Genomic DNA, 56613 nt, shown 5'->3' with positions numbered 1-56613 from the left:
TCGAGCGGGTGCGGGCGGCCACCGGCGGGCTGCCCGTCGAGCTGATCGGCGACGGGGTGGCGATCACCGCGGCGGAGCACTGGCAGGGCGCCGCCCGGGGCCACGACAACGCGCTGTGCATGGTGGTCTCCACGGGCGTCGGCGGCGGTCTGGTGCTGGGCGGGCGACTGCATCCCGGTCCGACCGGCAACGCCGGGCACATCGGGCACATCAGCGTCGACCTCGACGGCGATCCCTGCCCGTGCGGCGCCCGCGGCTGCGTCGAGCGCATCGCCAGCGGCCCCAACATCGCCCGCCGGGCCCTGGAGCGGGGCTGGCGGCCCGGCCCCGACGGGGACACCTCCGCCGCCGCGGTGGCCGCCGCCGCCCGGGCCGGCGACCCGGTGGCCGTGGCCTCCTTCGAACGGGCGGCGCAGGCCCTGGCCGCCGCCATCGCGGCCACCGCGACCCTGGTGGAGATCGACATCGCCGTGATCGGCGGCGGCGTCGGCAAGGCCGGCGATATCCTCCTCACGCCCCTGCGCAAGGCGCTGACCGACTACGCGACTCTCTCCTTCGTGCAGCGGCTGACGGTCGCCCCGGCCCGGATGGGCACGGACGCGGGTCTGGTCGGCGCCGCCGCGGCCGCGCTGTCCCGCCTTCCGGACCCGACGGCGGCGGGGGTCTGAGACCGCCCGTGCCGGGGCCGGCGGTCGCGGGCTCACCGGAACGCGTGCACGACCTCGGCCCCGCCGACGATGTGCGTCTCGAACCCCCACGGGCTCCCCGCCCGGGCCCGCGGTGCGAGGTCGGCGCCGCCGCCGGGCCGGGCGGCGGCCGGCGGGCCGGGCGGCGACGGTCGAATCGGGTCTCGGATCGCGCATCGCCGAGCGCGGCGTTCCGGTCCCGGGCGATCCGGATCGCGCGGTCCTCGGCGGGCGCCGGGCAGCAGATCGGCCGTCCGGGCGCATCCGCGTGACCCCCGGGCGGTTCCGGCAGTTGAACAGGGCATGAAGAAGCGCAGCATGCTCGCCATCGCCTCCCTCGCCACCGGATTCGTGGTGGCCGCCGTCACGCCGTCCCACGCCGCGGACCAGCAGCCCGCCCGTGGTTTCGAGCTCACCAACACGCTGGGCGACGTGGACCACCTCGTCAACCAGGCCACCCTGGCCGTGGCGGAGGACGCCCGGGGCAGGAAGTAGCCCCGGGCCCCGGGTCGAAGTGCCGGTGTCATCCTCGCGGGAGGCACCGGCACTGGCGTGTGCGTGCCCTCAACTGGACGTGGTTTCCGTGGCAGGGTGGAGCGGGCAAGCCACAGGGGGCCAACAGAAGAGGGGGAGTCCGTGACCGTCGTCTGGATCAACGGCGCGTTCGGTGCGGGGAAGACCACGACCGCACGGGAACTGATCGAACTGATCCCGAACAGCACGCTCTTCGACCCCGAGGTCATCGGCGCGGCGCTCCCGCACCTGCTGCCGCCCAAGCGCCTCGCCGAGGTCGGCGACTTCCAGGACCTGCCGATCTGGCGCCGGCTCGTGATCGACACGGCGGCCGCGATGCTCGCCGAGCTGGGCGGCACGCTCGTCGTTCCCATGACCCTGCTGCGCCAGGAGTACCGCGACGAGATCTTCGGCGGACTCGCCGCACGCCGCATCCCCGTACGGCATCTGCTGCTCGCCCCGGCGGAAACGATCCTGCGGGAACGCGTGGCCGCTCGCGAGTTCCCGCCGGACCCGCCCGACGGGGCTGCGCGGCAACGGCAGTGGGCCTACGGCCACCTCGAGCCCTACCGCGCGGCCCTAGCCTCCTGGCTCACCGCCGACGCCCACCTCGTGGACTCGAGCGACCTCACCCCCTACCAGACCGCCGTCCGCATCGCCGACGCCGTGGGCAGCGGCGCCGTTCCCCCTGTCGACATCGTGCAGACCCCGGAGCCCACCGCGGAGACCCTCGCCGCCGGTGTGCTGCTCTTCGACGAGCAGGACCGGGTGCTGCTCGTCGACCCCACCTACAAGCCGGGCTGGGAGTTCCCCGGCGGAGTCGTCGAGCGCGGGGAGGCCCCCGCCCGGGCCGGGATGCGCGAGGTGGCCGAGGAGACCGGCATAGAGCTGCGGGAGGTGCCCAGGCTGCTGGTCGTGGACTGGGAGCGGCCCGCCCCGCCCGGCTACGGCGGACTGCGCCTGCTCTTCGACGGCGGCAGGCTGGACTCCGCCGAGGCTGCCCGGATGCTGCTGCCGGGGCCGGAGCTGCGCGGCTGGCGGTTCGCGACCGAGCGGGAGGCCGCCGGCATGCTGCCGCCGGTGCGCTACGAGCGGCTGCGCTGGGCGCTCCGGGCCCGGGAGCGGGGGACCGCGCTGTATCTGGAGGCCGGCGTACCGGTCGTGGGCCGGGCGGCCTGACGTCTCCGGCGTCCTCGCGGCCCTCGCCGTCAGCCGGCGGGGCGCTCGCCGTCGGCCGCTCTCCTCAGGGCGGCCGACGCCCCGCCCACCACCGGTTCGCCGTGGCCGAAGCAGGCCAGCTCCGAGTCGAGCGCGGCCAGCCGGCGCAGGGACTCCAGCAGTCGCGGCCGGTCCAGGTTGAACACGCCCGGCATGACCGATCCGTCCACCGGCGAGGCGGCCACCGTGTCGCCGGTGAACAGCACGCCCTCGTCGGGGACGAACAGGGCGATGCTGCCGTCCGTGTGACCGGGGACGTGGAGCACCCGAGCGCCGCCGCCGAAGCCGAGCACCGCGCCGTCGGACAGCGCCGAGACCTGCCGGGGGCGCCGTGGTTCACCCTGCGGCAGGCGCCGTGACGCCTCCGCGTGGACCGGTACCTCCCAGTCCTCGAACCTCGGCGCCGGGCCCGGCCGTTCACCCCGCACGAACGGCGCGTCCAGCTCGTGCGCGAACACCTCGGCGCCGCTCAGCGCGGCGAACTCGCCCGCCCCGCCGGCGTGGTCCTCGTGGAAATGGGTCAGCACGATCCGCCGCACGTCCCCTGGGGAGCGGCCCAGCGCCGTGACGGCCTCGGCGATCGCACGGCCCGCGCCGATCGCCCCGGCGTCGACCAGCGTCAGCTCGTCGCCGTCGCGCCAGAGATAGGCCTGGCCGACCGGGAAGCGCAGCAGGTGCAGGCGGGGGAGCAGTTCGACGACTTCCATGCGCCGACCGTAGGCGGCGCCCCCGCCCGGTGGCCAGGGCGCTCTGCCGCGGGCAGAAGCGTCAGCCCGCCGCGTAGTTGGTCAGGAACAGCGCCTCGGCGACGGACAGCCGCTCCAGCTCCTCGGGGGACACGCTCTCGTTGACCGCATGGATCTGCGCCTCGGGCTCGCTCAGGCCGATGAGCAGGATCTCCGCCTGCGGGTAGAGGCCGGCGAGGGTGTTGCACAGCGGGATGGAGCCCCCCTGGCCGGCGTAGCTCATCGTCTCGCCGGGGTAGGCGACCGCCATCGCGTCGGCCATCGCCTGGTAGGCCGGGCTGGAGGTGTCGGCGCGGAAGGCCTGTCCCTGACCGATCTGCTCGGTGGTGACCCGGGCGCCCCACGGGGTGTGCGCCTCGATGTGCGCCTGCAGCAGCTTGGTGGCCTCGGCCGCGTCCACGCCCGGCGGCACCCGCAGGCTGATCAGCGCCCGGGCGCCGGCCTGCACCGACGGGGTGGCGCCCACGACCGGCGGGCAGTCGATGCCGAGGACCGTGACCGCCGGGCGGGCCCAGATGCGGTCGGCGACCGAACCGTCGCCGATCAGCCCCACGCCGTCCAGCACCTTGGCGTCCGTGCGGAACTGCTCCTCGGTGTACTCCAGGCCCTCCCACCGCGCGGTGGCGTCGAGCCCGTCGACCGTGGTCGATCCGTCCTCGGCGCGCAGCGAGTCCAGGACCCGGACCAGCGCGCCGAGCGCGTCCGGGGCGGCGCCGCCGAACTGGCCCGAGTGCAGGTTGCCGGCGAGGGTGTCGATCTGCACCCGCAACAGGGTCATGCCGCGCAGGGTGGTGGTGACCGTGGGCAGGCCGACCCGGAAGTTGCCCGCGTCGCCGATCACGATCGTGTCCGCGCGCAGCAGTTCGGGGTGCTGCTCGGCGTAGCGCTCCAGGCCGCCCGTGCCCTGCTCCTCGGAGCCCTCGACGATCACCTTGACGTTCACCGGGACGCCGCCGTTCGCCTTGAGCGCGCGCAGCGCGAGCAGGTGCATGATCACACCGCCCTTGCAGTCGGCGCTGCCACGGCCGTACCAGCGGCCGTCCCGCTCGGTCAGCTCGAACGGCGGAGTGGCCCAGCCGGCCTCGTCCAGCGGGGGCTGGACGTCGTAGTGGGCGTACAGCAGAACCGTTTTTGCACCCTCCGGACCCGGCAGGAAGCCGTACACCGACTGCGTGCCGTCCGGGGTGTCCAGCAGGGCCACGTCCACGAATCCCTCGGCGCGCAGGGCCTCGGCGATCCAGTTCGCGGCGCCCTCGCTCTCGCTCCTCGGGAACTGCGCGAAGTCCGCCACCGACTTGAAGGCGACCAGCTCGGCCAGCTCCGTCTTCGCCCTGGGCAGCAGGGAGGCGACGGTCTCGGCGACCGGATTCGACGACATGGGCACGCTCCTCGTGGGTGCGACGTTGTACCGGGTGAGTACACCGATCCTCCCACAGTGGCCCGCCGTGATCGTCGCCGTAGGATGCGGGGGACAGTGCGGCAGCGGCTTGATCGGAGCAGACGACCATCGTGAGCGGCGAGAACTCTTCGGCGGACGACGTGCAGCGGGTGTGGGACGTCGTCGTGGTGGGCGCGGGACCCGCGGGGGCGTCGGCGGCCTACGCGGCAGCGGTCGCGGGACGGCGCGTGCTGTTGCTGGAGAAAGCGGAGCTGCCACGCTACAAAACGTGCGGCGGCGGCATCATCGGACCGTCCCGCGACTCGCTGCCGCCCGGCTTCGAGCTGCCCCTGCGGGACCGCGTGCACGCGGTGACCTTCTCCCACAACGGCCGTTTCACCCGCACCCGCCGCTCCCGGCAGATGCTGTTCGGTCTGATCAACCGGCCCGAGTTCGACCAGCAGCTCGTCGAGCACGCGCAGAAGGCGGGCGCCGAGCTGCGCACCGGCGTCGCCGTGCAGCGGGTCGAGCAGCACGGCTCGGCGGTGCCCGACCGGCGCACCGTCGCCGTGGTGCTCCAGGGCGGGGAGACGGTGCTGGCCCGCGCCGTCGTCGGCGCCGACGGCAGCGCCAGCCGCATAGGCGCGCACGTCGGCGTGAAGCTGGACCAGGTCGACCTCGGCCTGGAGGCGGAGATCCCGGTCCCGGAGACGGTCGCCGAGGACTGGAAGGGACGCGTGCTCATCGACTGGGGCCCCATGCCGGGCAGTTACGGCTGGGTCTTCCCCAAGGGCGACACCCTGACGGTCGGTGTGATCTCGGCGCGCGGCGAGGGCGCCGCCACCAAGCGGTACCTGGAGGACTTCATCGCCCGGCTGGGGCTGGCCGGCTTCGAGCCGAGCATCTCCTCCGGGCACCTCACGCGCTGCCGCGCCGACGACTCGCCGCTCTCCCGCGGCCGGGTGCTGGTCTGCGGTGATGCGGCGGGGATGCTGGAGCCGTGGACCCGGGAGGGCATCTCCTTCGCGCTGCGCTCGGGCCGGCTGGCCGGGGAGTGGGCGGTCCGGATCGCCGAGGCGCACGACGCCGTGGACGCCCGTCGCCAGGCGCTGAACTACGCGTTCGCGATCAAGGCGGGGCTCGGCGTCGAGATGAGCGTCGGCAAGCGGATGCTGGCCGCGTTCGAACGCCGTCCCGGCGTGTTCCACGCGGTCCTCACCGGCTTCCGTCCCGCGTGGAAGGCCTTCAAGGACATCACCCAGGGCTCGACGTCCCTGGGCGAGCTGGTCCGCTCGCACCCGCTGGCGCAGCGTGCCCTGACCGCGTTCGACCGGGGCCGGGCCCCGGCCGCGGCCGAGGCGGCGCAGGACACCGTCACTCCGTGACGGTGATCCGGAAGACGGGGTGGTCGCCGGCCGCAGCGAGGATCTCCTCGTCGGAGGACTTGGCGGTCACGCCCCCGAAGTACTGATTGACCTCCCAGCCCCACTTCTCCAGATAGGTCCGCAGGATCGGGAGCTTCTCGGCATCGGGGAGCTCCACCGCGGTGAACGCCCGCACCCGGCGGCCCACCCGCAGCTCACCGCCGCCGGCGACCCGCATGTTGCGCACCCACTGGGAGTGGCCGCGCGCCGAGACGAGGTACTGCGCGCCCTCGTAGGCGTGCGGGTTGACCGGGACGCGCTGCATCTGGCCGCTCTTGCGGCCGCGCACGGACATCTCGGCGCTTCCCGCGAGGCTGATCCCGTGCCGTGCGAGCCAGCCGACGACCCCGTTGAGCCGGACGTTCAGCGGGCTGCCCTTGAGGTAATACGGCGAAGAAGACGACGACATGGTGACCCCCACAATCCGGGAGAGCAGTGCTCTCGGTTGATTCCAGTCTGGGGCAGGCGGGTGTTCCATGGCAAGAGCGGTGCTCTCTTTTTTGTTCGGTGCTCTCGTTTGTGTGCACTGCTCCGACTCCGTGGCACACTGCTGCCATGAGCACCGCACAGGGCGCCCGCGCGCGAGCCAGGACCGAAGTGACGGCGGCCATCAAGGACGCCGCGCGCAGACAGCTCGCGGAGGAGGGAGCGGCCAAGCTGTCGCTGCGGGCCGTCGCCCGCGAACTGGGCATGGTCTCCTCCGCGCTCTACCGGTACTTCCCCAGCCGGGACGACCTGCTGACCGCGCTGATCATCGACGCGTACGACTCCCTCGGCGAGGCGGCCGAGGCCGCCCACGCGGCGGTGCCCGGCGCGGACCCGGTACGGCGATGGACGGCGGTGTGCGAGGCGGTGCGCGGGTGGGCCCTGGCCCGTCCGCACGAGTACGCGCTGATCTACGGCTCGCCGGTGCCCGGCTACTCCGCCCCGCAGACCACCGTGCCGGCCGCCGCGCGCGTCGGCCTGCTCCTCATCGGCGTCGTCCGCGACGCATACGGCGCCGGCGGCCTCGCCGAACTGCCCCTGCCCGCCGAGCTGCGCCCCGAGGCCGAGCGGCTGGCGGCCGACCTCGCGCCCGACCTGCCCCCGGAGACGGCGGCGGCCCTGGTGGCGGCCTGGGCCCAGCTGTACGGACTGGTCGGCTTCGAGGTGTTCGGCCAGTTCAACCGGGTGGTCGAGGACCGGGAAGCCTTCTTCCGGCACGCGGCGACGCGACTCGCCGCGAGCGTGGGCCTGATGGCCCGTTCCTGAGACCCGGCCGGCCTCGACGGGGGGCTTCCGGCCGGCCGGGACCCGACGTCCCGCGCGAGCCCGGCCGCCCGTTCGTCGGGCTCCGGGCCGCACGTCTCAAGGCCCCGGATGCTGCTGCGGGCGCCGAAGCCCGCCTCCCGCGAGCGGCGGACGGACCCGCCCAGCCGCAGCCCCCTGGGCGGTGGTCGCGCGTACTCCCCGGGGAGTACGCGCGACCACCACGTCCGGCTGACGGCCCGGGGCGTGGTGGGCGTCTAGCGTGGCGGGCATGGAAGAGCAGCGCGGACACGGCCCCTCGCACCGGTGGCGGTACGGGCCCGCCCGGTGGAGCGGCTCCGGCGGCGACGCCGAGCCGCGCGACTCCCGCCTGCCGTGGCGTTCGACGGCCCTGATCACCGTCTTCGTGCTGGTCGGCACGGCCTTCGGCGCGCAGGGGCAGCCGCAGCGCGTCCCGCTGGACGGGTACGCGCGCGTGCTGCTGCTCGTCGCCTCGGTCCTGCTGCTGTGGCGGCGGCGCCGGCCGGTGGGCGTCGTCTTCGGCACGGCGGCGGCTGTCCTGCTCTACACCGGCGCCGGCTACCCCTACGGACCGGTCCTCCTGACCGTGGTGGTCGGCTGTTTCAGCGCCGTCGTGGCCGGGCGCCGGCGGGCCGCCTGGACGGCTCTCGGCCTGCTGTGCGCGGGGCACGCGCTGATCACGCTCTGGCTCTACCGGTGGCTGCCGCCGGCGGGCGACGCGGCGGCGGGCCCGGGCCAGGAGACCGTGGTGATCACCTGGGTGCTGGCGGTCGCCGCGGTGTGCGAACTGACGCGGGTGCGGCGCGAGCAGTGGGCGCGGGAGCGCGCGGACCGCGCCCAGGCCGCCCAGCGGCGCGCGGACGCCGAACGGCTGCGGATCGCCCGCGAACTGCACGACGTGCTCGCGCACAGCATCTCCGTGATCAACGTCCAGGCCGGCGCGGGCCTCGCGCTGCTGGACAGCGATCCCGAGCAGGCCCGCGCGGCGCTCACCACGATCAAGGCGGCCAGCAAGGAGGCGCTCGGTGAGGTGCGCCAGGTCCTCGACACCCTGCGCGCCCCCGGCGCCGCGCCGCGCGCCCCCGCCCCGGGCCTGGACCGGCTTCCCGAACTGGCCGAACAGGCGGCGGCCGCCGGACTGGCCGTCGAGATCGAGGGTGAGCCGCCGCGGCTGCCGCCCGGCGCCGATCTCGCGGCCTTCCGCATCGTGCAGGAGGCCCTGACCAACGTCGTACGGCACTCCGGCTCCCGGCGGGCCCGGGTGCGGTTCGAGCACGGCGGCGGCGGACTGCGGCTGCGGATCGACGACGACGGGCCGCCGGCCGGGGCCGACGCCGGCGGCAGCGGCAACGGGCTGGCCGGCATGAGGGAGAGGGCGGCGGCGCTCGGTGGCGCCATCGAGGCGGGCCCGCGACCCGACGGCGGTTTCCGGGTGCTCGCCGTACTGCCCTCGCACACCGGGGAGGACCAGTGATCCGGGTACTGCTCGCCGACGACCAGTCGCTCGTGCGGGCCGGTTTCAGGGCGCTGCTCGACGCGCAGCCGGACATCGGGGTCGCCGGTGAGGCGGCGGACGGCGCGGAGGCCCTGCGCCGGGTGCGCGAACTGCGGCCCGACGTCGTGCTGATGGACATCCGCATGCCCCTGCTGGACGGGCTCGCCGCGACCCGGCGCATCACCGGGGACCCGGAGCTGTCCGAGGTGAAGGTGGTCATGCTCACCACCTTCGAACTGGACGAGTACGTCTTCGAGGCCATCCGCTCGGGCGCCTCCGGCTTCCTGGTGAAGGACACCGAGCCGGACGAACTGCTGCGCGCGGTGAGGGCGGTGGTCGAGGGCGCCGCCTTGCTCTCCCCGGGCGTCACCCGGCGTCTCATCGCCGAGTTCGCGGCCCGTTCCAAGGAGCCCGCGGCCGTCGGTGGCCTCACCCGGCTCACCGAACGGGAACGGGAGGTGATGGCGCTCGTCGGCATCGGCCTGTCCAACGACGAGATCGCCCGCAGGCTGGTGGTCAGCCCGCTCACGGCCAAGACCCACGTGAGCCGCACCATGGTGAAACTGGGCGCCCGTGACCGCGCACAACTCGTCGTGCTCGCCTACGAGTCGGGACTGGTCCGGCCGGGCTGGCTGGGCTGAGCGCCAGGCGCCCGGTGCGGGTCGAAGGGCGCCCGGCGGGAGCGTCGGCCCCCGCCGGGCACATCCGGGGGCGTTGTCCGGTGCCTAGTCGCGGACCGGCACGCGTTCCGCTTCGGCCTCCTCGACGGTGGACCGGGCGACGACGATCGACGGCAGGCCGCGGCGCCCGCGCAGTCCGGTGAGCGTCATCAGCAGGCCGGCCAGGGCGATGCCGGTGACCACCACGAAACCGGGCCGGTAGCTGTCCAGGACGGCTCGCGCGGTGGGCGCGTCGGGCGCGGCCGCGGTCACCACGGCCGTGACGACCGCCAGGAAGACCGCGCCGCCCACCTGCACCGAGGTGTTGAGCAGCCCGGAGACCATGCCCTGCTCGTGGTCCTCGACCCCGTTGGTGGCCTGGATGTTGAGCGAGGGGAAGACCAGCGCGCAGGCCGCGCCGATCAGCAGCATCGACGGCAGGATCACGGCCGCGTACACCGGGTCCAGGTCGACCCGCAGGAACAGCGCGTACCCGGTGGCCATCAAGGCGAAGCCGGCCGCGATCAGCCGAGGGGTGCCGAACCGGTCGACGATCGCGCCGACCTTCGCCGAGGAGACCGCTACCAGCGCGCCCGCCGGCAGGAAGGCGAGCGCCGTGTGCAGCGCCGACCAGCCGAGCAGCGACTGCATGTACAGGGTGGTCAGGAACTGGAAGCCGACGTAGGAGCCGAAGAAGGCCACCGCGCCGAGCTGGGCGCGGAGCTGGCTGCCCGAGCGCAGCACGCCGAGGCGGATGAGCGGGCTCGGCGACCGCCGCTCGACGAGGACGAACGAGGTCAGCAGGGCGGCGACGGCCAGGAAGGACAGCAGCGTGCGGGCCGAGGCCCAGCCGGCCTGAGGCGCCTGGACCACGGTGAAGACCAGCAGCAGCATCGACGCGGTGCCGAGGACGGCGCCCGGGACGTCGTAGCCCGCGTGGTTCTCCTCCCGGGCGCTGCGGGGCAGCAGCCGGAGGCCGGCGAGGAGGGCGAGCACCGCCACCGGAGCGGGCAGCAGCATGGTGAGGCGCCAACTGGCCTCGGTGAGCAGGCCGGAGAGGACCAGGCCCATGGAGAACCCGGTGGCGGCGCAGGTGGTGTAGATGGAGAGCGCGCGGTTGCGCAGCGGCCCCTCGGGGAACGTCGTGGTGATGATCGACAGGCCCGCCGGCGCGGTGAAGGCCGCGCTCAGCCCCTTGACGAAGCGGCTGGCGATCAGCAGCGGACCGGAGTCCACGAGCCCGCCGAGCAGCGAGGCCAGCGCGAAGACGCCGAGCGCCACCAGGAACACCCGGCGCCGGCCCAGCAGGTCGGCCGTGCGGCCGCCGAGCAGGAGCAGTCCGCCGTAGCCCAGGATGTAACCGCTGACGATCCACTGCAGGGTCGACGTGGACAGATGGAGGTCGGCGCCGATGGACGGCAGTGCGACGCCGACCATGGACACGTCGAGCGCGTCCAGGAACATCGCGGCGCACAGCACCAGCAGGGTGCCCCACAGCCGGGAGGTCCAGCGTCCCTCGGCGGCGGGGGTGATGAGCGGAGAGGTCATGCGGCGAGGCTACATGCGCGTGCATCGAATGCAAGCGCATTTAATTACGGCGCAACAATTGCGTTCCTCTGCTACGGTGCGCCCATGACGGCGAAGAAGGCCGAGCACGCGCTCGTGGAGCAGTGGCGCGACATCCTGTCCCTGCACGCCCGCACCCAGTGCGAGCTGGACCGCGCCCTGCACGGACACGGCCTGTGCGCCAGCGACTTCGAGGTGCTCGACGTGCTCGCCGAAGGCGCGGCGGCGGACGGCGGCTGCGCCTACCGTGTGCAGGAGATCTCCGAGCGGGTGCATCTCAGCCAGAGCGCGCTGTCCCGCCTGATAGGGCGCCTGGAGAAGGACGGCCTGGTGCGCCGGGCCATGTGCGAGGAGGACCGGCGCGGGGTCCGGGTGGCCCTCACCGCGAAGGGGCGCGCGCTGCACGACGAGGTGCGGCCGGTGCAGCGCGCGGTGCTCGGCCGTATGCTCGCCGCCGAGCCGGACTGACGGCGGGTCAGATCCCGGACGTCTCCCGCCACAGCGCGGCGAGCGCGCGGTCACCCGTCGCGTCGGGCACCGGCACCCGGTTCCACAGTCCCAGGTACAGCCGCTCGGCCGTCCCGGTCAGTTCGGCGTCCGCCTGACCGTCCGCGTCCCTCGACGTGACCGGCGGGCCGTCGGACAGGCGTACCGTCCACACGGCGTCCGCGCCCGCGTCCGTAGCGCGTACCCGCAGCACGCGCGGCCGCTGTGTGCGGACCCGGCTCCTGGCCCGGGCGTGGAAGCCGCGCAGCAGCTCGTCGACGCCGTCCGCGGCGAACCCCGCGGCGACCGGGGACGCCGGGCCGCCTCGGGCCGCCTCCGCGTCGTACCGGTGGACGGTCGTCTCATGGGCCTGCCGCCGGGCCCAGAAGGCAAGCGGGGACGGGCTGGGCGCGGGATGGAAGGTCCAGCACTCCAGACCGGCCGGGGCGCCGGCCAGCGTCTCCACCAGCCGGCGGTGGCTGTCCCGGTACCAGGCGACCAGCTCGGCCCCGTCCAGCTCCGGGCCGTCGCCGAGGGGACGCGGAGCGGTGTGCGCGTCGGCGACAATCGCGGCCGCCCAGCGGTGCACCGCGCCCGTGTGCCGCAGCAGGTCCCGCATCTGCCACTGCGGGCACGTCGGCACCTTGGCGTCCGCACCCGCCCGATCGGCGGCCGCGGCCAGCAGCCGGCCTTCCCGGTCCAGTGTGCGAAGGAACTCGGCGGTCTCCATGGCGGTGAGTCTGCCGGACGGAGCGCGTTCGCGGGGACCGGTTTCGCGCAGTCGTGCGGGTGGGGGAGGGGAGAGGGCGGGCGGATGGGCAAGGGCGGGCGGACGCCGGTGCCCGCCGTCGTGCTCAGCCGCTCAGCGCCCGCCGTCGTGCTCAGCCGCTAAGCGCCCGCCGTGTCGTCGCCCCGATGACCGCGGCGACGGCGGCCAGGACGGCCACGCTGGTGAGCGCGGCGGGCAGGGAGAGCCAGTCGGCCATGAAGCCGATCGCGGGCGGTCCGAGGAGCATGCCGCCGTAGCCCAGGGTGGAGGCGACGGCCACACCGGACGGGCCGGTCAGCGCGCCGGCTCGTTCCACCGCCACCGGGAAGAGGTTGGCGAGGCCGAGTCCGGTGACGGCGAAGCCGAGCAGCGCCGCCCACACCGAGGGTGCGAGCGAGCCGAGCAGCATCCCGGCGGCCGCGGTGGCGCCGCCGGCGACCACGGTCCGGGCCCGCCCGAGGCGCAGCAGCAGGGCCGTCCCGGTCAGCCGCCCGATCGTCATGGACAGCGCGAAGAGCGAGTAGCCGGCGGCCGCCGTGCCCGCGGAGGCCGCGAGGTCCTCCTGGAGGTGCAGGGCGCCCCAGTCGGCCATGGCGCCCTCGCCGTAGGCGGTGCACAGGGCGATGAGGCCGAAGACGACGACCAGCGCGCGTTTCCCGCCCTGGGGGCGCCGCGCGGCGCCGCCGGGCTCCGATTCCGGGCGCTCGGGCGGCGCAGGTGGCTCGTGCCGCAGCAGGGTGGGCCCGGCGGCGGCCGTGACCAGCAGCCCGAGCAGGGTGATGCCCAGCAGATGCCGGGTGGGGGAGAGCGAGCCGGCCACCAGTCCGCCGAGTCCGGCGCCGATCATGCCGCCCAGGCTGAAGGCCGCGTGGAAGGTGGGCATGATCGGCCGGCGCAGGGCCGCCACCAGATCGACGGCGGCGCTGTTGAACGCGACGTTGACTCCGCCGTAGGCCGCCCCGAAGAGCAGCAGCACGGCGCCCAGCGCCGGTGCCGAGTGGGTGAGCGGCGGCAGAGCGACGCTCAGCGCCAGGACGGTCATGCAGACGACGGTCACCGGGTGGCTGCCGTAGCGCCGGCACAGCCGGCCGGTCATGGTCATGGTGAGGACGGCCCCCGCGGAGACGCCGAGCAGTGCGAGCCCCAGGGTGGCGGCGGAGGCGTGCGTCTGCTCCTTGATGTCGGGGATGCGGACGACCCAGCCGGCGAAGACGAATCCGTCCAGGGCGAAGAAGGCCGTGATCGCGGCGCGAAGACGCGTGAGCCCGTGACCCGGCACGACGCTGTGCGTTCGGGTTTTGTTTATTTGCGGCACAAACGCAGGCTACGGGCGTCCGCCGAATTGATGCAAGAGCCACCGGTCGCCCCGGGACGCCTCGGGCCGCGGCGATGGCGGCTCCGTTTCCCGGTCCGTGGCGGCGCCGCCTCGCGTGCGCCGTCCGATGTGCCCTCACCCGCCGGCCTGGACCGCCAGGGCGAACGGCTCGAACCGGTTGGCCTTCCGCGGGCGCTGACGAAGCACTGCCCCTGTCCGTCCGGGTGCCGGGTGGCGATCGCCTTGGCCGTGGTCTCCTCGTCCAGCCGCAGATCCACGCTGTCCGCCGCCACCCGTCCCGCGCACTTCCGGCCCGGTTCCTTCTCCGGCGTGCTCGGCCCGTCGTCCCCGCCGCAGCCGCTGAGTGCTCCCGGCACCGCCATGGTCACGCCGGCGACTCCCGCTTCCCCGGGTGCCCGTGTCGTCACGCGAGGCAGCGTACGGGGCGTTGATCGAGTGCGACTCCACCGCAGACGCGCCCAGTTGACCGAACCCGTCCGCTGCCGGGTCTCTTCTCGGTCGTGCCGTGGCCCGGCCGCCGGGAGCGGCGCCGGAGAGCGGACGGCGATCGCTCCAACTGCACATCGCCATATGTCCGTTCGTGGAGGCTATGCGGGGAAAGGGGGGAAATCCGAGCGGATACAGGTCGGTTAATGCTTGCGCACTGGCTGGTTGCCGACGGGTGAGCAAGTCATGATGGCCCCATGACGTTGGCCTCGCGCGCGCTCGCGCAATTGGCGACCTGGCCGGATCTGAGACGAGCCGTCCCGAGCTGTGGCACGGGAGAGGCGGTCGACTCGGCCGGGGGCGAGATCGTTCACTTCCACTCGGACCGGGACGTCGACCTGCGGCTGACCGACCGGGCCGTCCGGCGGTTCGCCAAGGACCTGAAGGCCGCGGGCGCGGTCCGGATCGTGCCGGGGTCGCCGTGGGTCACCCTCCGGCTCGACGCGGCCAGCGACGTCGACCTGCTGCTGACCCTGGTGAGCGTGGCCCTGCAGGCCCAGCAGTCCTGGCCGGACCCGGAGGGCCGGGCGATGTCCGGCTGCAACGACCAGCGCGGCGCCGGATTCGTGAAGGCGGACCGCAGCGGCTACTGAGTCCGGGACGGCGCGCGGCACGCTGCGGCGGGCCTCCGCCCGGCGCCTCACACCGCCAGGACCCGGATCCCCGCCTCCTCGAAGCGGCGCGCGGTGTCCTGGGCCACCGCCGTGTCCGTGACCAGCGTGTCCACCAGCTCCGCCGCGCAGATCCGGGCGAAGGCCCGCCGGCCCAGCTTGCTGGAGTCGGCGGCCACGACCACCCGCTCGGCGCGTTCGCACAGCAGCCGGTTGATCGCGGCCTCCGCCTCGTCGTGCGCGGCCGCGCCGTGCGTGAGGTCGAACGCGACCACGCCGAGCACCGCCACGTCCAGCGTGACCTGGCCCAGCACCCCGTCCGCGAGCGGACCGATGAGCTCGTAGGACTGCGGACGCGCGACCCCGCCGGTCACCACGATCTTGAACTGGGGCCGTACCGCCAGCTCGTTGGCGATGTTCAGCGCGTTGGTCACGACGGTCAGGGCGGGTGAGCCGGCGCCCAGATCGCCGCGCACGGCGAGCGCGCGGGCCACCTCGGTGGTGGTCGTGCCCCCGGTCAGCCCCACCGCCTCGCCCGGTGCCACGAGGTCCGCCACCGCCTTGGCGATCCGCTGCTTCTCGGAGGCGCGGCGGGCCGTCTTGTAGCGCAACGGCAGCTCGTACGACACCCCGTGCACCACCGCCCCGCCCCGGGTGCGCACCAGCATCTGCTGTTCGGCGAGCCGGTCGAGGTCCCGGCGGATCGTGGCCGCCGACACCCCGAGCTCGGCCGCCGCCTCCTCGACCTCCAGCCGACCGCGCTCGACGAGCAGTTCCAGCAGCACCTTCCAGCGGGCGTCCCGGGACATCGGCGGCCTCCGTTCTCCGTGTTCCCGGCGACCCTAGTCCAGGCCGGCCACGACGCGACGGCCCGGGAAGCGGCCCCGAGCCACCGCGGTCCCGGCCGGCGGACGGACTCCCTGAACACCGGGGTCCCGGCCGGCGGCCGGGCCGCGCTCTCCCCCGCGGACCGGGAGGTCAGCCCCGCTTGACCGCCTTCAGCACCACGAACTTCGGGTCGCTCGCCACCAGCCTGCTGTTGCCGAACAGCCGCTTCAGCTTGACGTGGTAGCCCAGATGCCGGTTGCCGACCACCCACAGCTCGCCGCCGGGGCGCAGCGCACGCTTCGCCCCGGTGAACATCCGCCAGGCCGTGGCGTCGGTGGTCGCCTGGTGGGAGTGGAACGGCGGGTTGTTCAGCACGAGGTCCACACTGCCGGGCGCCACCCCGGCCAGCCCGTCCCCGACCCGGAACTCCGCGTGCCCGGGCACCCCGTTGGCCTTGTACGTCGCCTCCGCGGAGGCCACGGCCTGGAACGACTCGTCCACGAACAGCACTTCCGCCGCCGGATCGGCCAGCGCCATCGCCGTGCCGACCACGCCGTTTCCGCAGCCGAGATCGGCCACCCGCCCGGCGCCCGGCCCGGCCGGCAGGTGCCGCAGGAAGAAGCGGGTGCCGATGTCGAGCCGGTCGGCGCAGAAGACCCCCGCGTGGTTCACGACCGGGCGCCCGGAGACCGGGCCGACGTCGTCGGGGAGGTCGTAGCCGTACGGCCACGGGTTGGCGGGCCGCTCCAGGGCGGGGTCCGGGGAGCAGAGGATCAGCCGGGCCTTCTGCCGGGCCGGCGAGGTACGGGTCGGCCCGAGGATCCGCTCGAACAGGCTCAGCGTGGAGGTGTGGATCTCCTTCACCATGCCGGTGCCGACCACCACCGTGTCCGCGTGCACGGCGGGCGCGAGCCGCAGCAACTGGTCCTCCAGCAAGGCCAGGCTCTTCGGCACCCGGACGAGCAGCACGTCCACCCGCTCCGGCGGCGGGTCCTGCGTGGTCAGCAGGCGCACGGCACCGGGTTCGACGCCCGCCCGGGCCAGGTTCGCCCGGGTCGCCTCCTGAGTGAGGAAGGAGTCGGTGATCTGCGTCGGCCGGTACCGGGCGAGCGCCGTGACCAGCGCGCCCCAGCGGTCGCCGGCCACCACGACCGTGCCCGTCAGCGGCACCCCCTCCTCGGCCAGGTGCCGCAGCAGGTAGGCGTCGGAGGCGTCCCAGGCGCGCAGCCGGTCGCGGGGATCCTCGGGGAAGCGGGACAGCTCGAACCCGCCCCATGGCGTCGTCATACGGTCGTTCATCGCGCTCCAGGCTAGCCGAGCCGCAGCTCACGACCGTTCGGGCAGGATGGATGGCATGGAGGACATGGAAGGCATGGAAGGCATCGACGGCATGGACGGCACGGATGCCGCGCTGTTCGCCAGGGAGCCGGCCCGCGTCGCGCCGGGCGCCGTGCACGTCCCAGGCTGGCTGCCCGCCGGACGCCGGCGCGCGCTGCTCGCCGCCTGCCGCGAGTGGGCCAGGCCCCCGGCCGGCCTGCGCACCGTCCGCACACCCGGCGGCGGCACGATGAGCGCCCGGCAGGTGTGCCTCGGCCGGCACTGGTACCCGTACGGCTACGCGCCCACCGCCGTCGACGGCGACGGCGCGCCCGTGAAACCGTTCCCGGCCTGGCTGGACGAACTGGCCCGCAGCGCCGTGGCCGACGCGCTCGGCCCGCGGGCGCTCCCGGCGGAGCCGTACGACATCGCGCTGGTCAACTTCTACGACGGCGACGCCCGCATGGGCATGCACCGCGACAGCGACGAGCGGTCGGACGCGCCGGTGGTGTCGCTGAGCCTGGGCGACTCCTGCGTCTTCCGGTTCGGCAACACCGAGACCCGCACCAGGCCGTACACGGACGTCGAGTTGCGCAGCGGCGACCTGTTCGTGTTCGGCGGGCCGTCCCGCCTCGCCTTCCACGGGGTGCCGCGGGTGCACCCGGGCACGGCGCCGCCGGAACTCGGGCTGACCGGGCGGTTGAACATCACCCTGCGGGTCAGCGGACTGTAGACCGAGGCCCGGGCCACGAGGACCGCGGATCATGGGAGACTCGCCCTCATGAGCGGCAAGGCGGACCCCCGCGGAGCGGGGGACGGGACCACGTCGAGAGCGCGGCTGGACCGGGGGCGCGGCGCGCTCGGACCCGCGCTGCAGCTCGTGCACACCGGGCGCGCGCCGACCCGGGCCGTGCTCACCGCCGAACTCGGGGTCACCCGGGCGACCGCCGGTGCGGTGGCGGCCGAGCTGGAGGCGCTCGGGCTGATCCGGGTGAACGCCCGGCCGGGTGCGGCGGCCGGCTCCCAGGGGCGTCCCTCGCACCGTCTCGAGGTCGCCGAGGACGGCCCGGTGGTGCTCGCCGCCCAGGTCCACGCCGACGGCTTCCGGGCCGCGCTGGTGGGCCTCGGCGGGCGGATCGTGGCGACGGCGCCCGGCTGCGAGACCGTCGACGCCGACCCGGCGAAGGTGCTCGGCTCCGTGGTCGACGCGGGCGCCGAACTCCTGCGCACCACCGGCCGCCGCTGCGTGGGCGCCGGACTCGCCGTGCCCTCCGCCGTCGCCGAGCCCGACGGCCTGGCCCTCAACCCCCTCCACCTGGCCTGGCCGGCGGGCGCACCGGTCCGCCGGATCTTCGCCGAATGCGTGCGCGCCGCAGGCATCACCGGCCCCGCCTTCGCCGCCAACGACGTCAACCTCGCCGCGCTCGCCGAGCACCGGCACGGGGCCGGCCGGGGCGCCCGGGACCTGCTGTGCGTGGCCACCGGACACCGGGGCGTGGGCGGCGCCCTGGTCCTCGACGGCCGCCTGCACACCGGGAGTTCAGGGCTCGCCCTGGAGGTCGGGCACCTCACCGTCAACCCGGAGGGCCGGCCCTGCCACTGCGGCAGCCGGGGCTGCCTGGACGTCGAGACGGACCCGCTGGCCCTGCTCGTCGAGGCGGGCCGCGACCCGGGCCCGGAGGTCTCCCTGCTGAAGCAGGCCAACGACATGCTGCGCAACCAGTACACCGACCCGGCCGTGCGCACCGCGGCCGAGGCCCTGATCGACCGCCTCGGGCTGGGCCTGGCCGGTCTGGTCAACATCCTCAACCCCGACCGCATCATCCTCGGCGGCCTGCACCGCACCCTGCTCGACGCCGACCCCGGACGGCTGCGCGCGGTCGTCGCCGACCGCAGTCTGTGGGGGCAGAGCGGCGGCGTGCCCGTCCTGGCCTGCACCCTGGACCACAACAGCCTGGTGGGCGCGGCGGAGCTGGCCTGGCAGCCGGTGCTGGACGATCCGCTGGCGGTGCTGTGACGGGGGCCGGCCGGGTGGAACTGCTGGACGCCCCGCGCATCCGGCTCGTCGAGACCGCGGCGCCCGGGCTGTCCCCGGCGCACAGGTCGGCCATGGACCGCCGGTGGGAGGAGGCGGTACGGGCGAACCCGGCGCTCTTCGACGGTCCGGTGGCCGCGCTGACGGGGCTGGAACGGGACGGGCGGGACGGTCTGGTGCTGTCGTGGGCCCGGGCCACCTACCGGTACCGCGCGCTGCGCGGGGTGCCGGACGCGCCGCCGGTCGCCTCCCTGTTCGTCTCCGTGCTGCAGCCGTCCGAGGACGGGCGCCTGCTGGTGGGGCGGATGGCCGCCTCGACCGCGGCACCGGGGCGCTGGCAGCTTCCCGGCGGCACCGTCGAACCACCGGACGGGGAAGCCGGGCTGGACCTCGACGGCCTGCGCCGGCACGCGGCGCGCGAGCTGGCCGAGGAGACCGGCTCCGGCACCGCCGCCGGGTCCCTGACCCTGTGGCTGACCACCCGTGGGGCGAGAGGCAGTGTCGGCGTCATGTTCCTGGCCCCGCCGTGTCCCGCCCGGGAACTGCTGGACCGGTACGCGCATCTGGTGAGCGCGGAGGCCGGCCGGGGCCGCGAGCCCGAGTTCGACCGGATCGCACTGATCCGCCCGACGGCCGGTCCGGCGGAACTGGACGGGCCGCACGTCGACTACCTGGCGCCGGTCGTCCGCCGCTACGCGGACACGGCCGCCTGAGCCTTAGCCCGTAGCGGTCTGGGGTGTCCCGCCTCCGCCCTCGCCGGTTGCGCCGCAGCCCCGCCGGGAGCCAGGTGTCCGCATGGTCGGGCCACGGCGACCGAGGTCCGCCGGTCGGCGGGGAGCAGCCGGGCCCCTCTCGCGTACTCCCGCGGAGGTACGCGCACTGCCGCCGGCCGCACGACGACCCGGGCCCCTGTCGGGGGGAGTCTCGTGGCAGTACCCGAGGACCCGAGACGACGACGGAGATGAACGAGATGCAGACCCTGGCGAACTGGGACGGCGGGCCCGGCCCGTGGATCCTCTTCTTCCCGCTGATCTGGGCGGCCGTCGTGATCGGCGCCGTCACCGTGCTGCGCCGCACCGCCTGGCGGACGAGGCGCCCCTGGCGGCCGGTCGCCGGCGGCCGGCCGGCGGGCGACGCGCCGCTCGCGGTGCTCGGCCGCCGCTTCGCCTCCGGCGAGATCGACGAGGAGGAGTACTGGCGCCGGATGTCCGTCCTGGAGGAGCACTTCGGCCGCAAGGACGGCGCCGCCTGACGTGCGGGCGACACCGGCAGGACGCACCGCCGGCGTCGCCCGCACGCCCGCGTGGTGAAGGGGGCGCGACGGCGTTCCCGCCCGCGCCCCGCCGGCCGTGACAGCCTCGGCGCCGAGGTGGCGTCACCGCCCGGTCAGCCGGGAACGGCCGACCGGGCGGGAGCGGTTGCCGCGGCCGAGGCGCGGGCCACGGCGGGGGCGGGCGTCGCGGCGACCGGCGTGGGCGTGACCGGCATGGGCGAGGCCGTGACCGGCCTGGGCGCGGTGGTGACCGGCGTGGCCGCCACCGGGACCGGCCGTGCCTCGGCGAGCCGGGGCACGGGCTGCCGGTCGGCCGCGGGGCGCGGCGAGCGGGCCGGCTGCCGGAGTGCCGCGGACGGTGCGGGCAGGGTGAACCACACGACCTTGCCGTCGTCGCCTTCGGGGCGCGCGCCCCAGCTCTCGCTCATCGCGGCCACCATCGCCAGTCCCCGCCCGCAGGTGGCCAGCGGGACCAGCTCCGGCGCGCCGGCGTCGTCGGGGACCACGGGCAGGCGCGGATCGTGGTCGCGCACCGAGACCGTGAGCCGGCCGGCCTGCAGTTCCAGCTCGACCGTGCACGACTTGTCGGGCCGGGCGTGCCGGTGGACGTTGCTGAGCAGCTCGGTCACGCCGAGCGCTGCCCGGTCGATCAACGGGTCCATATGCCAGTAGCGCAACTGCGCAGATACGATTCTGCGGACCTGGCCGATCCGCGACGGCAGGGCTTGGAGCTCCACCGTGCAGTGCCTGCTTGAGTGACTGATCACGGCTGCGACTCCCCGATGTGAGGTCCGGAGGAACCGGAGGAACACGGAGAACAACGGATCCAGCAGGGTGCTTGCGTCCAAACGTCCGCCTGCTGTACTGGCCGGCGGGCTGGTTCGCAGCGTTATCGCCGGTAAACCCAGAGTGACGTGAGACCAGCGTGGCGCAGCGGCCGCGTCCCCGCAACTCGCCGCCGTCCGCCGCCGGTCAGCCGCCGCGCCCGGCCGCGCGGCGCACCGCCTCGATGAACCGCCGCGCCGCGGGCGGCCCCGGCTCGCCCGGAGCCGGGTCGTGCTCGCCCAGCGTCAGCGAGTACCGCTTGCCGTTGAGGTCCGCGTGCGCCCGGTCGTCCGGGGCGAACCACGGCTTGGACGCCCGTACCGCCTGCACCGGCGCGCTGTCGATCTCGCTGCCGTAACTGGTCAGCAGCTCCACCCTGCCGTCACTGATCCGGACCTGTCCGGCCCGGGTGAGCGAGCGCAGCCTCTTGCCGATCCGCACGCCCTTGGCCGTGAACTCCGGCTCCGCCATTTCCCGCCGCCCCCTCGTGCGCGTACTCCGCCGCGATGCCGGACCCCGCGGGGTCCGGATCCGGTCCGTGCCCGGCCGTACCGGCCCGGGCCGGCACAGCGCTGTGATCCAGTGTGCGCCGCCGTCCGGGTCGGTCGTCCCGTTCGCTGCAGTCTGCCCCGGCGAGGTCCGGGAGCACCAGTGCGCAGGGGGAGCGCGCGAGGGGCGCCCGGAGCACTCGCGCCAATGCGCCCCGAGGTGCGCGGCGCGGCTGTGTCCCAGCGTCCCTTTGAGTGGCCCAAAGATGCGTTTATGCAGGTGGGAAGAGGTGTGGAAGGTGCCTATGATGCGAGATGCCGGCCGCCGGAGGCGCCGTCGGCGCTCAGCGTAAGGAGCCCCGCCGTGAGCACCACCCCACAGATCCGGACCGGCGCCACCCTGGACGTCGACCGCAGTGACTCCGCCTACCGTGGCTGGCTGAAAGACGCCGTCCGCAAGGTCCAGGCCGACGCCAACCGCTCGGCGGACACGCACCTGCTGCGCTTCCCGCTGCCCGAGCGGTGGGGCATCGACCTCTACCTGAAGGACGAGTCGACGCACCCCACCGGCAGCCTCAAGCACCGGCTCGCCCGCTCCCTGTTCCTGTACGGCCTGTGCAATGGCTGGATCCGGCCGGACCGCCCGGTGATCGAGGCCTCCAGCGGATCGACGGCCGTCTCCGAGGCCTACTTCGCCAAGCTGGTCGGCGTGCCCTTCATCGCGGTCATGCCGCGCACCACGAGCGCCGAGAAGTGCCGCCTGATCGAGTTCCACGGCGGGCAGTGCCACTTCGTGGACGACTCCCGGAAGATGTACGAGGAGTCCGCCCGCCTCGCGGCGGAGACCGGCGGCCACTACATGGACCAGTTCACCTACGCCGAGCGGGCCACCGACTGGCGCGGCAACAACAACATCGCCGAATCCATCTTCCGCCAGCTTAAGTTGGAGCGGTTCCCGGAACCCGCCTGGATCGTCGCCACGGCCGGCACCGGCGGCACCTCGGCCACCCTCGCGCGCTACGTCCACTACATGCAGTACGACACCCGCGTCTGCGTCGCCGACCCCGACAACTCCTGTTTCTTCGAGGGCTGGACCACCGGCGATCCGGACGTCACCTGCGACTGCGGCTCCCGGATCGAGGGCATCGGCCGGCCCCGCATGGAGCCCAGCTTCGTGCCCGGCGCGATCGATCGGATGATGAAGGTCCCGGACGCGGCCAGCGTGGCCGCCGTGCGCGCGCTGGAGCGGGCCATCGGCCGCAAGGCGGGCGGCTCGACCGGCACCGGCCTGTGGAGCGCGCTGAAGATCGTCTCCGAGATGGTGGCCGAGGGCCGCACCGGCAGCGTCGTCACCCTGCTGTGCGACCCGGGGGACCGCTACCTGGACAAGTACTACTCCGACTCCTGGCTGGAGGAGCAGGGCCTGGACATCGCCCCGTACACCTCGGCGATCGAGTCGCTGCTGGCCACGGGGGTCTGGCCGGACTGAGGACCGGCCCGCGCCGTCAGACCTCCTCGTCGTCCTCCGTCTCGCCCGCCACCACCAGCCGGTGCAGATGCTCGGCGATCTCCGCGCGCGCCTCGGCGGGCAGACCCGCGTCGGTGACCAGCGTGTCTACCTGCGCCAGCCCGGCGAACGAACTCAGGCCCACCGTGCCCCACTTGGTGTGGTCGGCCACCACCACGACGCGGCGCGCCGACTGCACCAGCCGGCGGTTCGTCTCCGCCTCGGCGAGGTTCGGCGTGGACAGACCGGCCTCCACCGATATCCCGTGCACCCCGAGGAAGAGCAGATCGAAGTGGAGGGCCGCGATCGCCTGGTCGGCCACCGGGCCCACGAGCGAGTCGGACGGGGTGCGCACCCCGCCGGTCAGCACCACCGTCGCCGCGCCCGGCCGCTGCCCCGAGGTGCGCTGAGCGGCGTGGAAGACGTCGGCGACCCGCACCGAGTTCGTCACCACGGTCAGGTCCGGCACCTCCAGCAGGTGCTGCGCGAGCGCGTAGGTCGTCGTGCCGCCGGACAGGGCGATCGCCGTGCCCGGGGCGACCAGCCGGGCGGCGGAGCGCGCGATGTCCTCCTTGGCGGTCAGCTCCAGAGCCGACTTGGCCTCGAAACCGGGCTCGTGCGTGCTCGCCTCGACCACCGGGACCGCGCCGCCGTGCACCTTCTCCAGCACGCCCTGACGGGCCAGCGCGTCCAGATCCCGCCGCACGGTCATGTCGGACACGCCGAGCTTGCGGGTCAGTTCATTGACCCGGACACCGCCCCGGCGCCGGACCTCGTCCAGGATCAGGGCGCGGCGCTGCTCCGCGAGGAGGTTCTGATTCTCGCTCACGTACGCTCCGGTCCCTTCGCCGCGATCCGTCGTCCGAGCCGCCCACCGCACCGGCTCCGACCTGGAGCTTCCAGCGGTCCCGGGTGCACGGGCGTCCCATCTTTTCACGGGACGGCGGCAGCCGCGCCACCGCCTTTCCCGACGCGCGCATGCCATTCCGGTCGGCCCCGGCGCCGGGGACCCTGGCCGCTGTCACACGGATCGGGGAGATTCCGTGCCGAGAGGTGTACGGGCACCCCGGAACGGAGAACCTGAAGCCCGCGTGGACAGTGGCCCAGCAGGCGCGTCACGGGGGAAGTGCGAACAGTGGAACCTGCGCAGGAACGCATCGCCGGTCCGGAACCGGACGGCTCCGCCTTACCGCCCGCACCGGCCGGCGCCGAGCTGGAACTCCTGGTGCACGGGGTCGGCGGCACCACACCCGAGAAGATGCTCGACGACCCGCGCACCGTCCGGATCACCGGCGACGACACGGCCGCGATCTTCCGGCGCGCCGCCGACGCCGGGGAACCGGCGGATCCGGCCCGCCGTCGCGGCGAACCGGTCCAGGAGGCGTACGTCTGGTGCAACCTCACCTCCGGTGACGGCACGCGCGCCCTGTGGCTCCTGCTGCTGCCCTTCATGGTGGTCAACCTCGCCCACTGGATGCGCCCCGCCGCCCAGGGCCGCAGGCGCACCGTCCGGCTCTACGGCCTCCTCGTACGGCTGGTCGCGCTCACCCTGACCGTGCTGTTCACCGCCGCGGCCTCGGAGGTAGCGCTCGACCTGGTCGCCTGGCAGTGCGCGGGCGTCGCGGACTGCGCCCGCCGCCACACCTGGCTGGGCTTCCTGTCACCGGCCGTGGCCGGCGACGCCTGGTGGACCGCGCCCGGGCGCCGCCTGATGCTCGCCGCACTGGTCCCGGCCGCGCTGACCGCCCTGCTCTGGTACCTCTCGCACCGCACCTGGAACGCCTACGAGTCCCACCAGCCCCTGTCCCGCGACCCCGAACCGGAGACCGACGCGGGCGCCCTGGCCCGGCCCGGCTTCTGGTACGGGCGCCGGCTGGTGGCCCGGCTCCGCGCCGCCCACACCGCCGCCGGCCTGCTCACGGTCGCCGCCGCCGTGGCCACGCCCACGATCCGCTACGACCACCGTCCCGGCGGCCCGGCCGCCCTGAACGTGCTCGGCTGGCTTCTCGCCGCCGCCCTGCTCGGCTGCGCGGGCGCCGTGGTGGGCGTCGTCTGCCGCCGCGGCCGCAGCGAGCGGTGCCCCGACCACACGCTCGACCGCCACCTCGTACGCCGTCTGCCGCTCGGCGCCCTCGCCCTGCTGCTGCTCACCCTGGTCCACGCCGGCTGGTCCCGCCCCGGGTGGCGGTCCACCGGCCGGCTGCCCGGCGACGCGGCCTTCGGCGCCCTCATGCTGACCCAGGGACTGCTCGTCGTCGTCCTCGCCGTCGTCGCCCACGACCTCCACCGCAGGCGCCCCGACCCGCGCGCCGCGGGACGTGGCCTCGGCGGGCCGGCGGTGGCCCTGCTCGCCTGCGCGCTGGGCGGTGTGATGTCCGGCGGCGTCGCGCAGCGCGTCGCCGACTGGCTGGACGGCACCCGCTCCCTCCTCGACGGGCCGCCAGTGCTTCTGACCTGGCAGGCCTCCGTCATCCCGCCGCTGCTCGCGGTACTGCTCCTGCTCGCCGCCCACCTGGCCCGGCGCACCGCGCGGCTCGCCCGCGCCGAACGCGACCGGGTACGGCACGAGCATCCCGGCGAGCCCGAGGATCCCGCCCGCACCCGCCGCATCGCCCACTCGCGCGTCATGGCCGCCCTCACCGACCGGGCGCCGCTGGTCGTCGGCGTGCTCTGCGCCACCACCCTGCTGCTGGGCGCCGCCGCGCTGGCGGGCGCCCTGGCCACCGGCGAGCCGCCCGAAGGGGCTGCCCGGCGCACGTACGACGTCGTGCGGGCGGCCGCCGAGACCTCACAGGCGCTGGGCTCCTGGCTGATCGGGCTCGGCTTCCTGTTGTTCGTCACCTGGGGCCGGCGCGCCTACCGGGACGCCTCCGCCCGGCGCACCATCGGCATCCTCTGGGACGTCGGCACCTTCTGGCCGCGCGCCGCACACCCCTTCGCCCCGCCCTGCTACGCCGAGCGCGCCGTGCCCGACCTGACCTGGCGGATGGCGACCTGGACCGCGCGCACCGGCGGCCGGCTGGTCCTGTCCGGCCACTCCCAGGGCAGCGTCCTGGCCGCGTCCGCCGCCTGGCAGCTCAGTCCGTCGGCCCGCAAACGGGTGGCCCTGCTGACCTACGGCTCCCCGCTGGAGCGTCTCTACGGCCGCTGGTTCCCGGCCCACTTCGGGCCGGCGTCGCTGGCCGCGCTGCACCGGGACGTCGCCTGCTGGCGCAACCTGCACCGCCCCACCGACCCCATCGGCGGCCCGGTCCGGCTCCCCGGCGCATGCGGCCCCGAGGTGGACCACGAACCCCTGCGCGACCCCCTCGCCTACGGCCGCACCCCCGAGCACCCGCTCCCGGCCCCGATCCTCGGCCACTCGGACTACCAGGCGGATCCGGCCTTCGCCCGCGAACGGGCCCGCCTGCTGGCCCGGCTGCGGCCGGAGCTGCCCGCCCAGCGCCCGCAGCCGTGACGGCCCGCGCCGGGCGCCAGGTCAGGGCAGCTCCGGCAGGTCCTCCCCGTAGAGCAGGGTCAGGTCGTCGGTGCTGGGCTCCTCGAGCTGGGCGACACGGCTCGCGTGCCGTTCCACCATCGCCTCGAAGGTCTGGCGCGCGGTACGTCCGTTGCCGAACGCGGCGCCCTTGGGGATCGCCGTGAAGTACTTCAGCAGCGCCTCCGACGCACCCGGCGCCAGCCGGTACTCGTGCTCGTCGGCCTGCTGCTCGACGATCCTGAGCAGCTCCTCGGGGCCGTAGTCGCCGAAGGTGATGGTGCGTGAGAAGCGGGAGGCGACACCGGGGTTGACGGACAGGAAGCGCTCCATCTCGGCCGTGTAGCCGGCGACGATCACCACCACCGCGTCCCGGTGGTCCTCCATCAGCTTCACCAGCGTGTCGATGGCCTCCTTGCCGAAGTCGCGCCCGGCGTCCTCCGGGGACAGCGCGTACGCCTCGTCGATGAACAGCACGCCGCCGCGGGCCCGCTGGAAAGCCTCCTGGGTGCGGATCGCGGTCGAACCGATGTGCTCGCCGACCAGGTCGACCCGGGACACCTCCACCAGATGGCCCTTCTCCAGCACGCCGAGCGAGGCGAGGATCTCGCCGTACAGCCGGGCGACCGTCGTCTTGCCGGTGCCGGGAGAGCCGGTGAAGACCAGGTGCCGCTTGACCGAGGCCGCCTTCAGACCCGCCTGCTGCCGGCGCCGCCCGACCTCGATCATGTCGGTCAGCGCCCGCACCTCCCGCTTGACGCTCTCCAGGCCCACCAGCGCGTCCAGTTCGCCGAGCACGGCCTTCGAGGACCGGGCCGGCTGCTCCGGCTCGCTCGCGGCGACGGCCGGTTCCGTGTCCAGGACGCGCTGGCCGGGGATCGCACCGAGCAGACCGGCGGACGCGGGGGCCACCGACTGCTCGGCCGTCTCGCGCGGCGCCGGCGGGCGCAGACCGCCGCTCTCGTCGCTGGTGCAGTCCTCCACCACCGGACCCGTCCCGGAGCCCGCGTCCGGCCCGGCGTCCGCGAACTCGTAACCACCGCGCGCGCACCGCTCCGTACGGCACTTGCGCAGCGTCGTACGGCACCCGTCGATCACGTGGAAGCCGTAGCCGCCGCTGCCGGTGACCCGGCAGTTCACGAAGCTGCCCCGGCCGCCCGCGGACACGTAGAAGCCGGCCTCGGCGGGGGAGTCGACCGTGCACCGCTCGACGGTGGGGTCGGCGCCCTTGGTGACGATCACGCCGGTCTGGGTGCCGTCCAGGGTGCAGTTGCTGAGGTTGCCGCCGCTGCCGTGGTCGCGGAACCAGGCACCGGTGGCCGCCTCCCGGATCCGGCAGTCGTCGAGCTGCGCGGTGGCGCCGTCGCTCACCGACACCGCCGTGTTGCGCACCTGGAACAGGTCGCTGTCCACGACGTCCGCGCGTGAGCCGCGGTCCAGCACGAACAGCGCGTCCGGCACGTCGTGCACCCGGCAGGCGTCGAGCACCGCGGTCGCGCCGTCGCTCACCCACACCGCCGGGTAGTCACCGGTGCTGTCGAAGATCTCGCACTGGTTGGCGTCGACCCGGGTGCCCGGGTCCCACACCGACAGGCCGTTGCGGCCGAACTGGCGGACCGTCGTCCGGGTGAGCGTGAGCACCGAGCGGGAGCGCAGGTCGATCGCGTTCTCCGGGACGTCGTGGATCCGGCAGTCGGCGAGCGTGAGCACCGCGTCGGTGTCCAGCGTGACGCCGTCGGCCGTGGTGCGGTGCAGGTCGCAGTCGGTGAGATGGGCGGTGGCCCGCCCGGTGATCTGCACCCCGGAGCCGCGGACCTCGTACACCTCGCAACCGACCGCCTCCAGCGCCGAGTTCTCCCCGGTCACGGTCAGCCCGTTGCCGGCGGCGTGGTGCACGCGGCAGCGCTCCAGCCGGGGACGGGCGCCGCCGTGGACCGACACCCCGGCCTGACCGGCGGCGACCACCTCGCACTCCTCGAACACCCCGCCGGCGCCGTCGAGTACGACGATGCCGACGCCGGCCGGGTTGTCGACGGTGCAGCGGCGCACGGTCGGGCGCGCCCCGCCGCGCACCTCGATGCCGGCGGCGGACCGGGTGACGATCCGCACGTCCCGCAGCTCGGGCGTGCCCTCCTCCACGAGCAGGGCGGGCGCCGCCGCGTCCTGCCCCTCCACGAGCAGGTCCTGCACCACCGCCGAGGCGCGGACGGTCAGCGGGACGCCGTCGGCCGGCGCGATCCGCACCGAGCCCGGCGCGCCGTCGGGGCCCCGCAGGGTCACCGGCCGCCGTACGACCAGGTTCTCCCGGTAGGTTCCGGGAGCGACGGTGAGCACGTCGCCGTCGGCGGCGGCCTCCAGGGCTGCGGCGAGCGAAGCGTACTCACCCGTGCGGCGACGCCACCGCGAAGTACCGGTGTGCGTCACCTGGACCGTGCCCTGTGCCATGGCGTTGCCGTGCCCCCACCTCGTAGTACGCGGGTTTCGATGCCGAACGCGAGTCGGCCGCTCCACCGTAGCGTGCGCGCGGGCGGTGGGATGACCAGAGGCGCAAGGCCGTCAGCTGCCGGTGCCCGCCTTGCCCCAGTCCGGACCCGCCCGGTCCCAGGCCCGGTCCCAACGCGCGTACCGGCGGCGGACCATGCGCCACACGACCAGGCGCCGGCCGCACTCGACCAGTCCCGCGGTCAGCAACCCGGCGCCCGCACCGGCCAGTACGGCGTGCGTCGTCGCCGTGGGGGAGTCCAGCGGACGGGCCGTCACCCGGCCGTGGCGGTCCGTCCACAGCGCGAAGCGGCCGCCCGGACGCGGTGATCTCAGTTTGGCGAGGGCCGGTCCGCGCCGGTGACCGCCGTCCGGCGCCGTCCAGTCGGCGAGGACGCGGCTGTGGGAGTCCCCCACGGCGCTGGTGTCGGGATCGGTCTCCACCGGGGCGCCGTCGAGCACTCGGACCACGGTCGCCGTGACGAGGCGGCGTTCGTGCTGCTGCTCCCGCGCGGACCGCTGCAGGGAGTCCTGAGCGGTCGCGCCCACCAGGACGCCGGTCACCGGCGCTGCCACGGCGATCAGCACCAGCGCCACCAGGGCCACCCAGGCCTCGGTCAGATCGGTCGCACGGCGCAGCGGATTGCGCCGCCACCGCCACAGGCCGCTGATGGCCCGCACGTCGCCCACCCCCTTCCCGCTCCTCGACGGCCCCCGCCAAGCCGTCTCCCCCTGGCCAGGTCCGGGAGCAGGTCACCTCACCCCGGCACCGGACCGTTCACGCGATCCTCATGGTGTCCCAACGACCGGGCTACGCACCGGAGTTCCCGGGAGGTCAGGACAACACCCGTACCGAGTCGCCCACCCGGACGGTGCCGGGCGCGACCGGCACCAGGTTCTGGCCGAACAGCAGCCTGCCGCCGACTCCGCGGTGCCGGGCCAGGGTGTGCAGGGGTTCACGGCCGCGCCGTGCGGTGTCCTGGTCGGTCGTGGTCACCACGCAGCGCGCACAGGCCTTGGCGACCCGGAAGACCACCTCGCCGATGGCGACGCGGGACCAGTCGTCCTCCGCCCACGGCTCGGTGCCCTCGACGACCACGGTCGGCCGGAATCGATTCATCGGCAGCGGGCCCTCGGCGGCGTGGTCGCCGCGCGCGATCAGCGCGTTGAGGTCGTCGAGGGAGGCGACGGTGGTGAGGAGCAACGGGAAGCCGTCGGCGAAGCTCACCGTCTCGCCCGGCAGCGCGTACTCGGGGTCCAGCGGGCGGCGGGCGGCGGGATCGTCCATGTGGACCAAGTGGACGGCGGCGCCCAGCAGTCCGGAGCACCAGGCGTGGGCGGCGGCGGACGCCGGCACGGCCGGCACCTTCGTGCCGAAGACGCTCGCCGGCACCGTGGCGGCCGGCTCAGGGACCGCGACCTCCAGCGGTTCACGTCCGGGCGCGGACAGACGAACGCCGCCGCCGGGCAAGGGCTCGGCGGCGGCCAGTGCGAGACGCGGCTGCTCGCGTTGGGTGACGACCTTTCCCCCGTCGTCGATCAGTGCCCAGCGCCGGTCCCCGGCCGGCCCCCAGGGCTCCACCACGGCCTCCCGGGGCGAGACGCCCCGGAACGCCTTGACCGGATGGACGTGGATCGACCGCAGTCGTGCGTTCCCCATGCGGCCATCGTGCCAGGTGGCAGCGGTGGCCGGGGCAGCGGGTCAGTAGCCGCGGTACTGCTGGTTGTTGTACGGGTCCTGGTACGGAGCCGGAGCGGGCCGCGGGGCGGCCGGGCGCATCGCCTCGTAGCCGGTACCTCCGGCCATCGGGCGCTGCTGCTGCGGCGCCTGCTGGCCGGGGTAGCCGCGCGGCGCGCTCGCCTGCTGCGGGATGTACGCCGTGGGCGCCTGCTGCAGCGGGGCGGGCTGCGGCGCCTGCGGGTAGCCGTAGGCGGGCATCTGCGGGGACGGGAGCGCGGGCAGCGCCGACGGCAGCGCGGGCAGGCTGCTGCCCACGTCGTACGCGGCGGGGACCCGGATCGGGGCGATCTGCGGGGTGCCCCGCTCGGCCACGAGCGAGTCGTAGATCGGGGTGTCCGGGAAGGAGGCGGAGTAGTAGCCGCCGCCATAAGTGGAGCGGGGGGAGGTCATGGCCATAAGTTAAGCCCACGATGTGCTGGTTGGGGAGACCGATAAGAGGGTTGTTTTCCGTGTCGGCCGTGACGTGGGATCCCCAATACGAGCGAACTCGGCAAAAATGGACGCCGATCGGGGTTTGGATCGTGTAAAGGCCGAGTTCCCAGTGGGTTACCGGCGGTTGACCGGCGATCTCCGCGGGTCTTCCCGCGCCCCTCATGCGCCCGCGGCGCCCCCGGGAATAGGTTGGCGGATAGCGATCAAGCGGGGCGCCCGGGCACGTCCGGGACGCACGCCGACACGTTGGGGGCGGACATGACAATGCCGAAAGGATCGAACGCGCCGGTGCCGACCACGGCCCTGCGCGTCGAATTGGGCTGGCGCCCGGGACCCTCGGTGCCCGACGCGGACGCCTCGGCGCTGCTGCTCGCGTCCGGGAAGGTCCGCTCCGACGGGGACTTCGTCTTCTACAACCAGCCCGCGCACCCCTCCGGCGCGGTCCGCCACGAGGGCAAGCGGACCACCGGCGAGCGGGTCACCGACACCCTCCTCGTCGACCTCACGCGCGTGGAGGGCGGGATCGAGCGGATCGTCCTCGCGGCCTCGGCCGACGGCGGGACGTTCGGACAGGTACCCGGCCTCTACATCGAGGTGACCGAGGAGGCCGGCGGAGCGGTGGTCGCCCGCTTCGACAGCCCCGGCGCGACCTCGGAGACCGCCTTCCTGCTCGGCGAGTTCTACCGGCGCCAGGGCGGCTGGAAGTTCCGCGCCGTCGGCCAGGGCTACAGCAGCGGGCTCGAGGGCCTGGCGACGGACTTCGGCATCACCGTCGACCAACCGCGCCACGCCGCGCCGCCCGCGTCGTCGCCGGCCGCGCCGCCTCCGGCGCCGCTCTCCCCGCCCCTCGTGCCGTCCACGCCCCCCACGCCCGCCACGCCCCCCACGCCCGTCGTGCCGCCGGTGACCGCGCCGCCGCCGGCCACCGCGCCGGTCCCGCCGCCCCCGGCGGCCGCCGAACCGGTCCGGCTCTCCAAGGTCACCCTCACCAAGGCCGCGCCCTCCGTCTCACTGGCCAAGCAGGGCGGCACCTCGGGAGCCATGCGGGTCAACCTGAACTGGCAGGTGCGCAAGCAGTTCCCGGGCCGGCGCGGCCGCTGGGGCGGCGGCCAGGGCGACGTCGACCTCGACCTGTGCGCCCTGTACGAACTCGCCGACGGCCGCAAGGGCGTCGTACAGGCCCTCGGCAACGCCTTCGGCTCCCTGCACCGCCCGCCGTACATCCACCTCGACGGCGACGACCGCACCGGCGCGACGGCGAGCGGCGAGAACCTCACCGTCAACCTCGACCACACGCGGGACTTCCGGCGCATCCTCGTCTTCGTCACCATCTACGAGGGCGCCACCTCCTTCGCCGACCTGCACGCCACGGTCACCCTGCGGCCCCAGCACGGCGCCCCCGTCGACTTCTCGCTGGACGAGTGCACGGTCCCGTCCACGGTCTGCGCGCTCGCCCTGATCACCAACACCGGCGGCGACCTCGTCGTCCGGCGCGAGGCGCGGTACCTGGTGCCCGACCGGGGGGTGAGCCCGCAGCGGACCATAGACCGCGCCTACGGATGGGGCATGAACTGGACCCCCGGCCGCAAGTGACCGGGGTCAGCCCTCCTCCGGCCGCACGTCCGGACGCGCGTACGTGCGGCCCTTCCAGGCCGCGCCCCGCCCCCGGTAGTGCTGCACGGCCGAGTCGACCGTCATCAGGAGATAGAGGAACGCGGTGAACGGCAGCAGCGGCGCGAGCCACGGCGGCTGCCGGTAGTAACGGAGCATCGGCAGGTACGTCCCCGTCATCACCGCCCACGCCAGCGCGCCCGCCGCCAGGGTGGCCGCGCTGCCCGCGACCGCCCCCGTGACGACGGCCGCCGGCGGCACCAGGTACACCAGGGCGAGCCCGGCGACCGTGCCGAGCAGCAGCGGCGGGCTGTGCCGCAGCTGGGCGTAGGCGCTGCGCGAGACCATCCGCCACAGGTCGTGCAGCCGGGGATAGGGGCGCACGCTGTCCACCCGCTCGGCCAGCCCCAGCCAGACGTGGCCGCCGGCGCGCCGCACCGCGCGCGCGAGGGCGACGTCGTCGATGACCGCGTGCCGGATGGCGTCCGGAATCCCCGCCCGCCCGGCCGTGTCCGCGCGCAGCAGCACGCAGCCGCCCGCCGCTGCCGCCGTGCGCGATCCCCGCCGGCCGATCCGGCGGAACGGGTAGAGCTGCGCGAAGAAGTAGACGAACGCCGGGACCACGAGCCGCTCCCACAGGCTCTCCACCCGCAGCCGCGCCATCTGCGACACCACGTCGAAGCCGCCGGTGCGGGCCGCCGCCACCAGCTCGCGCAGGCTGTCCGGCGCGTGCGCGATGTCGGCGTCCGTCAGCAGCAGGTACTCGGGGTCGCGCGTGCGTGCCAGGCCGATGCCGTGCCGCACCGCCCAGAGCTTGCCCGTCCAGCCCGCCGGCGGCTCGCCGGGGGAGTCCACGGTCAGCGGCAGCCCGCCGTGCCGGCGCGCCAGCTCGCGGGCCAGTTCCCCGGTGCCGTCCGTGCTGCCGTCGTCCACCAGGACGATCTCGGCGCGCCCCGGATAGTCCTGGGCGAGCAGCGACGGCAGGCTCGCGGGCAGCACGGCGGCCTCGTCCCGGGCCGGGACCACGACGCACACCGGCGGCCAGGCGCCGGGACTGCGGCGCGGTGGCAGCCGGACGTCCGTGCGCCAGAAGAAGCCCTGGCACAGCAGCAGCCAGCACCAGGCGGCGAGGGAGGCGACGGCGATCCACACGATGGCGCTCACGGCCGCAGTCTGCCCCACCCGGCCGGCCGGACGGGGCCCATCGTCTATCGTGGCCGGGTGAAGATCGCGCTCATGGACTCCGGAATCGGCCTGCTGGCGGCCACCGCCGCGGTACGGCGCCTGCGGCCCGACGCGGATCTCGTCCTCTCCCTCGACCCCGACGGCATGCCCTGGGGGCCGCGCACCGCCGAGGACGTCACCAGGCGTGCGCTGGCCGTCGCGGAGGCCGCCGCGGCCCGCCGGCCGGACGCCCTCATCATCGGCTGCAACACCGCCACCGTGCACGCGCTGCCCGCCCTGCGGGCCCGGCTGGAGCCCGGTATCCCGGTGATCGGCACGGTCCCGGCGATCAAGCCGGCCGCCGCCGGCGGCGGCCCGGTCGCCATCTGGGCCACGCCCGCCACCACCGGCAGTCCCTACCAGCGCGGGCTCATCGAGGAGTTCGCCGACGGCGTCCCGGTCACCGAGGTGCCCTGCTGGGGTCTGGCCGAGGCCGTGGAGCACGCGGACGAGGCGGCCATCGACGCCGCCGTCACCGCCGCGGCCGCGCTGACCCCGGACGACGTCACTACCGTCGTCCTGGGCTGCACCCACTACGAGCTGGTGGCGGACCGCATCCGCGCCGCCGTGAGCGGCGGGGGCGCCACCCCGCTCGCCCTGCACGGCTCCGCCGGGGCCGTGGCCGCCCAGGCCCTGCGCCGCCTCGGCGAAGCGCCCACCCCCGAGGCCCCCGCCGAGGGCGCGCTGACGGTGCTGCTCAGCGGCCGCGAGGGCGCGCTGCCCGCGGCCGCGCTGCACTACCCCGAAGGGCGGCTGCTGCCGGCCGCCGGGCCGCTCGCCGACCGGCTCTGATCCGGGGCGCGCCCCGGCCCGGATCCCGGGCCGCACGGCGCGGTCACCCTCCGCGTGCGGGTACCCGCGCACCGGAATCTGAGTAATCTCATAACCATGAGCGAGCACCGCCACTCCGAGGACGCCTCGCACCCCGACGTCTGGACCGGACGCGCCACCAACCGGGTCCAGTGGCTGCTGGCCCTGGTGGGCGCCGCCTGCATGGCGCTCGGCATCGAGCTGGCGGTGGCGTCCGCCTGGACCTCCTCCGTCGCCGCGCTGGCCATGTCCGTCGTCGGCTGCATCGCGGCCGGACTGCTGGTCCTCTTCGGGACCCTGGCCTTCGTGCACGTCGACCTGAGACTCGACAAGGACTGCCTCGAGGTGCGCTGCGGCCACATCGGGGTGCCGCGCCGCCGCATCCCGCTCTCCGAGGTCGCCGGAGCCGACTTCGCCGCACTCGTCACCCCCTGCAACTGGGGCGGCTGGGGTTACCGCTGGCGCCCCGAGAAGGGCACCGCGGTCGTCGTCCGGCGCGGCGAGGGCATCGTGCTCAGGCTGTGGGACGGCCACACCTTCACGATCACCGTGGACAACGCGGAGTCCGCGGTCCGCGTGATCAGGGCCCGGCTGAGGGCGATCACACCGGGCACCACCAGCTGACCGGCGGCTGTCACCCGACCGGCCCCCGCGCCCGCAAGGTCACACCGGGGCCCCGCGACGCCCGGCCGTGCCATCGCCGCGGTGACGGCGTCCGGCGCCCGCCGTCACCGCGAGATAGCCCGGAACGTCGCCGATCGCGGTCCGCGCCTGCCACGGCCCTGTTGCCGTCGACACCGCCCCCCATCCTCGTGCCCGGCTCCCCGGCTCCCCGGACCCGCGGCGGCCCCGGGCGTGCGCCCGACCGGCCGCACCGCCGAGGCCGGGCGCGCGCTGTGAGGGCCGAGGGCCGCTCGGCGGACGTGCCGCGCGTGAACGCGTGCCCGGCGACAGCAACGCCTGGGGCCGCCGGGACGGCTTGGACGGCGCTGTCGGCATGGAGGGCGACCGCCGTACACTCCCCGGGTGACCGTCACCGCAACTTCCGTGGACCAGACCGACCAGCTCAGGCCGCCCTCCGAGCCCACGGCGCGCGGCCGCCGGCTCCTGCGGCGTCTGGTCCCGGCCGCCGCCTCCGCCCTGTGCGGTGTGCTGCTGTACGTCAGCTTTCCGCCGCGCACCCTGTGGTGGCTGGCGCTGCCCGCCTTCGCCGGCTTCGCCTGGGTGCTGCGCGGCCGCCGCTGGAAGGCGGCCCTCGGTCTCGGCTACCTCTTCGGGCTCGGCTTCCTGCTGCCGCTGCTGGTGTGGACGGGCGTGGAGGTCGGCCCCGGGCCCTGGCTCGCCCTCGCCGCCATCGAGGCGGTCTTCGTGGCCCTGGTCGGCGTCGGCGTGGCCGCGGTCTCCCGGCTGCCGGCCTGGCCGGTGTGGGCGGCGGCCCTGTGGATCGCCGGTGAGGCGGTACGCGCGCGCGTGCCCTTCCGCGGTTTCCCCTGGGGCAAGATCGCCTTCGGCCAGGCCGACGGCGTCTTCCTGCCGCTCGCCGCGGTGGGCGGCACACCGGTACTCGGTTTCGCCGTCGTCCTGTGCGGTTTCGGCCTGTACGAGGCCGGGCGCCTGATCGCCGAGCGCCGCCGCACCCGGACCCTGCGGCGCGGCGCCGCGGCCGCGGCCCTGCTGAGCGTCGCCGTCCCGGTGGCGGGAGCGGTCGCCGCCCGGCCGCTGGTCAGCGACGAGGCGCAGGCCGGCACGGCGACCGTCGCGGTCATCCAGGGCAACGTGCCCCGCGCCGGTCTGGAGTTCAGCGCCCAGCGCCGGGCCGTGCTCGATCACCACGCGCGGGAGACCCTCAGGCTCGCCGCCGACATCAAGGCGGGCAAGGCCGCGAAGCCGGACTACGTGCTGTGGCCGGAGAACTCCTCCGACATCGACCCCTTCACCAACCCCGACGCGGCGGCCGTCATCGACGAGGCGGCCAGGGCCGTCGGGGTGCCGATCTCGGTCGGCGGGGTCGTGGAGAGGGACGGCAGGCTGCTCAACGAGCAGATCCTCTGGGACCCGGCCAAGGGACCGACCCAGACCTACGACAAGCGGCAGGTGCAGCCGTTCGGCGAGTACCTTCCCCTGCGCGGCCTGGTCGGCGCCATCAACAAGGACTGGACCGGTATGGTCCGCCAGGACTTCAGCCGCGGCAGCGAGCCGGGCGTCTTCGACTTCGGCGGCGCCAGGGTCGGCCTCGCCACCTGCTACGAGGCCGCCTTCGACTGGGCGGTCCGGGACACCGTCACGCACGGCGCGGAGATGATCTCGGTGCCCAGCAACAACGCCACTTTCGACCGCAGCGAGATGACCTACCAGCAGCTCGCCATGTCCCGCGTCCGTGCCGTCGAGCACAGCCGGACCGTGACCGTGCCGGTCACCAGCGGCGTCAGCGCGATCATCATGCCCGACGGCCGGATCACCCAGCGGACCGGCATGTTCGTGCCCGCCTACCTCGTGCAGAAGGTGCCGCTGCGCACCTCCGAGACGCCCGCGACCCGGCTCGGCATCCTGCCGGAGATCGCCCTGGTGCTGGTCGCCGCGGGCGGACTCGGCTGGGCGATCGGCTCCGGCCTGCGCGCCCGGCGCGCCGGCGGCGCCTGACCGTACGACGGCGGTACGCCCCCTGACGTGCGAGGCGGCCATGGACCGGCCGGTTAGGGTCGGTCCATGGCTACTCCTGACTTCATCCGCACCCTCAGGGCCAGCGCCGGCACGCAGCTGCTGTGGCTGCCCGGGGTCACCGCGATCGTCTTCGACGACGACGGCAGAGTGCTGCTGGGCCGGCGGTCCGACACCCGCAGGTGGTCGGTGATCGGCGGCATCCCGGAGCCGGGCGAGCAGCCCGCGGCCTGCGCGGTGCGGGAGGTGTTCGAGGAGACGGCGGTGCGGTGCGTCCCCGAGCGGGTCGTCCTCGTCCAGGCCCTGGAGCCGGTCACCTACACCAACGGCGACGTCTGCCAGTACATGGACATCACCTTCCGCTGCCGGGCGGTGGGTGGCGAGGCGCGGGTGAACGACGACGAGTCGCTGGAGGTGGGCTGGTTCACGGTGGACGCCCTGCCGGACCTGCACGAGTTCGGGCGCTTGCGGATCAAGCAGGCCATGTCCGAGGCACCCACATGGTTTGACCCTACGACTATTTGCTGAAGTATGGGTGGCGGCCACATGTGGTGAGGGTTGGGCCGCGCCTATCGTCGGCTCATGACCACGTCCAGCCCCCCGCTCGCCGCCCCGTACCCGTCCCTCGACCTCGGTGGCCGCACCGCCCTCGTCACCGGCGCCGCCAGCGGCATCGGCCGTGCCTGCGCGCTGCGGCTCGCCGCCGCCGGCGCCGAGGTGAGAGCCGTCGACCGGGACGCGGCGGGCCTCGCCGAGCTGACGGAGCTCGCCCGGCGGGCCGGCGACCTCGCGGGCACGGTCGTAGCCCACCCCCTGGACCTCACCGACCTCGACGCCGCCGAGCGCGTCGCGGCCGGCACCGACGTCCTGGTCAACAACGCCGGACTGCAGCTCGTCCGCCCCCTCGAGCAGTTCCCGCCCGAGGTCTTCCACACCGTGCTGACCGTGATGCTGGAGGCGCCCTTCCGGCTCATCCGCGGCGCCCTGCCCCACATGTACGCCCAGGGCTGGGGGCGGATCGTCAACGTGTCCTCCGTGCACGGACTGCGCGCCTCCGCCTTCAAGTCCGCCTACGTGGCCGCCAAGCACGGCCTGGAGGGCCTGTCCAAGACGGCCGCGCTGGAAGGCGCCCCGCACGGGGTCACCTCCAACTGCGTGAACCCCGCCTACGTGCGCACCCCACTGGTGGAGAAGCAGATCGCCGACCAGGCGCAGGCCCACGGCATCCCCGAGGAACGCGTCCTGTCCGAGATCCTGCTCAAGGACAGCGCCGTCCAGCGGCTCATCGAGCCCGAGGAGGTGGCCGACGCGGTGGCGTACCTGTGCGGCCCCCAGGCCTCCTTCGTCACCGGCACCTCCCTCGTCCTCGACGGCGGGTGGACGGCCCACTGAACCGGACGGCGCCGCCGGGCCCGGCAGTTTTCCACAGGCCCGACGGGCCGGGCCGCCGATGCGGAATCCTGTGACCATGTCTCGTGATCACCTGCAGCAGGCCGGACCCCCCGCCACCGAGGGCGCCGCGGGGGCGCCCGACGACGGCGCGGGGGCCCCGTACCTCGAGCTGCTGGCCCGCGACGCCCCGGTGGAGGCCTACGAACAGCCGGTGCTGCTCGCCCGTGCCGGGGGGCAGCCGGCCGACCGGGTCGCCACGCTGGAACGGGCCAAACTGCTCGCCCTGCGGGTGCGCTCCGAACTGGAGGGGCGCCGCCGGCGCGAGGCCGAGCTGTCGGCGCTGTTCGAGACCGCCCACGACCTGGCCGGACTCCGGGACCTGGACGCCGTCCTCCAGGCCATCGTGCAGCGCGCCCGGTCGCTGCTGAGCACGGACGTCGCCTACCTCAGCCTCAACGACCCGGCACGGGGCGACACCTACATGCGCGTGACCGAGGGCTCCGTGGCCGCCCGCTTCCAGCAACTGCGCCTCGGCATGGGCGAGGGACTCGGCGGCCTGGTCGCCCAGACGGCGCGGCCCTACGTCACCGACGACTACTTCAAGGACGCGCGCTTCCGGCACACCCGCGCCATCGACGCCGGCGTCGAGGACGAGGGCCTGGTGGCCATCCTCGGCGTACCGCTGATGCTCGGCCCCAACGTCATCGGCGTCCTCTTCGCCGCCGACCGGCGCGCCCGCGTCTTCGAACGCGGGCAGATCGCCCTGCTCGGCTCCTTCGCCGCGCTCGCAGCCGCCGCCATCGACACCGCCAACCTGCTCACCGAGACCCGTTCGGCGCTGGCCGGCCTGGAGCGGGCCAACGAGATCATCCGGGACCGCAGCGCGGTCATCGAGCGCGCCTCCGATGTGCACGACCGGCTCGCCGAACTGGTCCTGCGCGGCGGCGGGGTGCACGACGTGGCCGCGGCCGTCTCCGAGGTCCTCGACGGGACGGTGGAGTTCACCGAGGCAGGCACGGCGCCGGCCGCGGCGCTGAAGGCCTCCCGCACCGAGGGACACGCGGTGCGCCACCAGGGCGACTGGATCGCCGCGGTCGCCGCCGGCGGCGAACTCCTCGGCGCGCTCGTGCTGCGCGGCCACCCGGACCTGGACCCGGTCGACCAGCGCACTCTGGAACGCGCGGCGATGGTCACCTCGCTGCTCCTGCTGGCCCGCCGTTCCGCCGCCGAGGCCGAACACCGGGTGCGCGGCGAGCTGCTGGACGACCTCCTGGACGCCCGCGACCGCGATCCGCGCCTGCTGCGCGAACGCGCCACCCGCCTGCACGCCGACCTGGACACCACCCATGTCGTCCTCGCCGCCCGGCTGGACGGCCCGGCCGCCGACGCCGACGAGGAGGCCGCCGCCCGGCGCCGCCTCTGGTCCGCCGCCTCCCACCTCGCCGCCACCCGGCATGGTCTGGCCGCCGCCCGGGACGGCGGCACGGTCCTGCTGCTGCCGCTCGCCGCCGGTGACAGCGCCACGGAACTGGCCCGCCGGACCGCCCGCCACCTCGGCACGGCCGTCCACCAGCCGGTCACCGTCGGCGCCTCCGCCCCGGTCACCGACCTCACCGTCCACCACGACACCGTGGCCGCCGCCTACGCCGAGGGCCGCCGCTGTCTGGACGCGCTGCTCCTGCTGGGCCGCGGCGGAGACGGCGCGGCGGCCGAGGACTTCGGCTTCCTCGGCCTGCTGCTCGCCGGCGACCGGGACGTGGGCGGCTTCGTCGGCCGCACCATCGGCCCGGTGGTGGACTACGACGAGCGCCGCGGCACGGAACTGCTGCACACCCTCGACGCCTACTTCGCCTGCGGGATGAGCCCCGCCCGCACCAAGGACGCCCTCCACGTGCACGTGAACACGGTCGCCCAGCGGCTCGAGCGCGTGGGCCGCCTGCTGGGCCAGGACTGGCAGGCGCCGGCCCGCGCCCTGGAGATCCAACTGGCCCTGCGGCTGCACCGGCTGGCGACCCCCGAACGGCACTGACCGGCCCCCGGGCCGGCACCGACCGGTCACCGGAACGGCGCCAACTGGTCCCCGGAACGGCGCCAGTCCCCGGAACGGCGCCAACTGGTCCCCGGAACGGCACTGACCGGCCCCCGGGCCGGCGCCGACCGGTCCCCGGAACGGCGCCGACCGGCCCCCGCGAGGGGAGCCGGTCGGCGCGGTGAGCCGTGCGGGACGGTCAGACGGTGCCCGCCCTGGCCGCCGGGCTGGCCTCGGCGCGGTCGTCGTCCCGGGATTCCACCTCGGCGAGGTCCCGGTGCCGCGTCTCCTGGGCCACGCCCACGGCGATCAGCGTGAGCACCGCCGCCGCGATCACGTACAGGGCGATCGGGGTGGAGCTGCCGTAGTCCGACAGCAGCGCGGTGGCGATCAGCGGCGCGGGCGCGCCGGCGGCCACCGAGGCGAACTGGGCGCCGATCGAGGCACCGGAGTAGCGCATCCGGGTCGCGAACATCTCGGCGAAGAAGGCCGCCTGGGGCGCGTACATCGCCCCGTGCAGCACCAGCCCGACGGTCACGGCCAGCAGCAGGTACCCGAAGGAACCGGTGTCGATGAGCCGGAAGAACGGGAACATCCACAGCCCGACACCGGCCGCGCCCAGCAGGTAGACGGGCCGCCGCCCGACCCGGTCGGAGAGCGCACCCCAGGCCGGGATCACCGCGAAGTGCACGGCGGAGGCGACGAGCACGGCGTTCAGCGCCGTCTGCTTCGAGACGCCGGCCGAGGTCGTGGCGTAGACCAGGATGAACGCGGTGATGACGTAGTAGCTGATGTTCTCCGCCATGCGGGCGCCCATGGCGACGAGCACGTCCTTCCAGTGGTGGCGCAGCACGGAGACGAGCGGCAGCTTCTCCGGCTTCTCCGCGCGCCGGCTCTCGGCCCGCTGCAGCGCCTCCTTGAATACGGGCGACTCGTCGACGGAGAGACGGATCCACAGGCCGACGATCACCAGCACACCGGAGAGCAGGAACGGTATCCGCCATCCCCAGGTGCCGAAGGCGTCGTCCGAGAGCACGGCAGTGAGCAGCGACAGCACACCGGTCGCCAGCAACTGCCCGGCCGGCGCCCCGGTCTGCGGCCAGGCCGCCCAGAACCCGCGCCGCCGCGCGTCGCCGTGCTCGGAGACCAGCAGCACGGCGCCGCCCCACTCACCGCCCAGTGCGAACCCCTGCACCAGGCGCAGCATGGTCAGCAGCACCGGCGCGGCGGAGCCGACGGTGGCGTGCGTGGGCAGCAGCCCGATGGCGAAGGTCGCCCCGCCCATCATCAGCAGACTCAGCACCAGCAGTTTCTTGCGCCCCAGCCGGTCACCGTAGTGCCCGAACACCAGGGCGCCCAGCGGCCGGGCCGCGAAGCCGACGGCATACGTCAGGAAGGACAGCAGCGTTCCGACGAGCGGGTCGGAGTCAGGGAAGAACAGCTTGTTGAACACCAGTGCGGCGGCGGAACCGTACAGGAAGAAGTCGTACCACTCGATGGTGGTGCCGATGAGGCTGGCGGCGACGATGCGGGGGAGGTTCGAAGGAGCGGGTGGGGCGCTTGCTGGCGACGACATCGGCACCACTTCCTGCGTGTGACGGGGACGTTTGCGTGTCGCCACACCGTAGGAAGGCAGAGGTCGTAGGCGTATGTGGCGGGGCACCATAGTTTTGTCCGTGGGAGTGCGTGCGTCGACCATGAAGGACGGTGCCTTCTCGGCCACCCGCCTACCCGCCGGCCACGTGGCGGGACCCGCCTCCCGGCGGGCCACGTGGCGGGACCCGCCTCCCCGCGCTTCGGTCGGCGGGTCCGCGTGACTCGTGCGCCGCTCAGTCGGCGATCTCGACCTTCCCGTTGAGCTGGGCGGAGCGCGGCGACCGGCCGGCTGCCGCCGTGGTGGTGCGCTCGGCGATCCCCTCCAGCAACCCGGTCAGATCGACGCCGGTGGTCGAGCCGAGGAGTTCGATCTACAGCGGCGCCGGCGACGAAGCGCCGGGGATCAGCAGGCGGGGGGCGCCCGTGCCGTCGGCGGGCACCGTCCACAGGTCGGCAACGCCCACCTCGCCGTCGGCGGGCAGGGCGTAGGCGAGGGTGCGGTCGTCCAGCCAGGTGGCCTGGTCGTCGACGCTGTGGCGTTCGGCCAGGGGTGTCTGGCGCAGGGTGCGCAGGTCGAGGACGTACTCGTGCCAGAGCGTGGCGCCGGACAGGACCCGCTTCTTGAACGCGACCCGTGTGCCGTCGGGGGAGAGCGAGGGGCACTCCACGTTCTGGACCAGGGTGGTGACCGTACGCCGGGAGACCGAACCCCGGACCAGGTAGGTCCTGCCGGCCGTGTTGAGGGTGGCGTAGAAGGTGTCGTCGTCGGCGGCGAAGGTGACGCCCCAGAAGTTGACGTCCGAGGCGTGGTACGGCTTGCCGTCCTTGACGACGGAGAACTTCTCCAGGCTGGGGACGAGCCGCATGGTGCGGGTGTCCAGGATCGAGGTCCGGGTGGAGAAGAAGGCCGAGGAGTAGGACTCCCCGGAGACGAAGACGGTCCAGGCGGCGAAGCGGCCGCTGGGCGAGACCCGGGCCCGGCTGGGGGTGCCGGCGAGCGGGAAACTGCGCCGGGTGCGCAGGTTCGCGTCCAGGAGCAGGGCGCGGTTGCTCTGCTTCAGGACGCCCGGCTCGGACCGGAGGCAGACACCGGTGCCGGCCGCCGCGTAGAAGCGCGCGCACTTCAGGTCCGAGGCGACCCGCCGGCCGCCGGGGTCGGCCGACGGCACCGAGGCGACCGAGGCGCGGTGCGGGCCGGCGGCCGCGTTGACGAACGCCAGCCGGTGCTTCTGGGCGAGCGTCAGCCGGCCCTCGCCGACGGCGGGGCCGCCCGCCCGCGGCCGGTCGGCACGGTCGGCGCGGTCGGCGGCGTGCAGGACGACGCCGGTGCCCAATCCCGCGAGCAGGAGGACCGCCGCGGCGAGTATGAGCAGGCGGCGATGGAGCGTTGTCATGCGGGTCCTTGGGGCTGAGGTGGTCATCGGGTCCCGCCGGCCGGCCGCAGGACCAGGCCCGCGACGGCCGCACAGCACAGCAGGCCCACCGCCGACCCGGCCAGCGCCGGGCCGTCGCCCCACACCGTCCAGGCGGCGCCGAAGGCGAGCGAGCAGCAGAACCGGGCCAGCGCCTGGCTGGTGCCGACGATGGCGAGGCCGCTGGCGCGCAGTTCCTCGGGCACGAGGCCGGCGAGGGCGGCCGGGAGCACGCCGTCGGTGGCCGCGTAGAAAGCGCCGTGCAGGGCGAGCACGGCCGGGGCCAGGACCGGAGTGGCCGGCGCCCACAGCAGCAGGGCGTAGGCGGTGAGCAGGCCCATGTGCCCGGCGAGGAACACGGTGCGCCGCCCAATCCGGTCCGCGAGCGCGCCGACGGGCACGGCGAGCGACAGGAACACCACGGCGGTGCCCAGCGGCAGCAGCGTGAACCACTGCTCGCCGATGCCCGCGCGGCGTTGCAGGAGCAGATAGACGAAGGCGTCGCTGACGGTGGTGAGGCCGAGCAGCGCGGCGCAGCCGGCGAGCGCCCGCAGGCGCGGCAGGCGCAGCAGCGCCAGCGCCTCGCGCACCCGCACCGGCGGCGTACCGTCCGACGCGTCAGGCCCGTCCGGCCCGCTTGTTCCGTCCGGCCCGCTAGTTCCGCCGGGTCCGCCAGTTCCGTCCGGTCCGCCGGGCCCGGCCTCCCCGTCCGTCCGTGCCGTCTGCCGCCTGCCGGGTACGAACAGCACCAGCACGAGCACGCCGAGCGCGGCGACGCAGGCGCTCACCCCGAACACGGCGTCATAGCCGTCGGCCGCCGCGCGCAGGATGAGGAAGGCCGCGAGCGGGCCGAGCATCGCGCCGGTGGTGTCCATCGCCCGGTGCACGCCGAAGGCGCGGCCCTGGTCCCGGGCCGGCGTGGAAAGGGAGATCATCGCGTCGCGCGGGGCGGTGCGCAGGCCCTTGCCGGTGCGTTCCAGGGCGAGGACCGTGCCGAGCGTGCCGACGCTTCCGGCGAGCAGCAGCAGCGGTTTGCACAGCGCGGACAGGCCGTAGCCGAGCCCGGCCATCAGCTTGTGGTTGCGCACCCGGTCGGCGAGGTGGCCCCCGGTGAGCTGGACCAGGGCGCTGAACCCGTTGTAGACGCCGTCGAGGGTGCCGAACCCCAGGGGGCTGAAGCCGAGTCGGCTGACCAGGTAGAGCGGCAGAACGGCGGTGACCATCTCGGAGGAGACGTCGGTGATCAGGCTGACCGTGCCGAGCACGAGCACGACCGGGGCGACCCGGCGTCCGGGGCCGTTTCTGCGGACCCGCCCGGTGTCCGCCCTGGCGGGTGCGGAACGGTCGGTGAGGTACATGGTCGGGGACTCCAGGTGCGGTGCGATCAGTTCTGCCGGCTGCTCTCGTCCCGCAGCCAGGTGCCGAAGTCCTGTTCCCTGATGGCTTTTCTGGCCCGCCACCGGGCGACGACCGCCGCGGCCACGAAGACCACGGCACCCGCGAGGAGCCTCGGCTCCTGACGGACCACGGCCAGCAGATCCGCCTTGCCGGTGCGCGCCGACGCCTGCGCCGGGTCCCGGTGCCGCTCGACCTGGGCGGTGGACACCGCGGCCCGGATCCGCCGCCTGAGCAGGTCCGACCAGGTGCGCGGCGGATGGACCACGACCCGGGCCGCACCGACCACGAGCCGCTCACCGGGGGCGAACGCCAACGACGCGGCCAGGTCGTCCGCCATCAGCGGCGGCAGGGCTGCGATCCGGGCGTACCCGGCCTCGGAGACCGCGATGACGCCCCGGCCGAACAGCCCCTCGCGCACCGCCGGGAGCCGCTGCCACACGCCGTAGTAGGCCCGCACCGGCCAGGCGCAGGCGGCCAGCGGGAGCTGCCGTTCGGGGGCGGTGGCGAGGACGCCGGAGGCGTCGTCGTCCAGCGGCCCGGTCAGCGCCCGCACGTCGGCGCCCGTGATCACGACGTCGGCGTCCACGTAGACGCGCGGGAAGCCCCGTGCGTGCTCGTCGCCGGCCCGCAGGGCCGCGTGCTTGGAGGGCACGGGGGTCTCGACCACCCGGACGCGCGAGCCGCGCGCCGCCGCGATCCGAGCGGTGTCGTCCGTGCAGCCGTTGCACACGACCACGATGTCGGTGTCGTCCCCGGCGGGGTCCGCCAGCAGCGAATCGAGGAGCCGGCCGAGGACGCGCGCCTCGTTGTGGGCCGGGATCACGATGCTCGTCACCCGGGCAGTATGCCGCCGGTGCCGGCATCGCGGTGTGTGTTTCGTCCAACTGTTCCCGCGACTGCGTCCAGTGGTCTAGATTGAGGTCCGCCGCACCGGTTTGGGAGGGACATCTGCATCTGACGCTCCGTCAAGTCGCAGATTCGTGAGCCGGATACGGCACAGGCAACAACCAACATGCAGGGCGCGCAGAGCGGTTGGGGAACCGCTGGGCGCTCCCTGGTTTTCCGGCGCCGTTGTGTTGAGGAGACGCATCGGCGTCGTTCCGGCCCTGGCCGCGGACTTGCGACCGTATGTCCGCATCGCTCGGTCAGGGGTAGCCGCGCATGTGGTGGGGGGGGCATGACCATTGAGGTCACGCATGAGCAGGTGGTTCTGGATCACAGAAGTCCAGAAGCGCGCCGAAGACGCTGGGAACGGAACTACCGTACGGCCCTGTTGGTCGCGGACGGCCTGGCGGCCGTGGCCGCGGCCTTAGTGGTCCACGGGACCTGGGGCCGCTGGACGGTGGCGCTGGTGCTGCCGCCGCTGTGGATCGTGGCGATGCTCGTCCATCGCTCGTACGACCGCCGGGCCCTGGGCCTGGGCACCGAGGAGTACCTGCGGGTGCTGCGCGGCGCCGTCGCCCTGCCGGCACTGGCGGCGTGCGCCTACTGGCTGTTCGCACGCGATCCGGGGCTGCTGCACGACATGATCGCGGCCGCTGTGCCCACCGCCGCGATCGCCCTGTCGGTCCGGTACGCGCTGCGCCGCCGGCTGCACCGGCGCTGGGCGCGGGGCCGGGACCGCAGCGCGACGCTGCTGGTCGGGCCGTCGCACGGGATAGTCGAGCTGGTCGCTGTGCTGCGCCGGGCGGGCGGCGCACAGGAACTGCAGGTCGCCGGGGTGTGCCTGAGCGACCCGGAGAACGCGGTCGCGATCCGCGAGCTGGGGATTCCCGTCCTCGGCGGGATCGCCGACATGAACGACGTCGTGCGGGCCATGGGCATCGGCACCGTGGTGGCGCTCCCGGCCCCCGAGTTCGACGCCTCCGTCCTGCGCCGGATGTCCTGGACGGCCGCCGTCCAGGACATCGACTTCCTGGTGGCGCCCGTGCTGACCGACGTCTCAGCCTCCCGGCTGGTGGTACGGCCCACCAACGGGGTCCCGCTGATGCGGATACAGGCGCCCAACCTCTCCCGCTCCTCCAGGCTGCCCAAGGAGGTGCTGGACCGGGCGCTCGCCGCGGCCCTGCTGCTGGTGCTGCTGCCGGCCATGCTGGTGATCGCCCTGGTCGTCCGGCTGGACAGCACCGGCCCCGCCCTCTTCCGGCAGCGCCGGGTGGGCCGCTACGGCAACCACTTCACCATGCTGAAGTTCCGCACGATGCGGGAGGACTCCGAGGCCCTCCGCGCGGAACTGGAGCACCTCAACCAGAACAGCGACGGGCTGCTGTTCAAGGTGAAGGAGGACCCCCGGATCACCCGGGTCGGCTCGGTGCTGCGCCGCAGCTCGCTCGACGAACTCCCGCAGCTCATCAACGTGGTGAGAGGGCACATGTCGCTCGTCGGCCCCCGCCCGTCGCTGCCCGAGGAGGTCGAGGAGTACACGCCGGACATCAAACGCCGGCTGCTGGTGAAGCCCGGCCTCACCGGACTGTGGCAGGTCAGCGGCCGCTCCGACCTGCCCTGGGACGAGGCGGTCCGGCTCGACCTCGGATACGTGGACAACTGGTCGATCGGCCTCGACCTGACCATCCTGCTGCGCACCGGGTCCGCCGTGGTGCGCGGAGCGGGGGCCTACTGATGGACCGAAGGAAGAGGGACGCAGTGACTCAGACCACGGATCCGCTGGGAGTCGCGGTCGTCGGGGCCGGCTACTGGGGCCCCAACCTCGTACGCAACTTCCAGGCCAGCGACCGGTTCCGGCTGCGCTGGCTGTGCGACCTCGACGTGGACCGGGCCCAGCGGGTCCTCGGCGGCTACTCGACGGTCCAGGCCACCTCGGACTACGCGGCCGTCCTGGCCGACCCCGACGTGGCCGCCGTCGCCGTGGCCACACCCGCCGGGACCCACCTCGACATCGCGCTGGCCGCCCTGCGCGCCGGCAAGCACGTCCTGGTGGAGAAGCCGCTCGCGGCCACCTACGCCGACGGGATGCGCCTGGTCACCGAGGCGGAGGAGCGCGGGCTCACCCTGATGTGCGACCACACCTACTGCTACACGCCCGCCGTGGGCCGCATCCGCGACATGGTCCGCTCCGGGGAACTCGGCGAGATCCACTTCGTCGACTCGGTGCGGATCAACCTCGGACTCGTCCAGAAGGACATCGACGTCCTGTGGGACCTCGCCCCGCACGACCTGTCCATCCTGGACTTCATCCTCCCCGACAACGTCGAACCGGTCGCCGTCGCCGCCCACGGGGCCGACCCGATCGGCGCGGGACAGGCCTGCGTGGCCTACCTGACGCTGCAGCTCGACACCGGCGCCATCGCCCACGTGCACGTCAACTGGCTCTCCCCGACCAAGGTGCGCACCACCATGGTCGGCGGCTCCAAGCGCACCCTGATCTGGGACGACCTCAACCCGGTGCAGCGCGTCGCGGTCTACGACCGCGGGGTGGACCTGGCCGCGCCGCAGGAGATCGGCGCGGACGAGCGCCGGGAGATGCTCGTCTCCTACCGCTCCGGTGACATGGTCGCCCCCGCGATCGGCGAGAAGGAAGCGCTGCGCAGCATGGTCGACGAGTTCGCCGACGCGATCAGGGGCGGCCGGGCCCCGCTGACCGACGGCCGGGCCGGGCTGCGCGTGCTGGACATCCTCGAAGCGGCCTCCCGGAGCCTGGAGTTCCGCGGCGCGGTCGTCGGCCTGCGCGCCGGGCATTGACAGTTCCACTAGGGAGAGGGCACTTCAGTTGAGCAGCGTACGGGGCAAGAAGATCCTGGTCACCGGAGGGGCGGGGACCATCGGGTCCAATCTCGTCGACCTCCTGGCCGAGGGCGGTGCCCGTGAGATCGTCGTGCTGGACAACTTCGTCCGCGGGCGGATGGGCAATCTGGCCCGCGCCCTGGACAGCGGCGTCGTCGAGGTCGTGGAGGGCGACATCCGCGACGCCGCCGCGGTGCGGAAGGCCACCGACGGCGCGGACCTGGTGTTCCATCTCGCCGCGATCCGCATCACGCAGTGCGCGGAGGAGCCACGGCTCGCCAACGAGGTCATGGTCGACGGCACCTTCAACGTCCTGGAGGCGGCGGTCCAGGCCGGGGTCGGCAAGGTGATCGCCTCGTCCTCGGCCTCCGTCTACGGCATGGCCGAGGACTTCCCGACGACCGAACGCCACCACCCGTACAACAACGACACCTTCTACGGCGCGGCCAAGGCCTTCAACGAGGGCATGCTGCGCAGCTTCCACGCCATGTACGGCCTGGACTACGTGGCGCTGCGGTACTTCAACGTCTACGGCCCCCGGATGGACATCCACGGCCTCTACACCGAGGTGCTCATCCGCTGGATGGAGCGCATCGAGTCGGGCGAGCCGCCGCTGATCCTCGGCGACGGCAGCCAGACCATGGACTTCGTCGACGTCCGGGACATCGCCAGGGCCAACGTGCTGGCCGCCGAGTCCGACCTGACCGACGAGGTCTTCAACGTCGCCAGCGGCACCGAGACCTCTCTGAAGGAGCTCGCCCAGGGTCTGCTGGAGGCGATGGGCGCCGAGGGCCTGGAGCCGGAGCACGGGCCGGCCCGCGCGGTGAACGGCGTGGTCCGGCGGCTCGCGGACACCTCTGGCGCCGCCGAACGGCTCGGCTTCACCGCGCGGATCGACCTGCGCACCGGGCTCAGGGACCTGGTGGACTGGTGGCGTGCGGAGCGCGCCGCGGGGGAGGCGGCCCGGTGAGCGTCGACCGCATTCCCGTGATGATCCCCTGGCTCGGCGAGGAGGAGGCCCGGGCCGCCTCCGAGGCGGTGCTGTCCGGCTGGGTCGCCCAGGGCCCCCGGGTCGCCGCGTTCGAGCGGGCCTTCGCGGAGCGGGTGGGCGCCGAGCACGCCGTCGCGGTCAGCTCCTGCACCACCGCCCTGCACCTGTCCCTCGTCGTGCTCGGCCTCGGCCCCGGCGACGAGGTCGTGGTGCCCTCGCTGTCGTTCATCGCCACCGCCAACGCCGTGCGCTACGTCGGGGCCGAACCCGTCTTCGCCGACGTCGACCCCGCGACCGGAAACCTGACCACGGCCACCGTCGACGCCGTTCGCACCCCCCGCACCCGGGCCGTCCTCGCCGTCCACCAGGGCGGCGTGCCGGCCGACGTGCACGCCCTGCGCGCCGCCTGCGCCGACTGGGACCTGCCGCTGGTGGAGGACGCGGCCTGCGCCATCGGCTCCACCGTCGGCGGCAAGCCGGTCGGCCACGGCGCGCTGCTCGCCGCCTGGTCCTTCCACCCGCGCAAGCTCGTCACCACCGGCGAGGGCGGCATGGTCACCACCGACGACGCCGAATGGGCGGCCCGCCTGCGGCGGCTGCGCGAGCACGGTATGAACGCCTCGGCGGCCGAACGCCACGCGAGCAGCAAGCCGGTCCTGGAGAGCTACCTGGAGGTCGGCTTCAACTACCGGATGACAGACGTCCAGGCCGCGATCGGCCTGGTCCAGCTCGGCAAGCTCGACGCGATGATCGCCCGCCGGCGCGAGCTGGCGGCCCGCTACGACGCGGCGCTGGGCGACGTCCCCGGCCTCACCCCGGTGCGCGACCCAGCGCACGGGCAGAGCAACTTCCAGTCCTACTGGGTGCTGCTGGACGAGGACTTCCCCGTCGGCCGGGACGGCCTGCTGGCGTCACTCGCCGGAACCGGGGTCTCCGCCCGGCGCGGGATCATGGCGGCGCACCTCGAACCCGCCTACGCCGGCCACCCCCGCGCCCCGCTCCCGGTCACTGAGCGGATCAGCCGTGACTCGCTCATCCTGCCGCTCTTCCACACGATGACCGAGGCCCAGCTGGACCGCGTCGTGACGGCGCTGCGCGAACAGGCCCGCGGATGAACGGGCTGCTGATCGTCGGCGCCGGCGGCTTCGCCCGGGAGACCGCACAGGCCGTGCGGGACGCGGGCGGCACCGAGCTGCTCGGGCACCTCGACGACGACACCGCCCTGCACGGCACCGAGGTGGACGGCGTGCCCGTCCTCGGCGGCTGCGACCTGGTCCACGACCTGTCCCGGGCCCGGGTCGTCGTCTGCGTGGGCAACCCCAGGGACTACGCGTCCCGCGCCCGGCTGGTCCGCAGGCTCGGTCTGCCCGCGCACCGGTACGCCACCGTGGTCCACCCGACGGCCTCGGTGTCGCGGACGTCCGAGATCGGCCCCGGCTCGGTGCTGCTCGCGCACTGCGCGCTGACCGCCGCCGTGCGGGTGGGCGCGCACGTCGCGGTGATGCCGCAGGCCGTCCTGACCCACGACGACGTGGTCGGGGACTGCGCCACCATCGCCTCCGGCGTCCGCCTGGGCGGTGGCGTACGAGTGGAGCGGGGCGCCTATCTGGGCTCCGGTTCCCTGATCAGGGAAGGCACGACGGTCGGCGCCTGGTCGCTGATCGGGATGGGGAGCGCCGTGCTCGGCGACGTACCGCCGGGTGAGGTCTGGGTGGGGAGCCCGGCCCGGCGGCTGCGCGCGGCGGACAGGCCCGCGCTCGACCAACTCGCGCGAGGCGACAGCGACTTCGCGACGTACGCACTGGGGGGACCGGTCACATGAACCAGATACCGCTCGTGGACCTCAAGGCGGCCCACGAGGAGGTCGCCGACGAGGTACGGGCCGGCTTCGAACGCGTCCTGGCGGACACCGCGTTCATCGGCGGCGAGGAGGTCCGCCTGTTCGAGCGCGAGTACGCCGGCTTCGGCGGCGTCGCGCACTGCGTGGGCGTCGCCAACGGCACCGACGCCGTCGAACTCGCCCTGCGCGCGAGCGGGGTGGGGCCCGGCGACGAGGTCGTGGTGCCCGCCAACACCTTCATCGCCACCGCGGGCGCGGTGGCCCGGACCGGCGCGCGGCCGGTCCTCGCGGACTGCGAGCCCGGGACCTGCCTGCTCGACCCGCAGGCCGCGCTGGACGCGGTCGGCCCGGCCACCCGCGCCGTGGTGCCCGTGCACCTGTACGGGCAGATGGCCGACACGGCGGCGCTGGCCGGCCGCCTGCCCGAAGGCGTGGCACTGGTCGAGGACGCCGCACAGTGCCAGGGCGCCACCCGCGACGGCCGGTCCCCGGGCAGCGGCGCCATCGCGGCGACCAGCTTCTACCCGGGCAAGAACCTGGGCGCCTACGGCGACGCGGGCGCGGTGCTCACCGACGACGAGGAGCGGGCCGGCCTGGTGCGCGCCATCGCCAACCACGGCGGCGTCGCCAAGTACCGCCACGACGTGCCGGGCTTCAACAGCCGGCTGGACGGGCTGCAGGCCGTCGTCCTGCGGGCGAAGCTGAAGCGCCTCGCGGCCGGCAACGCGGCCCGCCGGGCGGCCGCGGCCCGCTACGACGAACTGCTCGCCGGCCTCGCCGCGACCGGACGGGTCGTGCTCCCGGTGACGGCGCCCGGCAACGTCCACGTGTGGCACCTCTACGTCGTCCAGGTCGAGGGGGCCGACCGCGACGACATCGTGGGCAAGCTCAACGCGGAGGGCATCGGCGCCGGGGTGCACTACCCGGCGCCGGTCCACCTGACCCCGGCCTACCGCCGTCTCGGCCACTCCCGGGGCGACTTCCCGAACGCCGAGAAGACGGCGGAGCGCATCCTGTCGCTCCCGCTCCACCCGCACATCACCCAGGACCAGCAGCAGCGCGTGGCGGACGCACTCGCCCACGCCCTGCGCGGCTGACAGGTCACCGCTTCACAGCGCCACCCCGACCGCACGGGTCGGTCCTGCACAGCACCGCGAGAGGTACACATGAAGAAATGGAGCAGACGGATCAGGGGCAGCCGCCTCGCCGTCGTGGCAGCGTTGATCTGGGCGGTGCTCCCGCAGGCGGGGTCCGCCCTGGCCGCCTCCGATCCGTGCGGAACGGGTTCGAACCCCGTCGTCTGCGAGAACTCCAAACCGGGCAGCCCGAAGTCCGACTGGTTCTCGCCCAACGCCTACGGTGACATCAAGGGCTTCTCCACCAAGGAGAGCGTCCAGGCCGGTGACACCGTGCAGTTCAAGGTGCAGTCGAAGGTCTCGTACCACGTCGAGATCTACCGCCTGGGCTGGTACGGCGGCGACGGCGCGCGCGAGATGTCCACCGCGGCCCAGGCCGCCGTCACCTATCCGGCCAACTACCTCACCAGTCCGGCGAGCTGCACCAAGAAGAGCAGCACCGGCCTGGTCGACTGCGGCAACTGGCCGGTCACCGCCACCTGGACGGTGCCCAGCGGCGCGGTCTCCGGCCTGTACATCGCCAACCTGACCCAGACGGACGGCGACGGCCTGATGCCGTACCCGTTCGTGGTCCGCAACGACTCCAGCACCTCCGACATCGTCGTGCAGACCAGCGACCAGACCTGGCAGGCGTACAACGACTACGGCGGCCAGGACCTCTACGGCGGCGCCGGACCCGCGCCGGACGGCCGCGCCTACGAGGTCAGCTACAACCGGCCGCTGGACATCGGCGGCGACAACGGCATCTACGGCTCCGAGTACATGATGCTGTCCTGGCTGGAGCGCAACGGCTACGACGTCAGCTACCTGTCCGGCGTGGACGTGTCGGTCAACGGCGCCACCCTGCTGAAGAAGCACAAGGTGTACATGTCCTCCGGCCACGACGAGTACTGGACGCAGAGCCAGTACTCCAACGTCCTCGCGGCCCGGAAGGCCGGCGTCCGGCAGGCCTTCCTCAGCGGCAACGAGGTGTTCTGGAAGACCCGGCTCACCCCGAGCATCGACGGCGCGAACACGGCCAACCGCACCCTGGTCTGCTACAAGATGACCAAGATGGCGCAGAACAACGGCGTCGCCGATCCCAGCGGCACCTGGACCGGCACCTGGATGGACCCCGCCAGCACCCAGTACGGGCAGGACTACCAGCCGCCGAACATCCTCACCGGCTCCATGTTCACGGTGAACGGCTACCGCAGCGACGCCATCACCGTCCCCGGCTCGTACGGGAAGAACCGGATCTGGCGCAACACCTCCATCGCCGGCCTGACGCCGAGCCAGACCGCCACCTTCCCCGAGGGGACCCTCGGCTACGAGTGGGACAGCGACATCGACAACAGCACCCGGCCCGCCGGGGCGATCGACGTGTCCTCCACGACGGTCGACATCAACGACGGCAAGCTCCGCACGGACTGGGGCAACGTCTACGGCAACGGCACGGCCACGCACAACCTCGTCGAGTTCCGCGACCAGGACTCCGGCGCCCTGGTGTTCGGCTCGGGAACCGTGCAGTGGTCGTGGGGGCTGACCAACATCCCGACCTACGATCCGGCCGACACCGTGGTCACCGAGGACGCCCGCATGCAGCAGGCGACCGTGAACATCCTGGCCGACATGGGCGTCCAGCCGCTGACCCGGCAGAGCAACCTCGCCGCGGCGACGGCCACCACCGACACCACAGGCCCGGCCGTCACCGTGACGGCGCCGGTCTCCGGGGTCACCGTCCCGGCCCTGAAGCCGGTCACCGTCACGGGCACCGCCACCGACTCCGGCGGTGTGGTCGCCCGGGTCGAGGTGTCCACGGACGGGGGCAGGACCTGGAACGCCGCGAGCGGACTCGCCTCCTGGAAGTACACCTGGACCCCGACCACCCCCGGCGCCGCGTCCGTCAAGGTCCGCGCGGTGGACGACAGCGTCAACATCGGCACCGTCAGCACCGTCCCGCTCACCGTCGGACCGCAGGCCTGCCCCTGCACCGTCTGGCCGGCCTCCGCGGTGCCCGGCACCGTCAACGGAGGCGACGGCAGCGCGGTCGAACTCGGCACCAAGTTCCGCACCACCGTGGCCGGTTCGATCACCGGCATCCGCTTCTACAAGTCTCCGGCCAACACCGGCACCCACACCGGCAGCCTGTGGAGCGCCTCCGGCACCCGCCTGGCCACCGGCACCTTCACCGGCGAGTCGGCCTCCGGCTGGCAGCAGCTCAACTTCTCCACCCCGGTGAGCGTCAAGGCCAACACCACCTACGTCGCCTCGTACTTCGCTCCCAACGGCGGATACTCCTACGACGGCGGGTACTTCTCCGGCGGCGACGCCGGCCTGGCCCCGCTCACCGCTCTGAAGTCGGGCACCGACGGCGGCAACGGCGTCTACCACTACGGCTCGGCCAGCGCCTTCCCGTCCTCGCAGTCCTCGGGCAGCAACTACTGGGTCGACGTGGTGCTGGACACCTCGGCGGCCAGCACCACCCCGCCCACCGTCACCTCGACCTCCCCGACGTCCGGGGCGACCGGCGTGTCGATCACCGCGCCGGTGTCGGCCGTCTTCAGCTCGGCCGTCGACTCCGACGGCCTGACCTTCACCCTGAAGGACCCGAACGGCGAGACCGTGCCGGGGACCTGGACGCTCCCCTCGTCCAACAAGGCCACCTTCACCCCGTCCACGGAACTGGCGCTGCACACCACGTACACCGCCTCCGTCAAGGCCAGTGACCTGTGGGGCAACACCATGGCGGACCCGGTGACCTGGTCGTTCACCACCAGCACCGTCCCGCCGGCGGTCACCTGCCCCTGCACGCTGTGGAACTCCTCCGCCGTGCCCGCCACCACCGACATGACCAGCGACACCAACTCGGTCGAGCTGGGCACCCGGTTCACGTCCTCGGCGAGCGGCTGGGTCACCGGTGTCACCTTCTACAAGGGCGCCGGCAACACCGGCACCCACACCGGCAGCCTGTGGTCCGACGACGGCACGCTGCTCGCCACCGGCACCTTCACCGGCGAGACGGCCTCCGGCTGGCAGCGGATGACCTTCACCACCCCGGTGGCCGTCAGCGCCGACACCCCGTACGTCGTCTCCTACCACGCGCCGAACGGCCACTACGCGGTCGACGGCGGCTACTTCGCCGCGGCCCACCAGTCCTACCCGCTGACCGGCACCGCCGACACCACCGCCCACCACAACGGGCTCTACCGGTACGGCGCCGACCCGGCCTTCCCCAACAGCTCCTACGGATCCGCGAACTACTGGGTCGGCCCGGTCTTCACCGCCGACAACCCGGGCGCCTCCCTGGCGGCGCCCGGCGCCTCCGAGGACAACGCCTCCGCGCTGACCCACACCGCCGACGCGGGCGACCCGCTGCTGACCGCCCTGCCCGCCGGGGCCGCGGTGTCGTCCGTCCGGGCGACCGTGACCGTGCTGTCCGGCCCCCGGGCGGCAGCGGCCAGGAAGCTCCACGTCACGGCCGTCACCTCCTACGACCGGGCCGGCCACAAGGCGTCCGTCCACCTGTCAGGACCGCTGCCGGACGGCACCCGGTTCAAGGTCACGGTCACGGCCCGGGACAGGCACCGTCACGTGCTGAAGTCGCACAGCTGGACCCTGACCGCCAAGACCGTGCACAAGAAGAAGAACTGACCCGACACAGCGCACCGGCGGGGGGGGCCCGCCCCCCCCCCCGCCCCCCCGGCCGCGGGGGGGGGGGCCCGGCCCCGGCCCCCCCCCCCGGTGATGAG

49 protein-coding genes (1 of these 49 cut by a window edge) are annotated in these 56613 nt (G+C 74.1%); 29 read left to right on the top strand and 20 right to left on the bottom strand.

The window, feature by feature from the left end; translation table 11 throughout:
- The 3 genes from ACFQ9Z_RS02455 to ACFQ9Z_RS02445 all read left to right on the top strand — a co-directional run.
- Nucleotides 1-668: the 3' portion of an ROK family protein gene (locus ACFQ9Z_RS02455; RefSeq protein ID WP_383009798.1), read on the top strand. 286 nt of this gene lie to the left of the window's left edge; only the last 668 of its 954 coding nucleotides appear in the window; the start codon falls outside the window, past its left edge; its stop codon occupies nucleotides 666-668.
- Nucleotides 669-989: 321 nt separating this feature from the next.
- Nucleotides 990-1181 (top strand): hypothetical protein, encoded by a 192-nt coding sequence (locus ACFQ9Z_RS02450; RefSeq protein ID WP_383009796.1) that lies wholly within the window; start codon nucleotides 990-992, stop codon nucleotides 1179-1181.
- 141 nt (nucleotides 1182-1322) lie between these two features.
- Nucleotides 1323-2378, top strand: a complete 1056-nt coding sequence (locus tag ACFQ9Z_RS02445; protein ID WP_383009794.1) for an NUDIX domain-containing protein — start codon at nucleotides 1323-1325, stop codon at nucleotides 2376-2378.
- Between the two features lie 29 nt (nucleotides 2379-2407).
- Here the strand turns inward: ACFQ9Z_RS02445 and ACFQ9Z_RS02440 are convergent, their stop codons facing one another.
- Together ACFQ9Z_RS02440 and ACFQ9Z_RS02435 are read right to left on the bottom strand one after the other, a co-directional pair.
- On the bottom strand, nucleotides 2408-3124 hold the full coding sequence (locus ACFQ9Z_RS02440; RefSeq protein ID WP_383009792.1) for an MBL fold metallo-hydrolase: 717 nt from the start codon (nucleotides 3122-3124) through the stop codon (nucleotides 2408-2410).
- 61 nt (nucleotides 3125-3185) lie between these two features.
- Nucleotides 3186-4541, bottom strand: coding sequence for a dipeptidase (locus tag ACFQ9Z_RS02435; protein WP_383009790.1), 1356 nt, complete (start codon nucleotides 4539-4541; stop codon nucleotides 3186-3188).
- Nucleotides 4542-4672: 131 nt separating this feature from the next.
- On the opposite strand from ACFQ9Z_RS02435, the gene ACFQ9Z_RS02430 reads away from it, so the two are divergent.
- A complete protein-coding gene (locus ACFQ9Z_RS02430) occupies nucleotides 4673-5926 on the top strand; it encodes a geranylgeranyl reductase family protein (RefSeq protein ID WP_383009788.1) in 1254 nt (417 codons plus the stop codon).
- Here ACFQ9Z_RS02430 and ACFQ9Z_RS02425 read toward each other — a convergent pair.
- The gene (locus ACFQ9Z_RS02425; protein ID WP_383009786.1) at nucleotides 5916-6374 is read right to left on the bottom strand and encodes a nitroreductase/quinone reductase family protein; all 459 of its coding nucleotides are present in this window, start codon (nucleotides 6372-6374) and stop codon (nucleotides 5916-5918) included. The two genes, ACFQ9Z_RS02430 and ACFQ9Z_RS02425, sit on opposite strands and share 11 nt — an antisense overlap.
- Nucleotides 6375-6520: 146 nt before the next feature.
- On the opposite strand from ACFQ9Z_RS02425, the gene ACFQ9Z_RS02420 reads away from it, so the two are divergent.
- The 3 genes from ACFQ9Z_RS02420 (at nucleotide 6521) to ACFQ9Z_RS02410 (ending at nucleotide 9370) form a co-directional block, all read left to right on the top strand.
- On the top strand, nucleotides 6521-7216 hold the full coding sequence (locus tag ACFQ9Z_RS02420; protein WP_383009784.1) for a TetR/AcrR family transcriptional regulator: 696 nt from the start codon (nucleotides 6521-6523) through the stop codon (nucleotides 7214-7216).
- Nucleotides 7217-7484: 268 nt separating this feature from the next.
- Entirely contained in the window at nucleotides 7485-8708 is a 1224-nt protein-coding gene (locus ACFQ9Z_RS02415) for a sensor histidine kinase (protein WP_383009782.1), read from the top strand.
- The gene (locus tag ACFQ9Z_RS02410; RefSeq protein ID WP_383009780.1) at nucleotides 8705-9370 is read left to right on the top strand and encodes a response regulator; all 666 of its coding nucleotides are present in this window, start codon (nucleotides 8705-8707) and stop codon (nucleotides 9368-9370) included. Before ACFQ9Z_RS02415 ends, ACFQ9Z_RS02410 begins: the two co-directional genes overlap by 4 nt.
- An 84-nt stretch (nucleotides 9371-9454) precedes the next feature.
- On the opposite strand, the gene ACFQ9Z_RS02405 is transcribed toward ACFQ9Z_RS02410, so the two are convergent.
- Nucleotides 9455-10936 carry an MFS transporter gene (locus tag ACFQ9Z_RS02405; protein ID WP_383009778.1) on the bottom strand — a complete coding sequence of 494 codons (1482 nt, stop codon included), beginning with the start codon at nucleotides 10934-10936 and terminating at the stop codon, nucleotides 9455-9457.
- Between the two features lie 84 nt (nucleotides 10937-11020).
- Here ACFQ9Z_RS02405 and ACFQ9Z_RS02400 point away from each other — a divergent pair, with 84 nt between their 5' ends.
- Complete coding sequence (locus tag ACFQ9Z_RS02400) at nucleotides 11021-11422, top strand: MarR family winged helix-turn-helix transcriptional regulator (protein WP_383009776.1); 402 nt, start codon at nucleotides 11021-11023, stop codon at nucleotides 11420-11422.
- A gap of 7 nt (nucleotides 11423-11429) precedes the next feature.
- Here ACFQ9Z_RS02400 and ACFQ9Z_RS02395 read toward each other — a convergent pair whose 3' ends face one another.
- Both ACFQ9Z_RS02395 and ACFQ9Z_RS02390 read right to left on the bottom strand, forming a co-directional pair.
- Nucleotides 11430-12170 carry a maleylpyruvate isomerase family mycothiol-dependent enzyme gene (locus ACFQ9Z_RS02395; RefSeq protein ID WP_383009774.1) on the bottom strand — a complete coding sequence of 247 codons (741 nt, stop codon included), beginning with the start codon at nucleotides 12168-12170 and terminating at the stop codon, nucleotides 11430-11432.
- Between the two features lie 151 nt (nucleotides 12171-12321).
- Entirely contained in the window at nucleotides 12322-13488 is a 1167-nt protein-coding gene (locus tag ACFQ9Z_RS02390; protein ID WP_383009772.1) for an MFS transporter, read from the bottom strand.
- A 740-nt stretch (nucleotides 13489-14228) separates the two neighbouring features.
- Here ACFQ9Z_RS02390 and ACFQ9Z_RS02385 point away from each other — a divergent pair.
- Entirely contained in the window at nucleotides 14229-14624 is a 396-nt protein-coding gene (locus ACFQ9Z_RS02385; protein WP_383009770.1) for a luciferase family protein, read from the top strand.
- Nucleotides 14625-14671: 47 nt separating this feature from the next.
- Here the strand turns inward: ACFQ9Z_RS02385 and ACFQ9Z_RS02380 are convergent, their stop codons facing one another.
- Both ACFQ9Z_RS02380 and ACFQ9Z_RS02375 read right to left on the bottom strand, forming a co-directional pair.
- Nucleotides 14672-15451, bottom strand: coding sequence for a DeoR/GlpR family DNA-binding transcription regulator (locus tag ACFQ9Z_RS02380; RefSeq protein ID WP_383009768.1), 780 nt, complete (start codon nucleotides 15449-15451; stop codon nucleotides 14672-14674).
- Between the two features lie 169 nt (nucleotides 15452-15620).
- On the bottom strand, nucleotides 15621-16757 hold the full coding sequence (locus tag ACFQ9Z_RS02375) for a methyltransferase (protein ID WP_383010302.1): 1137 nt from the start codon (nucleotides 16755-16757) through the stop codon (nucleotides 15621-15623).
- Between the two features lie 67 nt (nucleotides 16758-16824).
- Between ACFQ9Z_RS02375 and ACFQ9Z_RS02370 the strand changes: the two genes are divergently transcribed.
- The 4 genes from ACFQ9Z_RS02370 (at nucleotide 16825) to ACFQ9Z_RS02355 (ending at nucleotide 20074) form a co-directional block, all read left to right on the top strand.
- A complete protein-coding gene (locus tag ACFQ9Z_RS02370) occupies nucleotides 16825-17520 on the top strand; it encodes an alpha-ketoglutarate-dependent dioxygenase AlkB family protein (RefSeq protein ID WP_383009766.1) in 696 nt (231 codons plus the stop codon).
- 48 nt (nucleotides 17521-17568) lie between these two features.
- Complete coding sequence (locus ACFQ9Z_RS02365) at nucleotides 17569-18804, top strand: ROK family protein (protein WP_383009764.1); 1236 nt, start codon at nucleotides 17569-17571, stop codon at nucleotides 18802-18804.
- Complete coding sequence (locus ACFQ9Z_RS02360; RefSeq protein WP_383009762.1) at nucleotides 18801-19535, top strand: NUDIX hydrolase; 735 nt, start codon at nucleotides 18801-18803, stop codon at nucleotides 19533-19535. Before ACFQ9Z_RS02365 ends, ACFQ9Z_RS02360 begins: the two co-directional genes overlap by 4 nt.
- 257 nt (nucleotides 19536-19792) lie before the next feature.
- A complete protein-coding gene (locus ACFQ9Z_RS02355; protein WP_383010300.1) occupies nucleotides 19793-20074 on the top strand; it encodes an SHOCT domain-containing protein in 282 nt (93 codons plus the stop codon).
- 134 nt (nucleotides 20075-20208) lie between these two features.
- Here the strand turns inward: ACFQ9Z_RS02355 and ACFQ9Z_RS02350 are convergent, their stop codons facing one another.
- Nucleotides 20209-20862, bottom strand: a complete 654-nt coding sequence (locus ACFQ9Z_RS02350) for an ATP-binding protein (protein WP_383009760.1) — start codon at nucleotides 20860-20862, stop codon at nucleotides 20209-20211.
- 205 nt (nucleotides 20863-21067) lie between these two features.
- Entirely contained in the window at nucleotides 21068-21391 is a 324-nt protein-coding gene (locus ACFQ9Z_RS02345) for a hypothetical protein (RefSeq protein ID WP_143628848.1), read from the bottom strand.
- A gap of 381 nt (nucleotides 21392-21772) precedes the next feature.
- Between ACFQ9Z_RS02345 and ACFQ9Z_RS02340 the strand changes: the two genes are divergently transcribed.
- Entirely contained in the window at nucleotides 21773-22897 is a 1125-nt protein-coding gene (locus ACFQ9Z_RS02340; protein WP_383009758.1) for a PLP-dependent cysteine synthase family protein, read from the top strand.
- Between the two features lie 16 nt (nucleotides 22898-22913).
- On the opposite strand, the gene ACFQ9Z_RS02335 is transcribed toward ACFQ9Z_RS02340, so the two are convergent.
- Nucleotides 22914-23744, bottom strand: coding sequence for a DeoR/GlpR family DNA-binding transcription regulator (locus tag ACFQ9Z_RS02335; protein WP_383009756.1), 831 nt, complete (start codon nucleotides 23742-23744; stop codon nucleotides 22914-22916).
- A 306-nt stretch (nucleotides 23745-24050) separates the two neighbouring features.
- On the opposite strand from ACFQ9Z_RS02335, the gene ACFQ9Z_RS02330 reads away from it, so the two are divergent.
- Nucleotides 24051-26372, top strand: a complete 2322-nt coding sequence (locus tag ACFQ9Z_RS02330) for a hypothetical protein (RefSeq protein ID WP_383009754.1) — start codon at nucleotides 24051-24053, stop codon at nucleotides 26370-26372.
- 21 nt (nucleotides 26373-26393) lie between these two features.
- Here the strand turns inward: ACFQ9Z_RS02330 and ACFQ9Z_RS02325 are convergent, their stop codons facing one another.
- The 4 genes from ACFQ9Z_RS02325 to ACFQ9Z_RS02310 form a co-directional block, all read right to left on the bottom strand.
- On the bottom strand, nucleotides 26394-28835 hold the full coding sequence (locus ACFQ9Z_RS02325; RefSeq protein WP_383009752.1) for a right-handed parallel beta-helix repeat-containing protein: 2442 nt from the start codon (nucleotides 28833-28835) through the stop codon (nucleotides 26394-26396).
- A 111-nt stretch (nucleotides 28836-28946) separates the two neighbouring features.
- The gene (locus ACFQ9Z_RS02320) at nucleotides 28947-29552 is read right to left on the bottom strand and encodes a hypothetical protein (protein WP_383010298.1); all 606 of its coding nucleotides are present in this window, start codon (nucleotides 29550-29552) and stop codon (nucleotides 28947-28949) included.
- Nucleotides 29553-29706: 154 nt separating this feature from the next.
- Complete coding sequence (locus ACFQ9Z_RS02315) at nucleotides 29707-30531, bottom strand: MOSC domain-containing protein (RefSeq protein ID WP_383009750.1); 825 nt, start codon at nucleotides 30529-30531, stop codon at nucleotides 29707-29709.
- Between the two features lie 42 nt (nucleotides 30532-30573).
- On the bottom strand, nucleotides 30574-31002 hold the full coding sequence (locus tag ACFQ9Z_RS02310; protein ID WP_383009748.1) for a DUF6643 family protein: 429 nt from the start codon (nucleotides 31000-31002) through the stop codon (nucleotides 30574-30576).
- 306 nt (nucleotides 31003-31308) lie between these two features.
- Here ACFQ9Z_RS02310 and ACFQ9Z_RS02305 point away from each other — a divergent pair, with 306 nt between their 5' ends.
- Nucleotides 31309-32637, top strand: coding sequence for a TerD family protein (locus ACFQ9Z_RS02305; protein WP_383009746.1), 1329 nt, complete (start codon nucleotides 31309-31311; stop codon nucleotides 32635-32637).
- A gap of 6 nt (nucleotides 32638-32643) precedes the next feature.
- Here ACFQ9Z_RS02305 and ACFQ9Z_RS02300 read toward each other — a convergent pair whose 3' ends face one another.
- Nucleotides 32644-33837, bottom strand: a complete 1194-nt coding sequence (locus ACFQ9Z_RS02300) for a glycosyltransferase (protein ID WP_383009744.1) — start codon at nucleotides 33835-33837, stop codon at nucleotides 32644-32646.
- Nucleotides 33838-33876: 39 nt separating this feature from the next.
- On the opposite strand from ACFQ9Z_RS02300, the gene ACFQ9Z_RS02295 reads away from it, so the two are divergent.
- The 6 genes from ACFQ9Z_RS02295 to ACFQ9Z_RS02270 all read left to right on the top strand — a co-directional run bounded on the left by ACFQ9Z_RS02295 (nucleotide 33877) and on the right by ACFQ9Z_RS02270 (nucleotide 40768).
- The gene (locus tag ACFQ9Z_RS02295; protein ID WP_383009742.1) at nucleotides 33877-34671 is read left to right on the top strand and encodes a glutamate racemase; all 795 of its coding nucleotides are present in this window, start codon (nucleotides 33877-33879) and stop codon (nucleotides 34669-34671) included.
- Between the two features lie 96 nt (nucleotides 34672-34767).
- Nucleotides 34768-35313: a hypothetical protein gene (locus tag ACFQ9Z_RS02290; protein WP_383009740.1), complete on the top strand. Its 546-nt coding sequence runs from the start codon at nucleotides 34768-34770 to the stop codon at nucleotides 35311-35313.
- 402 nt (nucleotides 35314-35715) lie between these two features.
- Nucleotides 35716-37329, top strand: a complete 1614-nt coding sequence (gene lnt / locus ACFQ9Z_RS02285) for an apolipoprotein N-acyltransferase (protein WP_383009738.1) — start codon at nucleotides 35716-35718, stop codon at nucleotides 37327-37329.
- Nucleotides 37330-37395: 66 nt separating this feature from the next.
- Nucleotides 37396-37875 carry an NUDIX domain-containing protein gene (locus tag ACFQ9Z_RS02280; protein WP_383009736.1) on the top strand — a complete coding sequence of 160 codons (480 nt, stop codon included), beginning with the start codon at nucleotides 37396-37398 and terminating at the stop codon, nucleotides 37873-37875.
- Between the two features lie 54 nt (nucleotides 37876-37929).
- Complete coding sequence (locus tag ACFQ9Z_RS02275; RefSeq protein WP_383009734.1) at nucleotides 37930-38739, top strand: 3-hydroxybutyrate dehydrogenase; 810 nt, start codon at nucleotides 37930-37932, stop codon at nucleotides 38737-38739.
- Between the two features lie 76 nt (nucleotides 38740-38815).
- Nucleotides 38816-40768, top strand: a complete 1953-nt coding sequence (locus ACFQ9Z_RS02270; RefSeq protein ID WP_383009732.1) for a helix-turn-helix domain-containing protein — start codon at nucleotides 38816-38818, stop codon at nucleotides 40766-40768.
- A 199-nt stretch (nucleotides 40769-40967) separates the two neighbouring features.
- Here the strand turns inward: ACFQ9Z_RS02270 and ACFQ9Z_RS02265 are convergent, their stop codons facing one another.
- The 4 genes from ACFQ9Z_RS02265 to ACFQ9Z_RS02250 form a co-directional block, all read right to left on the bottom strand.
- Nucleotides 40968-42344 (bottom strand): MFS transporter, encoded by a 1377-nt coding sequence (locus ACFQ9Z_RS02265; RefSeq protein WP_383009730.1) that lies wholly within the window; start codon nucleotides 42342-42344, stop codon nucleotides 40968-40970.
- A gap of 391 nt (nucleotides 42345-42735) precedes the next feature.
- Complete coding sequence (locus tag ACFQ9Z_RS02260; RefSeq protein ID WP_383009728.1) at nucleotides 42736-43758, bottom strand: TolB family protein; 1023 nt, start codon at nucleotides 43756-43758, stop codon at nucleotides 42736-42738.
- Between the two features lie 23 nt (nucleotides 43759-43781).
- Nucleotides 43782-45134, bottom strand: a complete 1353-nt coding sequence (locus tag ACFQ9Z_RS02255) for an MFS transporter (RefSeq protein ID WP_383009726.1) — start codon at nucleotides 45132-45134, stop codon at nucleotides 43782-43784.
- A 26-nt stretch (nucleotides 45135-45160) separates the two neighbouring features.
- The gene (locus tag ACFQ9Z_RS02250) at nucleotides 45161-46009 is read right to left on the bottom strand and encodes a glycosyltransferase (RefSeq protein WP_383009724.1); all 849 of its coding nucleotides are present in this window, start codon (nucleotides 46007-46009) and stop codon (nucleotides 45161-45163) included.
- 438 nt (nucleotides 46010-46447) lie between these two features.
- Between ACFQ9Z_RS02250 and ACFQ9Z_RS02245 the strand changes: the two genes are divergently transcribed.
- The 7 genes from ACFQ9Z_RS02245 to ACFQ9Z_RS02215 all read left to right on the top strand — a co-directional run bounded on the left by ACFQ9Z_RS02245 (nucleotide 46448) and on the right by ACFQ9Z_RS02215 (nucleotide 56515).
- Nucleotides 46448-47794: an exopolysaccharide biosynthesis polyprenyl glycosylphosphotransferase gene (locus ACFQ9Z_RS02245; RefSeq protein WP_383009723.1), complete on the top strand. Its 1347-nt coding sequence runs from the start codon at nucleotides 46448-46450 to the stop codon at nucleotides 47792-47794.
- A 23-nt stretch (nucleotides 47795-47817) separates the two neighbouring features.
- The gene (locus ACFQ9Z_RS02240; RefSeq protein ID WP_383009721.1) at nucleotides 47818-48873 is read left to right on the top strand and encodes a Gfo/Idh/MocA family protein; all 1056 of its coding nucleotides are present in this window, start codon (nucleotides 47818-47820) and stop codon (nucleotides 48871-48873) included.
- Nucleotides 48874-48901: 28 nt separating this feature from the next.
- The gene (locus ACFQ9Z_RS02235; protein WP_383009719.1) at nucleotides 48902-49885 is read left to right on the top strand and encodes an NAD-dependent epimerase/dehydratase family protein; all 984 of its coding nucleotides are present in this window, start codon (nucleotides 48902-48904) and stop codon (nucleotides 49883-49885) included.
- Entirely contained in the window at nucleotides 49882-51021 is a 1140-nt protein-coding gene (locus ACFQ9Z_RS02230) for a DegT/DnrJ/EryC1/StrS family aminotransferase (protein ID WP_383009717.1), read from the top strand. Before ACFQ9Z_RS02235 ends, ACFQ9Z_RS02230 begins: the two co-directional genes overlap by 4 nt.
- Nucleotides 51018-51728: an acetyltransferase gene (locus tag ACFQ9Z_RS02225; RefSeq protein WP_383009715.1), complete on the top strand. Its 711-nt coding sequence runs from the start codon at nucleotides 51018-51020 to the stop codon at nucleotides 51726-51728. The genes ACFQ9Z_RS02230 and ACFQ9Z_RS02225 overlap by 4 nt, the downstream gene beginning before the upstream one ends.
- Nucleotides 51725-52843: a DegT/DnrJ/EryC1/StrS family aminotransferase gene (locus ACFQ9Z_RS02220; RefSeq protein ID WP_383009713.1), complete on the top strand. Its 1119-nt coding sequence runs from the start codon at nucleotides 51725-51727 to the stop codon at nucleotides 52841-52843. Before ACFQ9Z_RS02225 ends, ACFQ9Z_RS02220 begins: the two co-directional genes overlap by 4 nt.
- 114 nt (nucleotides 52844-52957) lie before the next feature.
- Nucleotides 52958-56515, top strand: coding sequence for a DUF4082 domain-containing protein (locus ACFQ9Z_RS02215; protein WP_383009711.1), 3558 nt, complete (start codon nucleotides 52958-52960; stop codon nucleotides 56513-56515).
- Nucleotides 56516-56613: the final 98 nt, after the last annotated feature.

Source organism: Streptomyces sp. NPDC056580 (genome assembly GCF_042793175.1).
In the GTDB taxonomy this organism is placed as follows: Bacteria; Actinomycetota; Actinomycetes; order Streptomycetales; family Streptomycetaceae; genus Streptomyces.
This window is presented reverse-complemented; position numbering and strand designations above follow the sequence as displayed.

What these genes read in the sequence shown, in the direction of transcription:
- ACFQ9Z_RS02450 (WP_383009796.1), top strand. Translation starts at nt 990, where the DNA reads ATGAAGAAGCGCAGCATGCTCGCCATCGCCTCCCTCGCCACCGGATTC.
- ACFQ9Z_RS02440 (WP_383009792.1), bottom strand. Translation starts at nt 3,124, where the DNA reads ATGGAAGTCGTCGAACTGCTCCCCCGCCTGCACCTGCTGCGCTTCCCG.
- ACFQ9Z_RS02435 (WP_383009790.1), bottom strand. Translation starts at nt 4,541, where the DNA reads ATGTCGTCGAATCCGGTCGCCGAGACCGTCGCCTCCCTGCTGCCCAGG.
- ACFQ9Z_RS02425 (WP_383009786.1), bottom strand. Translation starts at nt 6,374, where the DNA reads ATGTCGTCGTCTTCTTCGCCGTATTACCTCAAGGGCAGCCCGCTGAAC.
- ACFQ9Z_RS02420 (WP_383009784.1), top strand. Translation starts at nt 6,521, where the DNA reads ATGAGCACCGCACAGGGCGCCCGCGCGCGAGCCAGGACCGAAGTGACG.
- ACFQ9Z_RS02415 (WP_383009782.1), top strand. Translation starts at nt 7,485, where the DNA reads ATGGAAGAGCAGCGCGGACACGGCCCCTCGCACCGGTGGCGGTACGGG.
- ACFQ9Z_RS02405 (WP_383009778.1), bottom strand. Translation starts at nt 10,936, where the DNA reads ATGACCTCTCCGCTCATCACCCCCGCCGCCGAGGGACGCTGGACCTCC.
- ACFQ9Z_RS02400 (WP_383009776.1), top strand. Translation starts at nt 11,021, where the DNA reads ATGACGGCGAAGAAGGCCGAGCACGCGCTCGTGGAGCAGTGGCGCGAC.
- ACFQ9Z_RS02395 (WP_383009774.1), bottom strand. Translation starts at nt 12,170, where the DNA reads ATGGAGACCGCCGAGTTCCTTCGCACACTGGACCGGGAAGGCCGGCTG.
- ACFQ9Z_RS02385 (WP_383009770.1), top strand. Translation starts at nt 14,229, where the DNA reads ATGACGTTGGCCTCGCGCGCGCTCGCGCAATTGGCGACCTGGCCGGAT.
- ACFQ9Z_RS02380 (WP_383009768.1), bottom strand. Translation starts at nt 15,451, where the DNA reads ATGTCCCGGGACGCCCGCTGGAAGGTGCTGCTGGAACTGCTCGTCGAG.
- ACFQ9Z_RS02375 (WP_383010302.1), bottom strand. Translation starts at nt 16,757, where the DNA reads ATGACGACGCCATGGGGCGGGTTCGAGCTGTCCCGCTTCCCCGAGGAT.
- ACFQ9Z_RS02370 (WP_383009766.1), top strand. Translation starts at nt 16,825, where the DNA reads ATGGAGGACATGGAAGGCATGGAAGGCATCGACGGCATGGACGGCACG.
- ACFQ9Z_RS02365 (WP_383009764.1), top strand. Translation starts at nt 17,569, where the DNA reads ATGAGCGGCAAGGCGGACCCCCGCGGAGCGGGGGACGGGACCACGTCG.
- ACFQ9Z_RS02355 (WP_383010300.1), top strand. Translation starts at nt 19,793, where the DNA reads ATGCAGACCCTGGCGAACTGGGACGGCGGGCCCGGCCCGTGGATCCTC.
- ACFQ9Z_RS02345 (WP_143628848.1), bottom strand. Translation starts at nt 21,391, where the DNA reads ATGGCGGAGCCGGAGTTCACGGCCAAGGGCGTGCGGATCGGCAAGAGG.
- ACFQ9Z_RS02325 (WP_383009752.1), bottom strand. Translation starts at nt 28,835, where the DNA reads ATGGCACAGGGCACGGTCCAGGTGACGCACACCGGTACTTCGCGGTGG.
- ACFQ9Z_RS02315 (WP_383009750.1), bottom strand. Translation starts at nt 30,531, where the DNA reads ATGGGGAACGCACGACTGCGGTCGATCCACGTCCATCCGGTCAAGGCG.
- ACFQ9Z_RS02310 (WP_383009748.1), bottom strand. Translation starts at nt 31,002, where the DNA reads ATGACCTCCCCCCGCTCCACTTATGGCGGCGGCTACTACTCCGCCTCC.
- ACFQ9Z_RS02305 (WP_383009746.1), top strand. Translation starts at nt 31,309, where the DNA reads ATGCCGAAAGGATCGAACGCGCCGGTGCCGACCACGGCCCTGCGCGTC.
- ACFQ9Z_RS02290 (WP_383009740.1), top strand. Translation starts at nt 34,768, where the DNA reads ATGAGCGAGCACCGCCACTCCGAGGACGCCTCGCACCCCGACGTCTGG.
- ACFQ9Z_RS02280 (WP_383009736.1), top strand. Translation starts at nt 37,396, where the DNA reads ATGGCTACTCCTGACTTCATCCGCACCCTCAGGGCCAGCGCCGGCACG.
- ACFQ9Z_RS02275 (WP_383009734.1), top strand. Translation starts at nt 37,930, where the DNA reads ATGACCACGTCCAGCCCCCCGCTCGCCGCCCCGTACCCGTCCCTCGAC.
- ACFQ9Z_RS02270 (WP_383009732.1), top strand. Translation starts at nt 38,816, where the DNA reads ATGTCTCGTGATCACCTGCAGCAGGCCGGACCCCCCGCCACCGAGGGC.
- ACFQ9Z_RS02265 (WP_383009730.1), bottom strand. Translation starts at nt 42,344, where the DNA reads ATGTCGTCGCCAGCAAGCGCCCCACCCGCTCCTTCGAACCTCCCCCGC.
- ACFQ9Z_RS02260 (WP_383009728.1), bottom strand. Translation starts at nt 43,758, where the DNA reads ATGACAACGCTCCATCGCCGCCTGCTCATACTCGCCGCGGCGGTCCTC.
- ACFQ9Z_RS02255 (WP_383009726.1), bottom strand. Translation starts at nt 45,134, where the DNA reads ATGTACCTCACCGACCGTTCCGCACCCGCCAGGGCGGACACCGGGCGG.
- ACFQ9Z_RS02225 (WP_383009715.1), top strand. Translation starts at nt 51,018, where the DNA reads ATGAACGGGCTGCTGATCGTCGGCGCCGGCGGCTTCGCCCGGGAGACC.
- ACFQ9Z_RS02220 (WP_383009713.1), top strand. Translation starts at nt 51,725, where the DNA reads ATGAACCAGATACCGCTCGTGGACCTCAAGGCGGCCCACGAGGAGGTC.